The following is a 57,401-nucleotide window of genomic DNA, read 5'->3' on the forward strand; positions in this document are numbered from 1 at the left end:
GCGGCTGCCGGGCCGCCCCCGGCAAACCAAGGTTGATCGAAGAAAGAACAGATTAAGCAATGAACAAACGTCAAGTCGGGACAACACCGCCCCCCCTCACGCCACCGCCACCAACCGATCCAACCTCTCCCCATCCGCCAACAAACTCGCACTATCCGAATCATGCACAATCCGCCCGCGATCCAGCACAATCGCCCGCTGCGTCAGCGACAACGCCATGCGTGCATGCTGCTCCACCACAATCACCGACATGCCCATATCCTTGACCAGACCACGGATCACGCGCAGCAACTCCTGCACGATGATCGGCGCCAGCCCTTCCATCGGCTCGTCCAGCAACAGGATGCGGGGGCTCACCATCAGCGCGCGTGCGATCGCCAGCATCTGCTGCTCGCCGCCTGAGAGCTGATTGCCCATGTTGTTGCGACGCTCTTCCAGACGCGGAAAGATTTTGTAGATCTTCGGCAGGTCCCATTCGCCGCCGCGCGCCACGACCGTCAGATGTTCCTCCACCGTCAGCGACGGGAACATGTAACGCTCCTGCGGCACCCAGCCGAGACCGGCGTGCGCACGCCTGTAGGTCGGCATGCGCACGATGTCGCCGCCGCGCCAGCGGACGCTGCCGCCGTGCAGACGGGTCAGGCCCATCAGCGTCACCAGCAGGCTGGTCTTGCCGACGCCGTTGCGTCCCAACAGCGCCAGGCTATCGCCTTCCTTCATGGAAAACGACACGTCTTCCAATACGATCGAATCGCCGTAGCCGGCAGTGACCTTGTCGAGTGCAAGCAGCTCACTCATGTTCCGACTCCCCCAGATAAACTTCCTTGACGCGTTTGTCGGCAGCGATTTCCGCCGGCGTGCCTTCGGTCAGCACCTTGCCGCCGACCAGCACCGTGATGCGTTCGGCAAAGCGGAACACCAGGCCCATGTCGTGTTCGATGAAGACGACGGTGACGTCGCGCGGCAGTTGCGCGATGACTTCGAACAACTCCTTGCTTTCCGCCGAGGGAATGCCGGCCGCCGGTTCGTCCAGTAGCAGCACCTTCGGTTTCGTCGCCAGCGCCAGCGCGATTTCCACTAGGCGCTGCTTGCCGTAGGCCAGGCTGCGCGTGATGCTGTTGGCTTCCCCATCGAGCTTGAGCGAGGCCAGCAAGGCCATGGCCTCGTCGATAACGTCGTTCTGCTGCGCCACCGTCTTGTACCAGACGTATTGCAGGCCGCGCCGTTCGGAGATCGCCAGCACGATGGATTCCAGCACGGTCAGGCCGGCGAACAGCGTATTGATCTGGAAGGTGCGCGTCATGCCGCGCTTGACGCGTTCGTGCTGCGGCAGCGAAGTGATGTCGTCGTCGCCGAAGAACACCTTGCCGCTCGATGGCGCAAAGCCGCCCGTCAGCAGGTTGATGAAGGTGGTCTTGCCGGCGCCGTTGGGGCCGATCAACGCATGGCGCGCGCCGGGAACGAAGGTCAGCGAGACGTCGCTGTTGGCCTTGAAGGCGCCCCATTGTTTGGACAGGCCTTCGGTGCGGAGAGTGGTGTTTTGCATGGTGCTCATGAACGCTCTCCTTTCGCGGCGGAAGAGTTGCGCAGCTTATTCCAGATCAGAGTCAGACCGCCAAGGATGCCGCCGCGGGCGAACATCACGATGACGATCAGCAGCAGGCCGATCCAGAATTGCCAGTACGCCGGATTCAGACCGGACAGATAATCTTGCGCCAGCATGAAGATCGCCGCGCCGACCAGGCCGCCGTAGAGGCGGCCGGTTCCGCCCAGCACCAGGATGATCAGCAGCTCTGCCGAGCGCGGAAAACCCAGCACATCGAGGCCGACGAACTGCGTGGTCTGCGCCAGCAAGGCGCCGGCCACGCCGGCGATCGCCGCGCTGACGGTGAAGATCACCGTCAGGCGCTGGTTGACGTTGACGCCAATGGCCGGCATGCGGCGGCCGCCTTCGCGGATGCCGACCAGGCTCAGGCCGAACGGCGAATTGACCAGACGGCGCAACACGGCAAACAGGATGAACAACACGACAAAGCTGTAGATATAGGCGACCTTGCCGTTAAGATCGAACTCGAACACGCCGAAGATCTTGTCCACCATCATGCCCGACAAGCCGTCGACGCCGCCGGTGATGAAGGCGGCCTTGTTGGCAGCTTCGAACAGCATCAGGCCGATGCCCAGCGTCACCATCAGGCGCGCCAGGTCGTTGCCGCGCACCACCAGGAAACTGATGAGGTAGCCGAACGCCGCCGCGACGATCGCCGCCAGCAGCATGCCGCTGATCGGCTCGCCCCAGCCGTGCGCCGACAGCAGGCCGGCGGTGTAGGCGCCGAGGCCGAAGAAGGCGGCATGGCCGAGCGACACGATGCCGCCGTAGCCGAGGATCAGGTCGAGCGAGATCGCGAACAGGCCGACGATCATGATCTGGCTGATCAGGATCAGATAATCGGGAAAGATGAAATAAGCCGCCACCGGCAGCAGCCAGAAAATGATTTCCAGCGGCTTCCAGCGGTCATTGGGAAGACGAAGCAAGGGAGACATGGCAGTGGTCTTTGCGCTAGTGGTGGGTGCAGCCGCGGCGGGCGCGGAAGTCGGTGTGCTCGCGCTCATCCGCGCCTCCGCATCAGTCCGGCGGGGAACAGGATCAGCAGCAACACCATCAGGCCGTAGATGACGAAGGCGCCGATCTCCGGCACATAGTATTTTCCGGCCACGTCGAAAATGCCGAGGATCACGGCTGCCAGCAACGGCCCCTTGATCGTGCCGGCGCCGCCGACGGCCACCACCAGCAGGAAGTACACCATGTACTTGATCGGGAACGTCGGATCGAGACCCAGCACGTCGATGCCGAGACCGCCGCCCAGGCCGGCCAGGCCGGAGCCGAGCGCGAAGGTCAGGCTGAACACGCGGCTGACGTTGATGCCCAGACCGGCGGCGGCGACCTGGTTGTCGACCGAGGCGCGGATCTGCGCGCCGAAACGCGTGCGCTCGATCAGCAGGCCCAATGCTGCGGTAACCAGCACCACCACGCCGATCAGGAATACCCGATACGCGCCGACGTCGAGACCGAGCAGAGAGATTTGTCCGCGCAGCCAGTCCGGCAAATGCACCGGCTGTTGCGTCGGGCCCCAGACGTAGGTTGCGCCGGCCACCGCCATGAAGGTCAGGCCGATGGAGAACAGCACCTGATCCAGGTGACTGGCTTTATACAGGCGGCGATACAGCGAACGCTCCAGCACCAGGCCGACCAGCGCCGACGCCAGGAAGGCCACCGGCAGCGACGCCAGGAAAGGCAGGCCGAGCTGATTGAGGATGGTGACGCAGACGTAGCCGCCCAGCATCGCGAACGCGCCGTGCGCCAGGTTGATGAAATTCATCATGCCCATCGTGACCGACAGGCCGACGCTGATCAGGAACAGCAGCGCGCCGTAGGCGATGCCGTCGAACATCACGCCGATGAAATTGCCGATCATGAGCAGTCTCCATGGCGGCAAGCTGCTGCGCTGCCGCGTCGGGTGCGGACAAGGGTGGGGTAAAGCATTGGTGTCTCCTCTTCAATCTCTTGTGCAAACGCTGCTCTATATTTTCATGGCTCTTGGTGGCCGGCAGCGTTGTCTTTACTTCTCTTTTCTTACATCGCGATCCAAATCTTCAGACGCGCTCAATGATAGTCGCAATCCCCTGGCCGACGCCGATGCACATGGTGCACAGCGCATAACGGCCGCCGGTGCGTTGCAGCTGGTACATCGCGGTGGTGATCAGGCGCGCGCCGCTCATGCCGAGCGGATGGCCGAGCGCAATCGCGCCGCCGTTCGGGTTGACGCGCGGGTCGTCGTCGGCCACGCCGAGCTCGCGCAACACTGCCAGACCTTGCGAGGCGAATGCTTCGTTCAGTTCGATCACGTCCATCTGTTCGATGGTCAGGCCGACTTGCTGCAACAGTTTTTTGGTGGCCGGCGCCGGGCCGATGCCCATGACGCGCGGCGCGACGCCGGCGGTCGCCATGCCGACGATGCGCGCGCGCGGCGTCAGGCCGTATTGCTTGACCGCTTCGGCGCTCGCCAGCAGCAGGGCGCAGGCGCCGTCGTTGACGCCGGAGGCATTGCCCGCCGTGACAGTGCCGTCGGCGCGCACCACGCCCTTGAGTTTTGCCAGCGCTTCCATGCTGGTGGCGCGCGGATGTTCGTCGTTGCTGACGGTAACCGGCTCGCCCTTCTTTTGCGGAATCACCACCGGCGTGATTTCCTGCGCCAGCGTGCCGTTGGCTTGCGCCGCGGCGGCCTTGGCCTGGCTGGCGACGGCGAATCTGTCCTGGTCGAGGCGGCTGATCTTGAAATCGTCCGCGACGTTTTCGCCGGTTTCCGGCATGGAATCGGTGCCGTAGAGCGCCTTCATCTGCGCGTTCGGGAAGCGCCAGCCGATGGTGGTGTCGTAGATGTTGGCGTTGCGCGAAAACGCGCTGTCGGCCTTGCCCATGACGAACGGCGCGCGCGTCATCGATTCAACGCCGCCGGCCAGCATCAGTTGCGCTTCGCCCGACTTGATGGCGCGCGCCGCTGTGCCGACTGCATCCATGCCTGAGCCGCACAGGCGGTTCATGGTGGTGCCCGGCACCGATTGCGGCAAGCCGGCCAGTAGCGCCGACATGCGCGCGACGTTGCGGTTGTCTTCGCCGGCCTGGTTGGCGCAGCCGAAGATGACGTCGTCGACGGCGTTCCAGTCGACTTGCGGATTGCGCGCGATCAGGGCGCGCAGCGGAATCGCGCCGAGATCGTCGGCGCGCACGTCTTTCAGTGCGCCGCCGTAGCGGCCGATGGGAGTGCGGATGGCGTCGCAGATAAAGGCTTCGGTCATGGTGTTCTCTTCGTATGCTTCGTATCGGTTGCGGAATTATGCCGGCGGCAACAGCGGCGCACCGGTAATCTTTTGCAGTTCTTCGAACGACATGCCATCGACGATCTCGCGCACTTGCAAGCCGTGCTCGGTCACGTCCAGCACGGCGACGTCGGTGTAGATGCGGTTGACGCAGCCGATACCGGTCAGCGGATAGTCGCAATGCGACACGATCTTGCTCTCGCCGGTCTTGGTCTGGTGTTCCATCATGACGAACACCTGCTTGGCGCCGATGGCCAGGTCCATGGCGCCGCCGACGGCGGGAATCGCGTCCGGTGCGCCGGTGTGCCAGTTGGCCAGGTCGCCGGTGGCCGACACCTGGAAGGCGCCGAGCACGCAGATGTCGAGATGGCCGCCGCGCATCATGGCGAACGAGTCGCCGTGGTGGAAGTAGGCGCCGCCGGTCAGCAAGGTCACCGGCTGCTTGCCGGCGTTGATGAGGTCTTCGTCTTCTTCGCCGGGTGCGGGCGCCGGGCCCATGCCGAGCAAGCCGTTTTCGCTGTGCAGGAAAACTTCCTTGTCGGCCGGCAGGTAATTGGCGACCTTGGTCGGCAGGCCGATGCCGAGGTTGACGTAGGCGCCTTCGGGAATATCCTGCGCCACGCGTGCGGCGATCTGATCACGAGAGAAGCGATTCATTATTTGGTCTCCTGTGCGTTCTGCAGCACGACGCGTTGCACGAAGATGCCCGGCGTGACGATGGCTTCCGGATCCAGCTGGCCCAGCTCGACGACTTCGCTCACCTGGGCGATGGCGCACTTGGCGGCCATGGCCATGATGGGGCCGAAGTTGCGCGCGGTCTTGCGGTACACCAGGTTGCCCCAGCGGTCGCCGCGCAGTGCCTTGATCAATGCGAAGTCGGCGTGGATCGGCGACTCCAGCACATAGTGGCGGCCGTCGATGAGGCGGGTTTCCTTGCCGTCGGCCAGCATGGTGCCGTAGCCGGTGGGCGAGAAGAAACCGCCGATACCGGCGCCGGCGGCGCGGATGCGCTCGGCCAGGTTGCCTTGCGGCGTCAGTTCCAGTTCGATTTCGCCGGCTCGGTAGAGCGCGTCGAATACATGGGAGTCGGTCTGGCGCGGGAAAGAGCAGATGATCTTCTTCACGCGCTTGGCCTTGAGCAAAGCCGCCAGGCCGGTGTCGCCGTTGCCGGCGTTGTTGTTGACGATGGTGAGCTCGCGCGCGCCTTGCGCAATCAGCGCATCGATCAGCGCCGCCGGCATGCCGGCATTGCCGAAGCCGCCGATCATGACAGTCGCGCCGTCGTGAATGTCGGCCACGGCTTGTTCCAGTGACTCAGTAATTTTGTCGATCACGTTGCGTCTCTTTCGTGAATCCGTTCGTTGAACAGCAAATGCATGAAAATGGTCCTGCGATGCGCCGGCGCGATCCTGCCATGCTGCTGCAGCCGGGCTTTCAGGAATGGCTTGTCTCCGCCTGGTTTTTCTATGCTCCTGCGCTTTCCAACCGCTGTTTTGGCCCTTGTGCGAGTCAAAATGCGTGCGCGCCTGAATTCTTTTATGTACAATCATTTGTGCGATAAACGAACTAATGTTTGTTTTTCGCACACATTAGTGTAGCGATACCTGGCTTCCTGCGTCAAGAACAAACAGGCAGGCCTGTGCGATGTCCGCACAACATATTAGAATCGCGGACAATCCCGTGGCCGCCGCTTATGCAGATCATCCGGCTTATTGCTCGTCGTTGCCAATCCTTGCCCACTGTTGCCCATCGTCATTTTGAATGCCTATGTCCAAGACACCTGCTCCAGCAAAAACCCGCAAGCCCGCAGCCAAATCCGGCAAGGCAAAGGGTGACGCCGTCGTCGCTCCCGCCGCCGATCAGGCCGAAGAAAAAGAACTCACCATCGCCGAGGAAATCGACGCCCTCACCGATCCCAGTTTCATGACCTCGCTGGCGCGCGGCCTGGCGGTGGTGCGCGCCTTCAGCGACACGCGCCGCACGCTGACCATTGCGCAGATCAGCCAGAAGACCGGCATCCCGCGCGCGGCGGTGCGCCGCTGCCTGCATACACTGAAACAGCTGGGCTATGCCGATTCCGAGGTGAACAATTTTTCGCTGCGCCCGAAGATCCTGACGTTGGGTTATTCCTATCTGTCGTCGACGCCGCTGACCGTGTCGGCCCAGCCTTGCCTGAACAACATCACGCGCACGCTCAATGAGTCTTGCTCGCTGGCGGTGCTGGACGACAATGAGGTGTTGTATGTCTCGCGTTCAGCGACGGCGCGCGTGATGTCGGTGGCGCTCAATACCGGCAGCCGTCTGCCGGCGTATTGCACTTCGCTGGGACGCGTGATGCTGGCGCACATGCCGGAAGAGGCCCTGAAGGCCTACTTCGACAAAGTCAAACTCCGCGCCTTCACCGACAAGACCGTGGTCTCGCAAAAGCGCCTGCGCGAAATCCTCGCCGAAGTGCGCGAATCCGGTTACGCCGTCATCGACGAAGAACTGGAAGTCGGCCTGCGTTCGATCGCGGTCCCGGTGCGCGGCGCGTCCGGCAATGTGCTGGCGGCGCTCAACGTCGGCGCCCAGGCCGCACGTGTGAGCCGGCGCCAGATGGAAGACGAGTTCCTGCCGGTGCTGCTGCGCGGCTCGCAGGAATTGTCCGTGCTGCTGCCATAACTGTAAGCAGACACAAAAAATCCAGCGGACTTTGCAGTGCGCCGGATTGAAGACAGCAGCCTGAGCCGCTGTCGATACTACGGGCGCGCCCTGCTCAGTGGCGCGCCATCCTCCTCAAGATTTCCTTGAAACGGCTTCAGACCTGCATCAGAAGGTGTGACGGATACCCGACATCACGCCCAACTGATTCTTGCCGGCGCCCACGGTGCCGCCTGCATCGATCGCCACGGCAGAAGTGCCGCCGTTTTTCTGATAGCCCAGCGAGGTGTACAGCGCAGTGCGCTTGGACAGGTTGTAGGTCAGGCGGCCCACCATCAGGGTCACGTCGTTGGGGCTGCTCTTGACGTTCAGCTTGGCGACCTGTGCGTCCAGCACCAGTGCCGTCGACAGCGGCACGCTCGCGCCCAGGTAATACAGGTCAGAGTTGGTGTTGACCGCACCGGCGGCACGGGTGCGACGATCGACCACGCCGGCGCCGATCTTGGTGTCGCCGATCATGACGAAACCGTTCAACGTGACGCGCTGGTCGGTGTTGTCGCTGCTGGTCAGGCCGCCGGCTGCGCCGGTGTTGCCGTACAGGATGTCGTAGGACGAGGTCACGCCGAACGACTTGTTGTCGTAGCCGACCAGGGCAGTGACCTGACGGCAGGCTTTGGAATTGCCGGCGACTTCACCCGCGCAGCCGGTTGCGGCAGGACCGCCTGTGGCCGAGGTGTCGCGGCCGAAGCTGTATGTCGCGCCGACGGTGAAGTTGGAGAAATTGCCCAGGTAGCCGATCGAATTATCGCTGCGTGCGTTCGGCAGATAGCCGTCGATGCTACCGATCGCAAAAATGTTCGGCCCCATGACGTCGGTCTTCAGCGTCGCGATGTAGGTCATGTTGACCTGGCGGCCCAGCATGACCTGCCCCCAGCTATTGCTCTTCAGACCGACCAGCGATTGACGGCCGAACAGGCGATTGCCCTGCCCCATCGAACCGGTGTCGGGTGCGAAGCCGGTTTCCAGCACGAACATCGCTTCCAGCCCGCCGCCCAGGTCTTCCGACCCCTTGAAGCCCAGGCGCGACGGGAACGAACCGGTCAGCGACGGCATCTTGAATACCGAATTGCCGGCGGCGTTGGCGTTGGTGGTGTAGACCACGCCGGTGTCGACGATACCGTAGACGGTGACCGAGCTCTGCGCCATGGCGTTGCCTGCGCACAGCGCACCCATTGCACCCATTGCACCCATCAGCGCGATTGCGCTGCAAACTGATTTCTTCATTGTGCCTCCTCCTGAAACGTAAAGATTTTTAAATTCGATTTTTAAATTCGTCTTGTTGATCTTGTTGATGCGGTTGCTGACTTTGCTGCTGATTTTGTTGCCGACTTTCTTGATGCTGCCGGATGACTCGGCATGTCCGCAGATTGCAGACATGCGTCGTACTCCCTCCGCGGTGTCGATACGTGGATTCTTTGTCGCCGAACGCGGGCTTCCGCGGGTTTCGCAGGGGGCGTTCAGCCTGCCTCCCGGCTGATCGCCGGAGGCCTTCATGTGTTACGTCGATGTTGCTTGAATACTGCCTGCGTGCAGCCGGTAGTCGCCGGCGAAATTCTGCAATGCTGCAAATGCCTGCCTGATCGTCCCCTGCCTGGAGTGGCCCGGAGAGTTTCGTCTCGATTATTTCGATTTTTATTTAATGTTCGATAAACGCACAATATGTTGTTTACCGAACGCTTGTTGCGATACTATTGTTCTCGCTGAAGCTTGTCAAGAATGCGCAAAGCAGAAAATTCCCGGCAGCGTCGTCTGCGAGCAACAGCTAAAATCCGGCGACAAGAAAAATTTTCCAACGGACATCGCCATCTGCAAGGTACCGGGCAGTGCGGCTGCATCGCCCGTCCGGCAAGGAATACGGCGCTGCAAGGGATGCACGGAAAGCACGGCTCAGGATGAACAACCGCGTATGCACTACGCCACGACAACGTATCGAAGGAGACAAACATGAGATTTAAAAAATCGGCATTGCTGGCAATGCTGGCAGGGATGAATATTTTTGCAGCGGCGCAGGCGCATGCCGCGGACACCATCAAGATCGGCCTGATCGCGGCCTTCTCCGGCCCCTTCGCCGACTACGGCAAGCAGATGGAAGGCGGCATCAAGGCCTACATGGCGCAGAACGGCGACACCGTGGCCGGCAAGAAAATCCAGATCATCGTCAAGGACACCACCGGCCCGTCGCCTGAAATCGCCAAACGCCTGGCGCAGGAACTGGTGGTGCGCGACAAGGTCGACTTCCTCGCCGGTTTCGGCCTGACGCCGGAAGCGCTGGCGGTGGCGCCGATCGCCGAGCAGGCCAAGAAGCCGATGATCATCATGAACGCCGCGACCTCGATCATCACCACCAAGTCGAACTACATCGCGCGCTTCTCGATGACGCTGCCGCAGGTGTCCGGCCCGATGGCGACCTGGGCGCTGAAGAACAACATCAAGAAAGTCGTGACGCTGGTGGCCGACTACGGTCCGGGCATCGATGCCGAGACCGCGTTCAAGACCAACCTGCTGGGCGGCGGCGGACAAGTGATCGAATCGATCCGCGTGCCGTTGCGCAATCCTGAGTTCGCGCCCTACATCCAGCGCATCAAGGACGCCAAGCCGGAAGCCGTGTTCATCTTCGTACCGGCCGGCGAGCAAGGCATCGCCTTCATGAAGGGCTATCGCGAGCGCGGCCTGGCCGAAGCCGGCATCAAGGTCATTGCTACCGGCGACCTGACCGACGACCACGTGCTGCCGGCGATGGGCGACGCGACGCTGGGCGTGATCACGACGTTCCACTATTCGGCGGCGCACAACTCGCCCGAGAACAAGGCCTTCCTGAAGAGCTATGCCGCGGTGAATCCGAACGGCGGCCGGCCGAATTTCATGGCCGTGGCTGCCTATGACGGCATGGCGGCGATCTATGAAGTGTCGAAGAAACTCAACGGCAACATCGACGGCGACAAGGCCATGGCGATCCTGAAGAATATCAAGCTCAACAGCCCGCGCGGCCCGATCTCGATTGACCCGGCGACACGCGACATCGTGCAGACGGTGTATGTACGCAAGGTGGAAAAAGTCGGCAACGAAGTCTATAACGTCGAGTTCGATAAATTCCTCAACGTGAAGGACACCGGCAAGTAATCTGCCGTGAAAATCTGCGCAGGATGATGACGCCGGTGATGCAATGCACACCGGCGTTTTTTTCGTTCCAGACGCAGGAAGATCGATTCATGCGGAGCAACGGCAGACACCGGTCGCGCAGTTGTTTCGATGCAGCGCAGCATGAGACCATCGCTGCAATCCAGACGGCAAGCGGCATTGCGGCGTTCGGTAGCCGCCCTGTTTTACGTTTTCAATGCACTTGCCGCGCATGTTATCGCTTGCATTTGCTGTTTACATACTTATACTAAATAACAGTTATAACTTATAAGTAATTGCCGGCATCCCCGTCAGGCAATCTGAGACAAACGATCTGCACCAAGCAACACCTCAGTGCGCAAGCACCAACAACAGGCTGGCCATGACGAATCATTCTGACGATCTTCTCGATATCCATTACGACGGCGCAATTGCCGTCGTCGCCATCAACCGCATCGCCAAGCGCAATGCGCTGAGCGACCCGCTGGTGCGCACCATCCAGCGCTGCTTCGAATCCTTTCCGCCGGAAATCAAGGTCGCCATCATTCGCGGCAACGGCGATCATTTCTGCGCCGGTCTCGATCTCTCCGAACTGCGTGAGCGCGACACCAGCGAAAGCATGTACCACTCGCGCATGTGGCACGCCGCCTTCGAGCGCGTGCAATTCGGCGGCGTACCGGTGATCGCTGTGCTGCACGGCGCGGTCATCGGCGGCGGCCTGGAACTGGCCTCCGCCGCCCACATCCGCGTGGCCGAAGACAGCGCCTTCTACGGCCTGCCGGAAGGGCAGCGCGGCTTGTTCGTCGGCGGCGGCGGATCGGTGCGCATCTCGCGCCTGGTCGGCGTCGCCTGCATGAGCGACATGATGCTGACCGGCCGCGTGCTGTCGTCGCAGGAAGGCCATCAGGCCGGCATTTCGCAATATCTCACCGCCGCCGGCAAGGGCATGGAGAAAGCCATGGAGTTGGCGGGACGCATCGCCAAGAATGCGCCGATGACCAACTACGGCGTGACGCATGTGTTGCCGCGCATCGCCGACCAGTCGATCCAGGACGGGCTGGTGACGGAATCGCTCATGGCCGCCGTGGCCGGCAGCGATCCCGAAACCAAGGGCAGGCTCGCCGCTTTTCTCGATCTGAAGATGAACAAGGTCGAGCGAGGCACCTAGCAACAGCTAATCTATATCGACAATTTGCGGCCCCATACAAAGCAGTACCGATAACTATTAAGAGACATGTATGAGCACAACCCCACGCTATCGCAGCGTACGATTCGGCATCGGCGGCGTTGACGTCGCCGAAGTTGCTGACGGACAGAGCATTGTCAGGACCAGGCAGCCCTTGCAGGACTACCCGGCGCGCCTGAGCGACAAGCTGAAATACTGGGCGGCGCAGACGCCCGACACCAGCTTCATGGCCAGGCGCGACGCCGACGGCGTCTGGCAGCACATCACTTACGCACAGGCATTGCAGACCGCCCGCCACATCGGCCAGGGCCTGCTCAATCGCGGCCTGTCGGCGGAACGCCCGTTGCTGATCCTGTCGGAGAACGACCTCGAACACGCCATGCTGGCGCTGGCCTGCCACTATGTCGGCGTGCCGTATGCGCCGGTGTCGTCGGCGTACTCTTTGCTGTCGAAGGATTACGCCAAGCTGCGCCATGCCGTCAATCTGCTGACGCCGGGCATGATCTTCGCCGCGCATGGCGAGAAGTTCGTCGCCGCCGTCAATGCCGTGGCGACCAGCGACATCGAATTCGTCGCCACCGAAGCTCCCCCCTCCGCGCGCGCCACCACGCTCTACAGCGAACTGGCCGCGACGCCGGTCACCGATGCCGTCGAGCGCGCGCATGACGCCACCACGCCGGACACCATCGCCAAGTTCCTGTTCACCTCCGGTTCGACCAAGTTGCCGAAGGCGGTGATCAACACCCAGCGCATGATCTGCAGCAACCTGCAGATGATCGTGCAAACCTTTCCCTTCCTCGGCGAAGAGCCGCCGGTGCTGATCGACTGGCTGCCCTGGAACCATACCTTCGGCAGCAATCACAATGTCGGCATCGTGCTCTACAACGGCGGCACTATGTATATCGACGAGGGCAAGCCGACGCCGCAGGGCCTCGCCGTCACGCTGCAAAACCTGCGCGAGATCGCGCCGACGATTTACTTCAACGTACCGATCGGCTGGGAAGGCATCGCCCACGCCCTGGAAAAAGACGCCGCCCTGCGCGACAAGTTTTACAGCCGCCTGAAGATGCAGTTCTACGCCGGCGCCGCGCTGGCGCAACCGGTATGGGACAAGCTGCACGCCACCGCTGAAGCCGCCTGCGGCGAACGCATCGTGATGTCCTGCGGCCTCGGCATGACCGAGACCGCGCCGTCGGCCTTGTTCGTGGTGGAAGAACAGGTGCGCTCCGGCCAGATCGGCATCCCCACGCCCGGCATGGAAATCAAGCTGGTACCCAACGGCGACAAGATGGAAATCCGCTATCGCGGTCCCAACGTCACGCCGGGTTATTGGCGCGCACCGGAGCAGACGAAAGAAGCCTTCGATGAAGAAGGTTTCTTCTGCTCGGGCGACGCCGTCAAATGGCTGGATCCGACCAATCACGATCTCGGCTTCATGTTCGACGGCCGCGTGGCCGAAGACTTCAAGCTCTATACCGGAACCTGGGTCAGCGTCGGCCCGCTGCGCGCGGTCATCGCCCATGAAGGCGCGCCCTACTTGCAGGACGCCGTCATCACCGGCCAGGACCGCAACGAAGTCGGCATGCTGATCGTGCCCAACCTGGAACGCTGCCGCCAGCTGGCAGGACTGCCTGCAAGCGCTTCGCGCGATGAGATCGTCGCCGCGCAACCGGTGCGCGACTTTTTCAGCAATGTGCTGCAGCGCCTGCAACAACACGCCACCGGCAGCGCCTCGCGCGTGGCGCGCGCATTGGTGCTGGTCGATCCGCCGTCTTTCGATAAAGGCGAAATCACCGACAAGGGTTCTATCAACCAGCGCGCTGTGCTGACGCACCGCGCCGATCTGGTTGAGGCGCTCTACGCCGACATCAATCCGGCCATCCTCAAACCGCGTCCGCTGGCGGGCAGGAACGCCACAGCGACAGGAGCATAATTCACATGGCAAAGAAATCTTTCTACTCCAACTTCGACGACGTCTGGATGCTGGGCGGCGTGCGCACGCCGATGGTCGATTATTGCAGCACCTTCTCGCAACTGTCGCCGACCGACATGGGTATCAAGGTTGCGCGTGAAGTCCTCAAACGCACCGGCGTGCCGGCGGCCGACATCGGCTCCGTCATCGCCGGCAACATGGCGCCCGGCGATTGCTTCCAATACATGCTGCCACGCCATATCGGCTTGTACGCCGGCGTGTCGATAGACGTGCCGGCCATCATGGTGCAACGTATCTGCGGCACCGGCTTCGAACTGATACGCCAGGCCGGCGACCAGATCGAACGCGGCTATACCGACACGACGCTGGTGGTCGGCTCAGAATCGATGACCCGCAATCCGATTGCGGCCTTCTCGCATCGCGGCGGCTTCCGACTCGGCGCGCCGGTGGAATTCCAGGATTACATGTGGGAAGCGTTGATCGACCCGGCGCCCGGCATCACCATGCCGCAGACGGCAGAAAATCTTGCGAAGAAATACGGCATCACGCGCCGCGAAGTGGACGAATACGCCGCGCTCTCGTTTGAACGCGCCGTGCGTGCGCAGCAGGAAGGTTTTCACGTCGACGAGATCGTGCCGGTGATTAATGAAACCTTCAAGCTCGACGGCTACAACGACCGGCACATCAAGCTGCAGGGCAAGGTCACGGAGGCGGCCACCGATACCCATCCGCGTCCGTCGCCGGTGGAAGTATTAGGCAAGCTGCGCACGCTCTATCCCGACGGCGTGCAGACCGGCGGCAACAGCTCGGCGCTGGTGGACGCGGCAGCCGCAACCGTCATCGCCTCCGGCAGCTACCTGCGCGACCACCGCTGCACACCGCTGGCGCGCGTGGTCGCCGCCGCCGTGGTCGGCGTGCCGCCGGAAATCATGGGCATCGGTCCGGCGCCGGCGATCCGCCTGCTGCTGGAACGCAACAGCCTGACGCTGGACGACATCGGCTGTTTCGAAATCAATGAAGCGCAAGGCGCGCAAACCATCGCCGTCGAACGCGAACTCGGGCTCGACCGCAGCAGGCTCAACGTCAACGGCGGCGCGATTGCGCTGGGCCATCCGCTGGCCGCGACCGGCGTGCGGTTGTCGATCACCGCCGCGCGCGAAATGCGCAAGCGCGGCGCACGCTACAGCATCGCCTCGGCCTGCATCGGCGGCGGACAAGGCATCGCACTGCTGCTGGAAAACCCGGCCGCTTCCAATCAATAATCTGCGAAAGAAGTCGATATGAAATTGCAAGGACAAGCAGCGCTGGTCACCGGCGGCGCTTCCGGACTCGGCGCCGAAGTGGTGCGCCAATTGGCGCAGGGCGGCGCGCGCGTAACCATCCTCGACGTGAACATCGAAGGCGCGCAGGCGCTGGCGAAAGAAGTCGGCGGCCACGCGGCAGCCTGCGACATCACCGACACCGCCAGCGTCGAAGCGGCGCTGGCGTCGGCGCGCGCGGCCCACGGCCCGGCGCGCATCCTGATCAACTGCGCCGGCATCGGCGGCGCCAAACGGCTGGTCGGCAAAGACGGCGTCGCTATGCCGCTGGAGGATTTCAGCCGCATCATCAACGTCAACCTGATCGGCACCTTCAACATGATCCGCCTTGCCGCGGCAGAAATGATCGCGCAAGAGCCGCTGGAAGACGGCGAGCGCGGCGTGATCGTCGCCACGGCATCGGTGGCCGCCTATGACGGCCAGGTCGGGCAAGCCGCTTATGCTGCATCGAAAGGCGGCATCACTTCGCTGACCTTGCCGCTGGCGCGCGACCTCGCACAGTTCGGCGTGCGCGTGATGACGATTGCGCCGGGGCTGTTTCTGACGCCGCTGCTCTACAAGCTGCCGGAAGAAGTGCAGCAGTCGCTGGCGGCGTCTATCCCTTTTCCCAAGCGCCTCGGCAAGGCAGAAGAGTTCGCGCATCTGGCGGTGCACATCGTCGGCAACCTGTCGCTCAACGGCGAAGTGATCCGCCTCGACGGCGCATTGCGCCTGCCACCTCGTTAACACATTCAGGAGTCAGCATGTCCAAAGTTGTGGTGTATCCCGTCAATGTCGAGTTCGGCGATTGCGATCCGGCGGGGATAGTTTTCTTTCCCAATTTCTTCCGCTGGTACGACGCGTCGTCTCGCAATTTCTTCCGCAGCTGCGGCGTACCGGCTTGGCGCGATACCGAGAAGAGCCACGGCATCATCGGCACGCCGGTGGTCGACATCGGCTCGCGCTTCATCCAGCCGGCAACTTACGGCGACAAGGTCGAGGTGCATACCTCGGTGGTCGAATGGAACGCCAAGACCTTCGTCATGCTGCACCAGCTGAAGCACGACGGCGTGCTGCTGTCGGAAGGCCGCGACACCCGCGTGTTCGCCATCCGCCATCCGGAAGATCCGGCGCGCATCAAGGCCATACCGATACCGGAAGACATCAGGCAACTTTGCAGTTAAGAACCCGCAACAGCAACAGGCAAACGAATCGATCCAGGTAACTATAAAAAAGGAGACGGAGATGAAAAAGATGTTTAAAGCAACGGTGCTGGCTTCGGCGCTGGCATTCTCAGGTTTGATCGCGCAACAGGCGCATGCGGAACTGACCATCGGCGTGATCATGTCGCTGACCGGTCCGGGTTCCGGTCTCGGTATTCCTGCCAAGAACGGCTTTGCCCTGTGGCCCGACAGCATAGGCGGAGAGAAGGTCAAACTGATCATCCTCGACGACGCCACCGATCCGACCCAGGCCAGCAAGAATGCACGCCGCCTGATCGCCGAAGACAAGGTCGACATGATCATCGGCTCGGCCGCGGTGCCGCCGACGCTGGCGATTGCCGACGTCGCCATGGAAACGCAGACCGTGCAGCTGGCGATCTCGCCGATCGAAACGCCGGAAGGCAAGGACGCCTGGACCTTCCGCCTGCCGCAATCGACGGCGGTGATGGCCGGCGGCGTGGTGGATCACATGAAGAAGCATGGCGTGAAGACCTTTGCCTTCCTCGGCTATTCGGATTCTTACGGTGAGAACTGGCTCAAGGAAACTGCCCGCCTGACCAAACAGGCCGGCATCAACATGACCGTCGCCGAACGCTTCGGCCGCGCCGACACCAGCGTCACGGCGCAGGCGCTGCGCGTGGTCAGTTCCAATCCGGATGCGGTGCTGGTGGTGGCCTCGGGCAGCGGCGCGGCGATGCCGCACAAGGCGCTGATTGAGCGCGGCTACAAAGGCAAGATTTATCAGACCCACAGCGCCGCCTCGCGCGACCTGATCCGCCTCGGCGGCAAGGATGTCGAAGGTTCGTTCGTGGTGTCCGGCCCTGCCGTGGTGCCGGAAGCGCTACCCGACAGCAATCCTTCGAAGAAGCTGGCGACCGATTTCGTGACGCGCTATGAAAAACAATACGGCGCCGGCACCCGCAACCTGTTCGCCGCGCACATCTACGACGCGCAACTGGTGCTGCAACGCGTGGTGCCTGAGGCATTGAAGAAAGCCAAGCCGGGTACGCCTGCCTTCCGCGCGGCGCTGAAGGAAGCGCTGGAGAATTCCGGCAACATCCAGATTTCGCAAGGCACCATGCATTACACCGCCAAGGATCACTTCGGCCTGGGCGACGATGCGCGCATCATGCTGACCATCCAGAACGGCAACTGGAAAGCGGCGGCGCCTTAAGTTAAGCGATGCAGCGCCGGAAGACGTACTGGCGTCTTCCGGCGTTCTCTTCATTTGTTCTGCTCTCTTGTTTCACCGCGTGTAATTTGCGAGTGATTTGCATGTGATTTAACCGGAACCGTCTCTTTCATGGATTCTTCTATTGCCGCCATCCTGTTGCTCGATGGCCTGACCAACGGCATCGTCTACGGGCTCATTGCGATTGCCCTGGTGCTGGTGTTTGCGGTGACGCGCATCCTGTTCATTCCGCAGGGCGAATTCGTCGCCTTCGGCGCGCTGACGCTGGCGATGCTGCAACAAGGCATGGTGCCGGGGCCGGTCTGGCTGCTGCTGTTGCTGGCCGTGTGCGCCACCGGCATGCAGGTCGCAGCCTTGCTGCGCAGCGGACAAACTGCCGGTATTGCGCGCTGTATTTCACGCTGTATTGCCAAAAACCTGTTCGTACCCGTACTGATTGCAGCGCTGGTGGCGTGGGCCGCACCGCAGCAGTTTGCGCTGCCGGTGCAGGTGGCGCTGACGCTGCTGCTGATCACCGCGCTCGGTCCGCTGATGTATCAGGTGGTGTATGAATCGCTGGCCGACGCCAGCGTGCTGGTGCTGCTGATCGTCTCAGTCGGCATCCATCTGGCGATGACGGGATTGGGACTGGTGTTTTTCGGCGCCGAGGGTTTCCGCACGCCGGCGTTCTGGGACAGCCGCTGGTCCTTCGGCGCGGTGACGCTGAGTGCCCAGACTATCGTCGTCGTGCTTGCTGCGCTGGCGCTGCTGGTGGCGCTGTGGCTGTTCTCCGGGCGCACGCTGTATGGCAAGGCCTTGCGAGCGACTGCCGTCAATCGGCTCGGCGCGCGTCTCATGGGCATCTCGACCACGCTGGCCGGCAAGCTCAGCTTTGCCGTGGCCGCCTTCATCGGCGCGCTGTCGGGGGTGCTGATCGGACCGATGAGCACCATCTTCTACGACTCCGGATTTTTGATCGGCCTCAAGGGTTTCGTCGCCGCCACTATCGGCGGGCTGGCGAGTTTTCCACTGGCGGCTTGCGGCGCGGTGTTCGTCGGCTTGCTGGAATCCTTCAGCTCTTTCTGGGCCAGCGACTACAAGGAAGTGATCGTCTTCATGTCCCTGCTGCCGGTGCTGTTGTGGCGTTCGTTCGTCGCGCCGGCGCATGACGAAGACGAGGAATAAGCCAGCGATGAACATCATGCAATCACAGAAAAAAATTCTCTCTCCGCGCTCCCTCATCTTGCTGCTGGCGGTGGTGCTGTTTCCGCTGTTGCCGACGCCGCAGTTCTGGATCATCCAGGCCAACTACATCGGCCTCTATGCACTGGTCGCCATCGGCCTGGTGCTTTTGACCGGCATCGGCGGCATGACCTCGTTCGGCCAGGCGGCCTTCGTCGGCATCGGCGCCTACACCACCTCTTACCTGACCACCGCCTGCGCCATATCGCCCTGGCTGACGCTTCCGATCGGCCTGCTGATCACCGGCGTGTCGGCTTATGTGCTGGGCCGTATCACGCTGCGCATGTCGGGCCACTACCTGCCGCTGGCGACGATCGCCTGGGGCATCAGCCTGTACTTCCTGTTCGGCAAGGTGGAGTGGCTGGGCAAGTACGACGGCATCGCCGGCATCCCTGCCCTGCAACTGTTCGGCTTCGACCTGGCGCAAGAACGCCATCTGTACTTCCTGATCTGGGCCATCGTGCTGGGCGCGACCTGGCTGGCGCTGAACCTGCTCGACTCGCGCGCCGGCCGCGCCATCCGCGCACTCAAGGGCGGCCGCACCATGGCCGAAGCGATGGGCGTCGACACCGGCCGCTACAAGATCCTGATCTTCGTGCTGGCGGCCTTGCTGGCGTCGGTGTCGGGATGGCTGTTCGCGCACATGCAGCGCACCGTCAATCCGTCGCCGTTCAGCCTGGCGATGGGGATTGAATATCTGTTCATCGTGGTGGTCGGCGGCATCGCTCACATCTGGGGTGCGCTGCTCGGCGCGGGCGTGCTGAAGCTGCTGGCCGATCAGTTGCAGGTGCTGTTGCCGGCCCTGCTCGGCAGCGGCGGCAACTACGAAAGCATCGTCTTCGGCGTGATCCTGATTCTGTTGCTGAAATATGCGCGCGGCGGCCTGTGGCCCTGGATCTGCTCGCTCGCAGCGCACCTCATGCCGCCGGCAAAGAAGACCGTACTGCAAGCGACTGCATCGGGCATCGCCCGACGCGACGTGCCGGCAAAGGGAAGCCCCCTGTTGCAGGTCGAACAGATCTCCAAGCGCTTCGGCGGACTAGTGGCGGTCAATGATGTTTCCTTCGGTGTCAAGGCGGGCGAGATCGTCGGCCTGATCGGCCCCAACGGCGCCGGCAAGTCGACCACCTTCAACCTGGTGACCGGCTTGTTGCGCGCCTCCGGCGGCAGTGTGAGCTTCAACGCGGAAAATATCACCGGCCTGCATTCGCGCGCCATCGCCACGCGCGGTATTGCGCGCACCTTCCAGCACGTCAAGCTGTTGCCGAGCATGTCGGTGCTGGAGAACGTCGCTCTCGGCGCGCATCTGCGCAGCGAACAAGGCTTCGTGCGCAATACCCTCAACGCCATGCTGCATCTGGAGCGCAAGGAAGAGCAGGAATTGCTCAACGAAGCAGCACGCGCCCTCACGCGCGTCGGCTTGCAGCATCTGATGCACGAGCAGGCCGGCAATCTGGCGCTGGGCCAGCAACGCATCCTGGAAATCGCCCGCGCGCTGTGCTGCGATCCATTGCTGCTGTTGCTCGACGAACCGGCCGCCGGTCTGCGTCATCTGGAAAAGCAGGCGCTCAGCAAAGTCTTGCAGGAATTGAGAGAAAGCGGCATGAGCATCCTGCTGGTGGAACACGACATGGAGTTCGTCATGCAACTGACCGATCACATCGTGGTGATGGAATTCGGCGCCAAGATTGCAGAAGGCACGCCGGAGCAAATCCAGCAGCACCCTGCGGTGATCGAAGCGTATCTGGGCGGAATCGAATGAACACGACCGACAACAATCCATTACTGGAAGTAAAACAACTGCGCGCCAGCTACGGCAAGGTGCAGGCGCTGTACGACATCGACCTCAGACTGGACCGCGGCAGCATCGCCACGGTGATCGGCCCCAACGGCGCCGGCAAGTCGACGCTGCTCAACGCCATCATGGGCGTGCTGCCGTCGCAGGGCGGTATCCGCTATCGCGGCCAGGCGGTCGAGCGCACCAGCCTGGAGCAGCGCGTGATGGCCGGCATTGCGCTGGTTCCGGAACGGCGCGAATTGTTTTCCACCATGACGGTGGAAGACAACCTGCTGCTGGGCGGATTTCGCCGCGTGCGTCTCGGACATGCGCAACCGCTGGATCAGCTGGCGACCGTTTTCGAACTGTTCCCGCGCCTGAAAGAAAGACGCACGCAATTGTCCGGCACTTTGTCGGGCGGCGAACGCCAGATGCTCGCCATCGGCCGCGCCATGATGGCCAAGCCCGATCTGCTGATGCTCGACGAACCCAGCCTCGGCCTGGCGCCGCGCATCGTCAAAGAGATTTTGCAGATCGTGTCCGAACTGCGCCAGACCGGCCTTGCCGTGCTGCTGATTGAACAGAACGCACGCGCCGCGCTGCAGGTAGCCGACTATGGTTATGTGCTGGAACTGGGGCAGATTTCCATGCAGGGCGAATCGGAAAAACTGGCGAACGACAGCCAGGTGATTCAGGCGTATCTGGGTTTTGGAAAACACTAGCGCGCATTTCATCAAGCATCAATTCAAGCATCCATCCACGAGGAGACAAAGAAATGAAAAAAATCATTCTGCTGCTGCAATCCATGCTGCTGACCGCCAGCATGATGGCAAACCCGGCTTACGCAGCCAGCGATGCCGACAGCAACACCATGAACCCACCCAAGCCCAATCTGACTTTCATGGCGCGCTTCTCGGTCGACCTCATCGCGCCGATCTGGGAACTGGGCAAGACCTCCGACCTCGGCAAGCGCCGCATCATCCCGATCACCGGCGGCAACTTCAAAGGTCCGCTGATCAATGGCGAAATCCTCAACAACGGCGCCGACTGGCAGACCGTCACCGCGGACGGCCTGGCCATCATCGATACGCGTTACCTGCTGAAGATGGATGACGGCGAACTGGTCTACCTGCAAACCCGCGGCGTACGTTACGGCCCGCCGGAAGTCATGGCCGAAGTCGCCAAGGGCAAGCCGGTCGATCCGAGCAAGTACTACTTCCGCCTGTACATGAACTTCGAAACCGCGTCCAAGAAGTACGATTGGCTCAACCGCGCCATGGGCGTCGGCTATGCAATGCGCCTGGGCAATGCGGTGGTGTACGACGCTTATCTGCTGAACTGATCCCTCTGCTGTCATGACTTATCAACCGCCGCTGCGCGACATGGCGTTCGTACTCGACGATGTGCTGGATGCGCCGGCGCGACTGTCGACATTGACTGCACATGCAGACATCGATGCCGGCCTGATGAAACAGGTGCTGGAAGAGGCCGGCCGCTTTGCCGCCGAAGTGGTCGCGCCGCTCAATGCCGGCGGCGACCGCGAAGGCTGCCGCTTTGCAGACGGCAAGGTGCAGACGCCCGCCGGCTTCGCCGCCGCATACCGGCAGTTCTGCGAAGCCGGCTGGCCGGCGCTGGCCTGCGCGACGAAGCACGGCGGCCAGGGTCTGCCGCATCTGCTCAACTGCGCACTGTTCGAAATGCTGAGCGCCGCCAACCACGGCTGGACCATGTATCCCGGCCTGCTGCACGGCGCGTATGCCTGCCTCAGCACGCATGCGAGCGATGCGCTCAAAACACAGTATCTAGGAAAAATCGTCAGCGGCGAATGGCTGGCGACCATGTGCCTGACCGAAGCACACGCCGGCAGCGACCTCGGCCTGCTGCGCACGCGCGCCGTCCTGCAAGACGACGGCAGCTATCGCTTGAGCGGCGACAAGATTTTCATCTCCGGCGGCGAGCAGGACATGACGGACAACATCGTGCATCTGGTATTGGCGCGCCTGCCCGATGCACCCACCGGCAGCAAGGGTCTGTCGCTGTTTCTGGTACCGAAATTTCTGCCGGACGGCACACGCAACGCAGTGCATTGCACCGGCATCGAACACAAGATGGGCATCCGCGGCAGCGCCACCTGCAGCATGCACTTCGAACAGGCGACCGGCTGGCTGGTCGGCGATGAAGGACGCGGACTGGCAGCAATGTTCGTGATGATGAATTCGGCGCGCCTGCATGTCGGCGCGCAAGGATTGGGGATTGCCGAGGCGGCGTATCAGCGAGCACTGGCTTATGCGCGCGAGCGTACGCAATCGCGTGCGCCGGGGCGCACCGCGACGGCAAACGCCGCCGATCCCATCGTCATGCAGCCGGCGGTGCAAAAGCTGTTGATGGAGCAACGCTGCCGCATCGAAGGCGGCCGCATGCTGGCGTACTGGAGCGGCTTGCTGCTGGATCTGGCGGAACACGATCATGACGCTGGCCAGCGCCGCCTGCATCACGACCGGCTGGAGTTCATCACACCGGTGATCAAGGCCGTGCTGACCGACAATGGTTTTCAGAACGCCAGTCTGGCCTTGCAGGTTTTCGGCGGACATGGTTACGTGACCGAGACCGGAATCGATCAGTATCTGCGCGATGCGCGCATCACGATGATCTATGAAGGCAGCAACGAAATCCAGGCCATCGATTTTCTGCTGCGCAAAGCGCTGGCCGACGGCGGACGCCGCATGACGGATTTCATCGCCATGATTGAACAGGATGTCGCACAGAACGGTGCAAGCGACGATAGCCTGGCGACACAAAAACAACAATTGCTGCAACTGACACGCTATCTGGAACAGACCACACATGCGATCGCTGCAGCAAGCGCCGGGCAGCCGCAGCTTCCTTACTTCATCGCCGAAGAAATGCTGCGCCTGACCGGCCACGCCGCGATGGCGTGGCTGTGGCTGAAAGCGGCGCGCAGTGCGACGCGGCAACATGCTGCAGACCCCTTGTTCTACGGCGGCAAGCGCGACAGCGCGTGCTATTATTTCGCCTTCCTGTTTCCGGAAGTGCAGCAGCTGTGCGGTGTCGTCGATACCTGCCTGGCTGCAGGCGCACCGGCGATACCATCCGACCTGACCCACCACGATGCTGCCTAAAAAGCCGGCCGAATTTGAACTGGAAGATGCCGGCGCCGATGCCGCAGACGCTGCGCCGCCGCTCGACCAGAGCCTGCTGCTGAGCCTGGTCGGCTACAACTGCCGGCGCGCCTACATCACGATCATGCCGCTGTTCGAAAAGCGCATGGCGAAGTTCGAGCTGCGTCCGGTCGACTTCACGGTGCTGAGCCTGCTCAAGGCCAATCCCAACATCAACCAGAAGCGCCTGTCGAAAGCCATCAACGTGTCGCCGCCAAATCTGGCGACCCTGCTCGATCGCCTGGAACAGCGCGACCTGGTGATGCGCCAGCGCAATCCTCAGGATCGCCGCTCGCAGACGCTGGTGCTGACGACTGCCGGCATGCGCATGTGCGTCAAGGCGGAAAAGACCGCCGCCGAACTGGAAGAAAAAGCCACCGAAGCGCTCAATGACGCCGAGCGTGCGCAATTGATCAAGCTGCTGCAAAAAATCTTCATCGCCAGCCTCTGAATGAGGCAGGAGCATGCAAGTCGACGTGATCGTCGTAGTGCTGCTCCGTCAGGCTCCATGCCATCCCTCATCGTTCACCGTCGTCCCAGCGCACGCTGGGACCCAGTGTCGTGACAGTCGCCGATACGACGCTGGGTCCTGACTTTCGTCAGGACGACGGCGATATAAGTTCTGGCAAGGAAAAGATTTAGCAAGCCTAACTGCACGACGTAAGGGCGTCGGCTTTTTACTGCTGGAAATTAACGCAGGAAAATCAGTTCAGCATAGCTTGGGTTGGCATGCGCCTGTTGATACTGCTTCAGCTCTTCCACCACTTGTGCGCGTGTCTTGGTCGACACCGGTGCGGATGCAATCGCCTTGTCCGGATAGGTCGCATCGTTGATCGGCAGTTCGCCGTTGGCGCGCGCTTGCTTCAGTTCGTCGATCACTTCGGCGCGGGTCTTGGTCGAGATCGATGCGGCGGCGATGGACTTGTCCGGATAAGACACGTCGTTGATCGGCAGCTCGCCATTGGCGCGTGCCTGGGCCAGCTCGGCGACGACTTCGGCACGGGTCTTGGTCGATACGAATTTGCTGTCTTCAGGATAAGGTGCTTCTGCCAGGGCGGCGCCGGCAAGGCTCAACATAAGGACGGCTGCGGAAATTTTCTTGATGTTCATGATTGACTCCAACGGGTGTTGCTGCAGCCGGACATTCACACGAAGGTCCTGTTTCATAACTGCGTTCACCATGGAGATCATCTTATTTGTTGCAACAACAAAGAAAAACCGGGATGCGAGCAATGCTCTATTTCGATTCCCGAAATAATGGCGTTCCGCGGGGAAGACGAACGACTGAAACGCGTGAGCTGGTCTGACGCTGAAAGCCTTATTCAGAAAGGGTTCTGGACATGCTGACGCGACCGTGGCAATGCGATTATTGCTCGCTGGCAGCCTGCGAGGCTGAAGGGAAAATGAAAGCTAACCGGCCTTCTTCATTGCAGATGGAACAACAATCCCGTGACGTACGGCGGTCATTTCGGCGATGACGGAGACGGCGATCTCGGCCGGCGTCTTGCTGCCGATAGGCAAGCCGACCGGGCCGTGCAGGCGGACGATCTGCTCGGGCGCAAGATCGAACAGCGCCAGCCGTTCGCGGCGCCGCGCGTTGTTGTCGAGCGAACCGATGGCGCCGACATAGAAGGCCGGCGAACGCAGCGCTTCCATCAGGGCCAGATCGTCGAGCTTGGGATCGTGCGTGAGCGCCACCACGGCGGTGCAGGCATCGGGACGCATCTCGATGACCAGATCGTCAGGCATCGCATGGATCACCGGCACGCCGGGGACCTGCCACACGCTGCGGAATTCTTCACGCGGATCGCAGACGCTCACCTGGTAGTCCATCCCCATCGCGATCTGCGCCAGGAAGGCCGACAGCTGTCCCGCACCGATCAGCAGCAAGCGCCAGCGCGGACCGTGATGCGTGACGACGTTGTTGCCGGCGATGCTGACCAGTTCCTGCGGCAAGGCCGGCGCACCGGCGCGCAACTCCACATCGCCGCTGTCGATGCGCAGGCGGCGTTCGATCAGTTGCTGATGCTCCAGCGCGTGCAACAACTCGCCGATGCGACTGCGTGAAGACAAGGGTTCGCGCACCAGCTCGATGGTGCCGCCGCAGGGCAGGCCGAAGCGATGCGCTTCGTCGGCGCTTAGGCCGTAGCGCAGAATATCCGGCACGCGGCGCTGCATGCCTTCGCGGCGGATGCAGGCGATCAGGTCGTCTTCAATGCAGCCGCCCGAAACGGAGCCGACCACGCGGCCGTCTTCGCACAGCGCCAGCATTGAGCCCGGCGGACGCGGACTGGAACCCCAGGTCTTCGCCACGGTGACCAGCTCGCAGCGCAGGCCTTGTAGCAGCCAGCCGCGCGCGGCTTTCAATACTTCCAGATCCATGCTGTCCATGGGATGTCGCTCTTCCACCTTGATCCGATCAACAACAACCGGGCCGCCGTCGGGAAATCCGGCGGCCCGGCCTGCCTGCTGCAAGCGACTGATGCGTTATGCCTGATCCAGCTTCAACGGCATGGAACGCAGGCGACGCTTGCTTGCCTTGAAGATCGCGCTGGCCACTGCGGGGGCGACAGGGGCCAGCGCGACTTCGCCGCAACCTTGCGGAGGACGGTCGCTGTTGACGATGACGACCTCGATATGCGGCATCTCCGCCAGACTCAGCAACGGGTAATCGTGGAAGTTGCTCTGCACGGCGGCGCCTTCGGCGAACGTGATTTCGCTCTTGAAGGTGTTGGTCAGCGCAAAGCCGATGCCGCCTTCGATGTTGGCTTTGATCAGCCCCGGATTGATGGCGGTGCCGGCGTCGACGCCGCACACCACGCGCTTTACCTTGATGCCGCCCTTGCCGGATTCGATCTCGACCGCCATCGCGACATAGGTCTCGAAGGCGCCGCCGCGCCCGGTGTACAGGTTGAAGGCGAAGCCGCGATGGCGGTTCTTTGGCAGCGGTTTGTCCCAACCGGCGGCCGCCACGGTCTTATCCAGCACCGCCAGCGCCAGCTTGTCGTGCGCCAGCAGTTTGCGGCGATAGCGATAGGCGTCGATGCCGGCCTGGTCGGCCAGCTCGTTGATGAAGCTCTCCAGGAAGAACACGCTGGAGGTGCTGCCGACGCTGCGCATGAAACTCACCGGAATCGGCTGCTTGATGTCGATGGCGTCGACGGTCAGGTTGGGTACACCGTAGGCGAGATCGTAGATCGCCTCGACCATGGTCTCGTCCCAGCCTCCGTTAGCCGCCATCTTGTCCTGCTTGATCATGCCGTACAGCGACTGCCCGACCACGCGCGCGTGCAAGGCCGTCGGATAGCCGTCCTTGCCCAGCACCGCGCGCATGCGCGCCGACACGCCGGGGCGATAGAAGCCATGCTGGATGTCGCCTTCGCGTGAGCGGATTACCTTGACCGGACGCCCCACCGCCTTGGATGCCTGCGCGGCATGCAACACGAAATCGGGAACGTATTTACGGCCGAAACTGCCACCCAGGAAATTGGTGTGGACGATGACTTTTTCCGGCGCCATCTTGTAGGCGCGGCCCAATGTTTCGCGCACCATGTCTTGCCCCTGGATCGGGCCCCAGACTTCAATGTCGTTGTCGCGCACGTGCACCGTCGCCACCACCGGCTCCATCGACGCATGCACGATGTAAGGCGTGTGGTAGCGCGCCTCGATCATCTTGCCGGGATTGGCGTCGAAGATCGCCTTGGTGTTGCCGATGCGCGAGGCGACGATGGCCTTGTCGTCATCCATGGCGGCCAGGCGCTGCTCGTGGATTTTCTTGCTGTCGACGTGCACGCCCGGCCCGGGATCGACTTCCAGCTCGAGCGCATCGGCCGCCTGCTTGGCGATCCAGTAGCTGTCGGCGACGACGATGACGGTGTTGGGCACCGGCTTGGGCCAGGTGGTGCCGATGACGACAGCATGCACGCCGGGACGCGCCAGGATCTGGGCTTCGTTGCGCACGCTGAGGATCTTGCCGGTGTAGGCCGGCGCCATGCGCGCGGCGCCGACCAGCATGTCGGGCACCTTGACGTCGATGCCGAAGACGGCGCTGCCGTTGACTTTCATCGGCGTGTCGAGACGCTTCATGTTGCGGCCGATGAAGGTGCGCTGGCTGCTGCTCTTGAGATGCGGCCCCGGATCGAGACGCAGGCGTGCAGCGTCGGCCGCCACTTCGCCATACGAGACCGAGCGTCCGGTGGCGGAATGGATCACACGGCCTTCGCTGGTATGACATTGCGTGGCGCGCACACCCAGCCGCGCCGCGCCGGCTTGCGTGAGCACATCGCGCGCCTGCGCCCCGGCGATACGCAAACGCTGGAACAGCATGGTCATGGACATCGACGCGCCGACGAATTGCTGCGGCGGCTCATAGGCGGCCGACATGCGATAAGCGTCGCGGCCGGTGACGAACTCGACGCTGACATCGCTCCATTTTGCATCCAGCTCGTCGGCCAGCACTTGCGGCAAGCCGATGTAGACGCCCTGGCCGACTTCGCATTGCGACAGGCCGATGATGGTCTTGCCATGGGCATCAATGCGCACCCAGTCGGTGATTTCCACCAGGCCGGTCGTCGGCATGTCTGCCGCATACGCCAACGGCACGATCAGGCCGACCGCCGCTGCGCCGGTGGCCTTGAGAAAACCGCGGCGCGACAGGTTCGGACCTGTCTCAGGAATTGGCTGCTGCATGGATCGCCTCCCGGATGCGGTGATAGGTTGCGCAACGGCACAGGTTGCTCATGTATTCGTCGATCTGCGCATCGCTCGGTTTCGGATATTTTTTCAACAAGGCGGTGGCCGCCATGATCATGCCGGACTGGCAGTAGCCGCATTGCGGCACATCGAGCTTGATCCAGGCCAGTTGCACCGGGTGGCTGGTGTCGCTCGACAGACCTTCGATGGTGGTCACGCTGCGCCCGGCGACGCTGGATACCGGCACGCTGCACGAACGCATCTGCTCGCCGTCGACGTGCACGGTGCAGGCGCCGCACATGCCGATGCCGCAACCGTATTTGGTGCCGGTCAGTCCGGCCGATTCGCGGATCACCCACAACAGCGGCGTCTGCTCGTCGCCGTCGAAGGTGGCCGGTCGCCGGTTCAGTGTGAATTCCATGGTGGTCTCCTGCCTTGTTGAAATGGGAACGTCAGAACGCGTGGCGAATGCCGGTCATGACGCCGAGCTGGTTCATGCCGGTGCCGACGGTGCCGCCCGGATCGAGCGAGACGGCGGCCGTGCTCGAGTTCGTCATGTAACCGAGCGAGGTGTAGAGCATGGTGCGCTTGGACAGGTTGTAGCCCAGGCGCAGCACCGACAGCGTCGACACCTTGTCGGTGTCCTTGACCTTGTAGCGGATGACCTGGCCGTCCACGATCCATTGCGTGGCGAAGGGATAGCTGGCGCCGACGAAATACATATTAGAGGTCTGGTTCGCCGCGGCAGTGATCTTGCGATTCTCCAGACCCACGCCGATCTTGAGGTCGCCGAACAGGACGTAGCCGTTGAGCGTCAGGCGGCGGTCCGAATAATCGGCGCTGGTCAGGGGCGCCGTCGCACCGCTGCCGCCGTTCATCTTGTCGTAGGCGGCAGCCATGCCGAAGGTCTTGCTGTCGTAGGCCAACAGGCCTGTGATCTGGCGACAGGCCGCGGGATTGCCGGCCACTTCGCCGGCGCAGTTGGTCGCCGCCGGACCGCCTGCGCTGGAGGTGTCGCGACCGAAGCTGTAGGTGCCGCCGACCGTCACGCCGGAGAAGGTGCCGAGATAGCCGATAGCGTTGTCGCTGCGCGCGTTGGGCAGATAGGAATCGATGCTGCCGGTGCCGTAAATGTTGGGACCGAGAATGTCGGCCTTGAGTCCGGCGATGTAAGTCATGTTGACCTGGCGGCCCAGCATCACGCTGCCGTATTCGCTCTTCAGACCGACGTAGGACTGGCGACCGAACAGACGGTTGCCCTGCCCCATGCCGCCGGTGTCAGGTGTGAATCCCGCTTCCAGCACGAACAGCGCCTGCAAACCGCCGCCCAGGTCTTCCGCGCCCTTGAAGCCGATGCGCGACGGCACGGTGCCGGTCAGCGAGGGCATTTTCACCACGCCCGCACCGGCGGCGTTGGTGTTGCTGACGTATTCGACGCCGGTGTCGATAATGCCGTAGATCGTGACTTGCGCCATGGCGCCGGTGGAGAAAGTGCTGGCGAATGCGCCGGCCGCGAACGTAGCCGCCGTCATCCATGCGTTGACTGGTTTCATCTTGTTTTGCCTCATCTGGGTATCTGGATCATTGACTCTCGAATGACGCGTCTCACCACAGTGAAACGCGCATTCATCCTTGTGCCTGACTGACGAAGCTTTCCCCCCTCCGACAGCGTGCGTGCCGCTCTCCATAAGCAACGGCGCGATGCTGGTGTCACGCGGCCGTCACATATCGAGGCCCCATTCTTGCAAAGGCCCACCTGCGCAACAACCACGCTGCAACCCAAAAAGGGAACCATTTGACCCAAGCTGAAAACCCGCTGCAGAGCGCCATAAAACGGTGAGTCGGCGACGTGCGCGCGCACTGAATCGGCTCGCGCGACGCCAGGCCGCGATGCGCATGCGATGCAGGAAAAATGGCGAAAAAGGAGAGGAGAGAAAAAACCGGAAAGCCGGCGCGAGCGCGCCGGCCGGTGGATCAATGTGGTGCAGTCGCCTGCCGTGTCTTGTCCTGCTGGCGCAGATAAGTACGCGGCGGCACACCGGCCCAGCGGCGGAAGGCGCGCGTGAAGCTTTTCTCCGATGCATAGCCGACCTTGTCGGCGACTTCGCCGATGCGGCAATTGCCGGCGGCCAGATATTCGCTGGCCAAATGCATGCGATGCGTGGTGAGGAAAGAGATCGGCGATTCGCCCACCAGCTCGCGGAAGCGTGCATCGAAGCGCGAGCGCGACATCGCAACTTCCGACGCCAGCGTCGACACGGTCCAGTCACGCTGCGGCTGGCGATGCATGAGCATCAGCGAGTCGCCGATCTTGGGGTCGCGCAGGCCGCGCAGCCAGCCGAGATCGCTATCCTCGCTACGCTGCAGATAGATGCGCAGCACGTGCAGCAAGAGCAGGTCGGCCAGGCGCGCGGCGGCGAAGTTCCAGCCGATCTGGCAGCTCATGGATTCTTCGACGAAGCATTTCAATGTGGAAGTGAACCAGGACGAGACGTTGATTTCTTCGGCGCGGATGTGGATCAGGTCGGGCAGCGCCGACAGCACGGCGTTGCGGCGCGCTTCGCGAAACAGCAGGATGCCGGTGTACATGTCGGTGACCGCACCGCCGCCGCCGGCGCAGAACGCCAGCGGACGGGTGATATCGGGAATGATGCCGAGCTCCATCACCATGAGATCGAAATGATGCAGCCGTACGTCGACGCTGGACATCATTTTGTGTTCGTCGCCGTGCGGCAAGAGAATCAGGTCGCCCGGCTGGATCAGCACCGGCGGCGCATCCCTGACGGAGATCCAGAAGGGGTTGTCGGTGGCGATGCGGAAGTTGGCGCCGTTGACGGGGTCCTTGACAAAACCCCATGGCGCGCTGAGGGTGAAGCGCCCCGTGACGATCCCATCGGATCGCATCCCATCAAGAATTTCGCTCAATACATCCATTGACTGCTCCGTGGATTGACGGCCGTCACCGAGCAGCAATCTCTGCTTCATGCAAATAACTTGCACGACATTTCTGCGGTGTCCGGCCGGGTGATGTATTGACTCATCAATTCATGTGAGTGAGCCCTTCCATGTCGACTGCAGCCGACTTTAACGCGAAAAGCTTTTTTCGCCAAGTCATCTTTTGCGGTGGAGCATCATTCCGCATCCTGCAGCCGGAGCGGCTTTCCGGGCGGAAAGCTGATTTTTTGCAAATTATTTACATCCCGCCTGGCCGGTTTTCGTCAGTTGCCCGCACCGACGTGATACTGCTTGAACATGGTCCAGGCCGAGTTCCTGACCTGGAAGGTAGAAAAGGTCAGTTCGCGCAGATCGCCGTTGGCGTCGAAGGCGATGTTGCCGCTCAGCCCGCTGTATTTGATCGCGTGCAAGGCGCCGGCGACCTTGCGCGGATTGGTTGAACCGGCACGCGCCACGGCTGCCGCCAGCACCTGCACCTGATCGTAGGCGACTGCGGAATACGGACCGATGGCGGTGTTGTAGCGTTGCTGGTAGTTCTTCTCGAAGCTCTCCAACTGCTTGCTCTTGCGCTGATGCGAACCCGGCATGATGGATACCGTTCCTTCCGCGCCCGGCCCTGCGGTCTGCAGGAACATCGGCCCCACCACCGACGCCGCAGTGATCAGGGTGATGTCGGTGCCGAGCCTATACATGTTCTGCGCAAACATGGCGCTTTGCGATCCGAGGCCGCCGAAGAAAATGGCGTCGGCCTTGCCGGTGCGTATCGTCTTGAGAATGTCGTTGAAATCGTAAGTCGTGGCGCTGACGGCATTGACGCTGACGATCTTGCCGCCCATCCTGGTGAAGGCGTTTTCGAATTTCTCTTTGTAGTCGCGGCCGAAGACGCTGTCGTCATGGACGATGGCAATCCTTGTCTTGTGCAACTCTTGCGCGGTATACGCAGCGAGCACATGAGCGCGCTGTTCGTCGTAGGCGGCGAAGCGGAAAGCCGTGTCATGTCCCTGCTGGGTGAAACGCCGCGTGCCGGAGACGGCGAAATGCGGAATGCCGGCTTTCTGATAAATCTCCGACGAACTGACCGCCACTGCGCTGTTGAAAATGCCGACGACCCCGACGACGCCGCTCTTGGCGAAATACTTGGCGGCGATTTCGGCGATACGCGGATTGGACTTGTCGTCCTGCGTCACCAGCTTGAAGCTGAGTTTTTCTCCATTGATGCGCAGATCGGCGTTATTGGCGTCGTCCACCGCCATCTTGGCGGCGTTCAGCATGCTGGTCCCGCTGGCGGCGCTCAGGCCGCTGAGCGGTCCGGCAAACCCGATGGAGACGATCTTTTCGGCCATGGCCGCCGGCGATGCCAGCAGTGCTGCCATGGCCAGCAGCATGACGCCGCGTTTGCCTGTCTTCTCCATATGTCCCTGTCCTTGTCTTCATCGCGCTGGTTTATGTATAGCTGAGTTATAGATGCGCGACCCGGATAGTTATATCACTCCGGCGAGGGAAGCCATATGGGGGAAATGAAGCATAAAAGCCGGTGATTTCAAGATCGCCGGCGGATGTTGCCGCGATGTTGCTGAATTGGCATGACCGCCTCATATCGGACAGCCTCGGACTGAAGACCGGAGAAATTCAGTCGCCGAAGAAAGGCAGCACCTTCTCCAGCAAAGCCTCCGGCGCTTCTTCTGGAATATAGTGGCCGCAATCGAGCGCGCCACCGTCGAGCCTGTCCGAAAATTTCGCCCATTCCTTGAGCGGCTCGAAGCATTTTTCAATCACGCCCTGCTTGCCCCACAAGGCCAGCATCTCGCAGCGGATCTTGTTGCCGGCGGCGAGGTCGTGGCGTTCATGCTCCAGATCGATGCCGGCGCTGGCGCGGTAGTCTTCGCAGATGCCGTGAATGGTGGCCGGATCGCGCAGGCAGCGCAGGTATTCCGCATAGGCTTCCGGCGTGAACGGTTTCATCCCGGCGCTGCGGCCGCCGATGGTGTGCTTCAGATAATCCTCCGGATGCGCGCTGAGCAAGGTCTCGGGAAACGGCGCCGGACGGATCAGGAAGAACCAGTGGTAATACGCGGTGGCGAATTCCCTGCTGGTCTGTTCATACATGGCGAGCGTCGGCGCGATGTCGAGCACCGCCAGCTTGCGGATCGCCTCGGGATGATCGAGCGCCATGCGATAGGCCACGCGGCCGCCGCGGTCATGTCCCATGAGCAGAAATTGCGGGAAGCCGAGCGAGGCCATCAGGTCGATCTGATCCTGCCCCATGACGCGCTTGGCGTAGTTGCTGTGATCGGGCAGGCCGGCCGGCTTGCCGCTGTCGCCGTAACCGCGCAGGTCGGCGGCGATGACGGTGTAGCGCTCAGCGAGTTGCGGCGCCACCTTGTGCCAGATCGCATGCGTCTGCGGATGGCCGTGCAGCAGCAGCAAGGCCGGACCGGAACCGCCGCGGACATAGTTGATATGCGTGCCGTTGACCTCGGCGACGTGGCGTGTGAATCCTGCAAACATGGCCTGCTCCTCTGATGTCGTCTCTTGCTGCCTGTCGTATTGTGTTTGCCGTATTGCTGCTTGCCGTATTTACGATTGCTGCCTGCCGCTGCACAAGCGCTTGTCACGGAAAGATTGTACGTCCGTCGCGACGGCACATCATTCAGTTGGATCAAATCCATTATTTCTTTTGGTTTAACAATCAGGCAATCGTGACGCCGCCTGCGGTGCAACGATATTCACCTTGAAAAACATTTCAGGATTCAACAAAAACCCAGCTAATTTCGGCACTTATTTACTGACATCGCTTCCTTGCATGGCTTGAGATCGCTAGCATCGTCGGCTCCATGACAATGAAAGGATAGGTATGAAAAAATTATTGATCTTGTCGAGCGCCTTGCTGCTGAGTGCATGCGCCGATCTTTCCGACCGGATAGGCCTGTTGCAAAGCCCGGCGTTTGAGGTTGCTTCCCGTCCCGGCGCCACCAAGCGAGATGTCATTACAGCCCTGGGCCAGCCGCGCAGCAGCTTGGCGACGCTCAATGGACGCGGCACCTGTTCTAACTATCTGGCAAACGTGAACGGACAAGCCAAACCTGTGTATATCGGCTTCAACCAAAAGGAGCAAGTCGTTGCCTATGGTGCACTGACATGCGAAGAAGCGCAGAAAAGCGGCTATCTGAACGCGACTGAACCGCCAAAGAAAAAATAGGAACCGTTGCGTTCAGTTGTCGAGATACTCGAATTCTTCTTCCGGCAACGTGCGCGAAGCCGGCTTCATCGCGCCATCCTGCGAGCAGAGGCGCGTAGTCACGCTCTTGCCATGCCGCGTGATGATGCCGGCGCTGAACTCGGGATTGTTGGGGCCGTTGCCGAAACCGGTGCGCACGGTGCGTTCGAACAAAAAATAGTCGTAGTCGCCATTCTTGAAACGAATACGCTCTTCGCCGCCGCCGGAATAGCCGGTCTCGCTCTTGAAGAATTTTCCGTCCGCCGGTTGCGGCGTGGCGGGGTAACTCAGCTCAATCTTTTGCGCGGTGCCGAAGCGGTATTGCAGTTTGCCGGCGTCGTCCTTTCCGCCGCCCGACGCGCACAAGGACACTTGCTTGCCCTTGATCGTGCATTGGAACAAAGGCGTTTCGCCGGCAGCGCACAGACTCTTTTCCGGCGCGGCGGCCAACGCAGCGTGCGGTATCAGCAGGACGCCGGCAAGAGTGGAGAGCAAGGGAAGCAGTTTTTTCATGGTTTGGGCGCGCGGAGAAGAATGACGCCGAGTATAGCGAACAATCCGTCTCAGGCCTGCCACACGCCGTAACCCGCCTCGCGCAGGCCGATCGCCAGTTCGACCTCCATGTCGCGCGCGCCGTCGTAGGGCATGGGGTTATACATCTCGTAGAGCTTGGGCAGAAGATGCAGGCCGTATTCGCGCACGAAGCGATTGGACTGGATGCCGGCCTTGTGCTTGTCGAAACGCTGGTCGACATTCAGCCCGGTCATGCCGACGTAGACGCAGGGCTTGCCGGTGACGTAGTCTGGATTGGCTTTGCGAAAGCGCGCCTCGTAGAGCACGTCCGCCGACAGTTCAATGACATAGACGGAGTAGTGATAACGGCGCGCCATGACGGACTCAGTGTGCGGAACCCGAAGCATTCGCCGAGGACTTGCCCGGCACCGTGACCAGCAGCATGCCGGCCAGTGCAACGGCGAAGGCGGCGAGCTGGATCATGGTCAGTTGCTCACCGAGCGCCAGCACGCCGACCAGTGCGGTGCTGACCGGCAGCATGACGGTGAACACGCCGGCACGCGAAGCAGGGATCGATTTCAGACCGGTCATCCACAACCACACGCTCCAGACGCTGGCGGCCAGCGCGTAGAACAGCAACAGCAGCCAGATGCCTTTGTGCACGGCGCCGAAGTCGAAGTGCAGCGCCGTGTAAAAACCCATCGGCGTCATCAGGATCAGGCCCCACAGATTGATGATGGAGCTGATGCGCTTGGGACTCAGGACGGCGGTGAGCTTCTTGCCGATGACAGCGTACGAGGCTTCGCACAGCACGGCGGCAAACACCAGCAGGTTGCCGAGCCAGGCCTGATGTTCGGCTGCACTGTCGAGTCCCGGCGCATGCGGGTTCTTCGCCAGCGACAGCAAACCGATGCCGAGCGCGCCGCAGGCAACCGCCATCCAGACGCGCAGGCCGATGCGTTCGCGCAGGAAGATCCAGCTCATCAACGCCACCGCCGCCGGGATCACCGACATGATGACGCCGGCCGAGACCGCGCTGGTCATGCTCACGCCGCTGATCATGCAGATCGTGAACAGGAAGTTGCCGAGGAAGGATTCCAGAAACACCAGCAGGCGCGTACGCGGTGTCAGCGGCGCTTCCGTGCCGGGCTTCTTCAGCCAGCGGATCATGGCGACGGCGCCGATGCCGAAGCGCAGCCATGCCAGCAGGAACACCGGCAGCGCCGCCGCCAGCGGTTTGGTGAGCGCAACGTAGGCGCCGACCATGGACATGCTCAGCGCCAGACAGACATAGGCCATCATGCGGCCGGGGGTGTAATTCATCGGATAGGGGAGTGAAGTTGTGCTTTCCTGCGGGAAAGCCGGTCGTGCATTCTAATATGAAGCCTGTCGATGGGCAGAGCGGCGCGTCAAATTCACCGAAATCGCCAACTTGGTAAGAATTGTAAGCAAGTAATGCCAAGCCTTTCGCGGCGACCGAAATGCCCTATATTTGAATCGTGGCGACAAATCAGATGCGCCTCAACTGAAAGGACATCATCATGATTACCAAAAAAATTATCCCCGCCCTGCTGGTTACCGCAGTACTCGCAGCGTCGGTATCGACTTCCGCTTCCGCGCATGACCGCGGCGGCAACAACGGCCTTGCCATCGCCGCCGGCATCATCGGCGCGGTCGCCATCGGCTCGATGATCGCCAACGCCAATTCGGGTCCGAGCTACGCGCCGCCGCAACAGGTCTATCAGCCGGCTCCGCAGCCTGTGTATTACCAGGCGCCGCAGCAAGTGTATTACCAACCCGCACCGGTATATGTGCGTCCGGCTCCGGTCTATGTGGAACGTGAATATCGCGAACGTCCTGTCTACCGTGAATACCGTCGCGAATACCGCGACGTGTACTACACCCGCTAACAACTGACAGGCTGATCGCAGCACCAACGGCCGGGGCGGCGCGCAGAGCAATCTGCCGCCGCCTCGGTCGTTTTCATATTGCGCCGAAAAAGACGATCTTTGCCCGCGCGCTCTTGTGCAATGGCAAACTGCTCCCAACTAGCCCTGAACTCTTTGGGAGAATTGCAGATGAACGTTCTGATTTTCGGCGCCACCGGCATGGTCGGCCAGGGCCTGTTGCGCGAATGCCTGCGCGACCCCGCCATCGCCTCGGTACGCGTGGTCGGCCGCACCCCGGTCGGCGTGCAACATCCCAAGCTGACTGAATTGCTGCATGCCGATCTCTATCGCTACGACAGCGTGGAAGAACAATTGCGCGGCTTCGATGCCTGCTTCTTTTGCCTGGGCGTGTCGGTCAGCGGCAAGACCGAGGCGCAATACACCCGCATCACCTACGACCTGACCATGGCGGCGGCGCAGACCTTGTGCCGGCTTAATCCGGAGATGCGTTTCTTCTACATCTCCGGCGCCAGCACCGACAGTACGGAACAAGGCAAGGTCATGTGGGCGCGCGTCAAGGGAAAGACCGAAAACGCCTTGTTGAAATTGCCGTTCAAGGGCGCCTACATGTTCCGTCCCGGCGCGATCCAGCCGATGCACGGCGAGGTGTCGAAGACGCCTGCCTATCGCTGGTTCTACACACTGGCCGGTCCGCTGCTATCGCTGGCGCGCTCGCTGTTCCCGCAGCACGTCACCACCACCGAACAACTGTCGCGCGCCATGATCAACGTCGCCCGGCACGGACATGACAAATCCATCATTCACAACGCCGATATTGCCGGATTGGCATAACGGGATGGCAACTTACTTGTCCGGCATATAACGGAATGCCTGATTCCGTCTGCGCATGGCGTTGAAATCAGATTTTGTCCTACAGAAATGGCTGGGGCGGCAGGCATAAAATAAATCACCTTCAACACGCGCCGCTGTGCGCCAGGGTGAACCGCCATGAGCAAGAAACTCGACTACCCCGTCGCCAATATCCGTCACTATCTGGAACCCGGCCCCATCGTGCTGGTGACCTCGCGCTGGCAGGATGCAACGGATGTCATGACGCTGGGCTGGCATACCGTGATGGAATTCACGCCGTCGCTGGTGGGTTGCATCATCGCATCCGGCAACCACAGCTTCGAACTGATCCGCAGCAGCCGCGAATGCGTGATCAACATCCCGACCGTAGACATGATCGACACCGTGGTCGACATCGGCAATTGCTCCTGCGCCGAGGTCGACAAGTTCAGCCGTTTCGGCCTGGCTACCAGCCCTGCGGCCAAGGTCCGTGCGCCGCTGATCGACGATTGCTTCGTCAATCTGGAATGCAAACTCTACGACGACTGCCTGATCGACACCTACAACTATTTCATCTTCGAAGTCGTCAAGGCGCATGCCGCGGCGAGCCCGAAACATCCGCAGACCGTTCACTACACCGGCGACGGCGAGTTCATGTCGGCCGGCAAGCATGTCAGCCGCCGCGGTCGTTTCGCCGCGCAGAATCTGTAATTAACCCACGCAAACAAAAAGGCCGCACGGACAAGCGTGCGGCCTTTTTTTGCCTGGCTGATCAGACCGGCATCAGGCATCCATCTCGTGTTCGATGCGCTGCAGATCCGACGAACTCAGGCGCGCTGCCGAGGGTGTGATATCGATGGCCCGCTTGGCGACGAGTTTGGATGATTGCGCAGCGGCGCTGGTGACGATGCGCGCAGCATCGAGCTTGAACACGCTGACCACCTGCTCCAGCGTCTCGGCCTGATCCTGCAGTGCTTGCGCGGCGGCAGCGGCCTCTTCGACCAGCGCGGCGTTTTGCTGCGTGACGTCGTCCATTTGCGACACGGCCTGGTTGACCTGGCTGATGCCGCTGCTTTGCTCTTCGCTGGCGCTGGCGATTTCGCCGACGATGTCGGTGACCTTCTGCACGCTGTTGACGATGTCGCTCATGGTGGTGCCGGCTTGCTGCACCAGCTTGCTGCCGGAACCGACCTTGTCGACCGAGTCGTCGATCAGCGTCTTGATCTCTTTCGCCGCCGCTGCCGAACGCTGCGCCAGGCTGCGCACTTCGGACGCAACCACGGCGAAGCCGCGGCCCTGTTCGCCGGCACGCGCCGCTTCGACCGCTGCATTCAACGCCAGGATATTGGTCTGGAACGCAATACCGTCGATGACGCTGATGATGTCGACAATCTTGCGCGACGAGTCGTTGATCGAGTTCATGGTATCGACCACCTGGCGCACCACGTCGCCGCCTTGCGAGGCGATGTGCGACGCCGACAGCGCAAGCTGGTTGGCTTGCTTGGCGTTCTCGGTGTTTTGCTTGACCACGGAAGTCAGTTGCTCGAGGCTGGATGCGGTCTCTTCCAGCGAAGCGGCCTGCTGTTCGGTGCGCGACGACAAATCGGTGTTGCCGACCGCGATCTGCTTGGCGGCGACGCTGACCGAGTCGGTCGACGTACGCACGGTGCCGATCACGTCGACGATGCGCACGCGCAGCTTGTTGAAGGCGGTGGCGGCGTGGCCGATTTCATCCATGCGCTCGACGCGCATCGGCTGGGACAGATCCAGCGAAGCGCTGACTTCTTCGAAGGTGTTCTTGATGTTGCGCAAGCTGCCGCTGATGTTGCGATACAGGGTCAGCGCCAGCGTGCCGGTGAACAAAATCGCCACGACGATGACCGCCACCATGCTCTTGAAGGCGAACTCGTAGGCCGCGACGCTTTCCGCACGCACGTCGTCGACCAGCTTGCTGTTGTAGGCGATATGATCGTCGATGCCTTTCTTCACGCCTGCCGCCGACACCGCCAGCGGACTGCCCGCCATCAGCGTGGCGCGCACGCCGTCCATGTCGCCCGCATGCGCGGCGGCGAAGAACGGGATCAACGCCTTGCGATAGGCTTCCATGTTGACCTTGTCGGCTTCCAGCATCTTGCCGTCGGTCTCATCGTAGATCTGCTCTTTCGCGTACTTGGCGACCACGTCGTCAAACGCCTTGTTGGCATCGGCCACGGCTTTATCCAGCGCCGTCTTGTCGCTCAGGTTGGAAAACACCGACAAGCGGTAACCGGCCAGGCGCGTATCGGCGAGGAAACCCTTAGCGGCGTTCAGGCCGCTGATGCTGGGGATGATGCGGTTTTGCACCGTATCGAAGCGCACCTGCGCGCGCTGCAACTGCACGAGGCCGTCGATGCCGACGAAGAGGAGAGCCAGCAGGGCCACCGACAAGGTAAGAAGAAGGCGTTTGGTGATTGTCATGGTCGTATCGTTTCTCAAGAAAGTGGGTGGGATCCGAAGCTGCGTTGGCCCCGGGGCTGGCGTCGTCTCCTCGTGCTGCGGCTGCGGAGTTGCATGCTGGAAAATATATTGCAAATCAAGACTGCTACGCCGCCGGCATGCATGGCCCGCCTGAACGGCGGGACCGACATGTTAGCGACGCTGTGTTACTGCTTGATGAATCAGGTATCGCTCAATCCGTTCGCCGCTCAGGCAGCCATGGAAGCGCCTTCGAAGGCGTCCTGCAGGGATTCGCCATGCTCGCGGCAGAATTTCTGCCCGGCGCGGTAGCCGACGTCGAACAACAGTTGCATGTTCGAAGACGACCAGTCCAGCACCTCCGGCCAGTGCTCGTCCGGAATGCCGCTCATCAGGTCGACCTTGAGCAGGCGGCGCAGCGGTTCACCGGTTTCCGGATGCGTATTGTGTTCAAGTTCGAACAGGCGCATTTCGGATTTCGAGATTTTCACCAGCGGCGTGATGATGGAGCGCACCCAGGCGTCGTACAGGTTGCGCGGCTTGCGGATCAGGCGATCCTCGCCGAGGATGTCGAGCACCACCAGCGTTTCGATGTCGGCATGCTTGCCCGAGGTGGACAGCAGCGGATCGAAATTGAGCGTGTCGAGCGCCGCGCCTTCGATGTAATCGTCGCCCTCGATTTCCGTCGGCGGATAGAGGAAGGGGAAGGACAACGCGGCGCGCACGTGGATCGGTTCGATTTCCTTCTTGTCCCAGATCTGCATCTCGCCTTTGCTCATGTTGTAGGCGTTGATGTAGAAATCCGGCTTCATGCGCGCGATGGCGTCGAAGTCGATCGACTGTTCGAGGAAAGGATGATGCGCGCACAGGCCGAGGCTCTTGGACGACAGATCCGACGGCGACATGGCCGACAGCATCAGGTGCATCCAGTCGTTCCATGCGCCGGAGGCTTCCGCAAAGCGCTGCGTGAACACGTCGAGGAAAGGATAACCGGCCGCCATGGAGGACATGTTCGGCATGCCGGGCATTGACGCCATACCAGGCATGGCGGGCATCTGCGACGGCACGTTGTCGCGGAAGCTGCGCGCGTCCTGCCCCGGCTTCTTGAAGATCTTGTAGTTGATGGGGAACATCTTGTAGATGCTGTCGGCCACGCCGACTTCGGCCCAGCGCATCAATGCTTCACGCGGCGAGCAATCCAGCGGGGCCTGGTACAGCAAGCCCATCAGCACGCCCGCGCCCGACGCCGAGATGACGTCGAATTCTATGCCCTCATCCAGAAACGCCGTCAATGCGCCGGCAATCAAGGTGGAGTTCGGGGCGCCGCCGCCGATCACCAATGCTTTTTTTCCCGCCCGATACTGATTGGTCATGTGAGCCTCTCAGATTTCCCGTTGTGTTTTGGAACGGTGCGCAGATGAAAATAAATGAAATGACGCACCGCAAAAATTTTTCTTTGTGAGGGAAATATAGCCGCAAAGAAACAGAAAGAAAGGATTAGCAGTGATTTAATTAACGCATATCAGGTATTCAACAGACTGATATGGGGACGCCTGCTGCGTTTGCGCGGCGCGGTCTTTACATCCTGCAGCCTGAGCGGCGGAGATCTCTTACCTGAATGACAGCAAATGGCAGACGAAGTCATTGATCTGTAATGAATCGGCTGCTCATCGCGACTATATTTTGTGCACACAACGGAGACATGAAATATGAAAGCGCCTGCCTATTTCCTCGCAGTTTTTTATGCCGCGACAGCCCTGGCGACATCCTCCGCCGCCTATGCCGCGCAATGCGAGAAGCAAAGCCCGGCGCATCGCCTGGCACTGGTGGAGTTGTATACCTCCGAAGGCTGCAACAGCTGTCCGCCCGCAGATCGCTGGCTGCGCCAGATCGACACGCGCAACGCCGCCGACCGCGATATCGTGCCGCTCGCCTTGCACGTGGATTACTGGGACAGCCTGGGCTGGCGCGATGTATTTTCGCAGCACATCTTCACCGAACGGCAAGAACAATTGAGCCGCCTCGGCACGACGCGTTTTTCCTATACGCCGGAAGTGTTCGTGAGCGGCAGGGAGTTCCGCAACTGGCGCAGCGAGAGTGAATTTCGCTCGGCGATGAAGGCCATCAACAGCAAGCCGGCGGCGGCCGACATCCGTCTCGCGTGGACCCCGGCGGCGGATGGCCGGGTCAAGATCGATGCCGAGTTTTCACCTGCCGGCGCGAGCTCTGCGTCCGCCTCGCAAGCCTATGTTGCGGTCTACGAGAACCGGCTCAGCAACAAGATTGCCGCCGGCGAAAACAACGGCGCGACCTTGCAGCATGACTACGTGGTGCGCCAATGGAAGGGGCCGATACATCTTGACGGAAAAACCGTGGTGATGGACGTCTTCAAACTTCCCCCGGGTCGTGACGGCAAGCGCGCCGATACGGGCAATCTGGGCGTCGCCGCGTTCGTACAGGATTCCAGCACCGGCGAAGTGTTGCAGGCGCTGGCCTTGCCGGCCTGCTGAGATTCCGGCGGCACGTCGGCTGAATTCGAAGCAATCGGCGACAATGAGCGTTCCTCACGATGCAGAACATGATTGTGTGCATGCTCAATAAAGCTTATTCACTGGTCTTTCCCGACGATCGTCTCACGCTCGGCCTGATGACGCCGTTGACGCCGCCGACCGGCGTACTCGCAGATCCTGAAACGGAGAAGGCATTGGCGCAGCATGCCGAAGCATGCGGCTTCAGCGCGCTGTGGACGCGCGACGTCCCGCTGATGATTCCGCAGGCCGGCGAAGTCAGCGCACTGGACGATCCTTTTCTCTGGCTGGGAATGCTGGCGGCGGCCACCACGACGATTGCCGTCGGTACAGCTGCGGCGGTGCTGCCTTTACGGCATCCGCTGTTGCTGGCCAAGAGTGCGCTGAGCCTGGATCGACTGTCCGGCGGGCGCTTTTTGCTCGGCGTCGGATCGGGCGACCGGGAAGAAGAATTTGCTGCATTCGGCATGACGGCGGAGCAAGGCGGCGAACGCTTCCGGACACACTGGGAAATCCTGCGTGCCGCACTGGACGATGCACCCGACCAAGCAGCAGAAGAAGTGTTGATGCAGGCCACCGGCGGCTACCGGGTGCTGCCGCCACCGGCACAGCGCATCGCCATGCTGGCAGTCGGTTCTGCCCGCCAGTCCCTGCAGTGGATTGCCGCCAACGCCGACGGCTGGGCCTCCTACCATCGCGAAGAACAACGCCAGCAAGGCCGCATCGGCCTGTGGCAACAGGCGCTGGCGCAACGCGCAGGCGGTGCGGCCAAACCCTTCATCCAGTCATTGAATCTGGATTTGCTCGACGATCCGGACGCGCCCTCCGAACCGATCACGCTGGGCATGCGCGGCGGCCGCCATGCCTTGCTCGATTATCTGCGCAGATTGCACGGCTACGGCGTCGGCCACGTGCTGTTGAACCTGGCGCGCCAGGGCAGACCGCGCCGCGAGGTGATGGATGAAATGGGCCGCGAGGTCATCCCGCAGTTAGGATGACTTCGGGGATGACCGCCAAGATATCTATTTGCCCCAGCGCAGCACCAGCGGATCGAGACGACGCGCGATCTTGATGAGGCCTTCGCGTGTGGCAGGATGCATCGCCGCCAGCGGGTGGCGCACGGCATCCGATTTGATGATGCCGCCTTCTTTCATCAGCGCCTTGCACGACGCCAGGCCGCCCTGGCGGTTTTCATAGTTGATCAGCGGCAGCCACTCCTGATAATGCCGGGCCGCCAGTTCGGTATCGCCGGCGAAGTACGCATCGAGGATGCGGCGAATGCCGTCCGGATAGCCGCCGCCGGTCATGGCGCCGGTAGCGCCGGCATCCAGATCGGCCATCAGCGTGATGGCTTCTTCGCCGTCCCACGGGCCGACAATCGCTTCGCCGCCGAGTGCGATGATTTCACGCAGTTTGTTGGCTGCCTGCGGCACTTCGATCTTGAAATACGAAACATTGGCGATGTCCTGCGCCATGCGCACCAGCAGCGACGGCGACAGCGTGGTGCCGCTGACCGGCGCATCCTGGATCATGATCGGAATGCTGATCGCATCCGACACGGTGCTGAAAAAATCATAAATGCCGGTCTCGCCGATGCGAATCGTCGCGCCGTGATACGGCGGCATGATCATGACCATGGCCGCGCCGGCATCTTGCGCGATGCGGCTGCGCTGGGCGCAGATGCGCGAACTGAAATGCGTTGTCGTGACGATCACCGGCACGCGTCCGGCAACGTGATCGAGCACCGTGCTGATGAGCGCGTTGCGTTCGTCGTCGGTCAGCGCGAACTGTTCGGAAAAATTGGCCAGAATGCAAATGCCGTCCGAACCGGCATCGATCATGAAGTCGATACAGCGGCGCTGCCCTTCCAGATCGATATCGCCGTGGTCGTCGAAAATGGTCGGCGCCACGGGAAAAACGCCGCGATAGACCGGCGTAGGCGCATTCTTGTTTTTGCTCATGATCGTGTGTCTCTCTCTTGGTAATGCGGACAGCCGCTTGATGTTGTCGTCTTTGCGGCGCCGGTCCGGGATCACCTCGGCGCATCACGCTGGATGGCGCCGGATGCCGTTGTGCTTCAGCGTCCCTTCAGCAATTGATTGACTTGCTGAAACTCCATGGGCGGGTAGTAATAGAAGCCCTGGAAGAACTGGCATCCGATGGCTTTGAGAAATTTCTCCTGCACCAGTGTTTCCACTCCTTCGGCGACAGTGGTGCAAGAGAGAATCTTCGCCAGCGATACGACTGCGCGGATAATCAGCTCGCTCTTCTCGCTGATCCCGATTTGCGCCACAAAAGACTGGTCTATCTTAATACTTTTCGTGGGAAAGCGACTCAGCTTCTGCAAAGAGGAGTAACCGGTCCCGAAATCGTCGATGGTAATCCCGTAACCTTTGGCGTTGAGCGCTTCAAGATGGCTGATGGCGAGATTCTCGTTGCCGACCAGGCCGGTCTCGGTAATTTCGAACTCCAGGTAGTCGGAACTGATGCGGTGTTTCTGGCAGGACGCGTTGACCAGATCGAGCAGATCGGCGCGGACGATATCGATGGCCGACAGGTTGATGGCGATCGGCAGGCTGCGCTCGCCGGCGTCCAGCGTCTGGCGAATATACGCGCAGACGCTGTCGACCACGAAGGCCGTGATGAAGTGAATCGCGCCGCTGCTCTCCGCCACAGGAATGAATTCCGCCGGCGAGACATCGCCCAGCGTCGGCGAACGCCAGCGGATGAGCGCCTCGAGTCCGACGATCTCGCCGTCGCGCGTGACCTTGGGCTGATACACCAGGCGCAATTCGTTTTCACGCAAGGCCATGAGGATGGCCTGCTCGATGTTGAGACGACGGCGGATCTGCGCCGCCGCCTCGTCGTCGAATACGGCGACGCTCTGGTTGCCGGAACGGCGCGCCGTATCCAACGCGATCTTGCCGCGTTGAAGCAATTCGTCGCCGTCGGTTTCACCGGGACGCGAGAACGCCACCGCCATGGAAATCTGCACCGGATGACGCTCGCCGTTGAGCACCAGTTCCTCCGGCAGGCTGCGGCGGATATGCTCGATCTGGGGAATGGCGTCGCGGCTGCCATGCGTGCTTTCGATGGTGAATCCGAACACCACGCTGCGCAAGCGGGCGCACAGGCTGCTGTCCGGCAACAAGCGTCTGAGCGTGCCGGCGAACGTCACGATCAGGTCGTCGCCGGCAGCGCTGCCATGCGCGTCATTGACGAACTTGATACTGTCGAGCCGGATGATGATCAACGCCAGCTGGCGGCGCGGCGGCATGGCGCTCAGGGCGGCGGCCAGTTGCTGCAGCATCATGTCGCGGTTAGGCAGCCTGGTCAGCTGGTCGTGGCTGCTGAGAAAAGATTCGCGCTCTTTGCTGCGGCTCAGCGCTTCCTGGATGCGGCGCATCTGGGAGATGTCGCGCAACAGGACGATGTAGTGATTTTCGGACGTCGGCGAGATGCTCTCGATCGAGATCAGGCGACCGTCGCGGGTCTCGAATTCCTGTCCCGGTTTGAGCGAGAGGATATCGGCGGTTTTTTCTTCCTTGTCCTTGCACTTGTGCGCCAGCAAGGCAAACAGGCTGGCGGATTTTTTATCCTGGCGGCCGATGATGGCGTCGGCCAGCGAGTTGGCTTTGAGGATGCGCGCCTGGGCGTCGCACAGCAGGATGGCGCCGCCGGCGTTTTCAAAAATCTCCTGATATTGCGCGTGGCTGCTCTGCAGTTCGATGCTGGCCGCACGGTGGCGCCTGACCGCCGCGTCAAGCGCATGTAGCAGACGGAACACGCCCAGCGGCACGCAGATATTGAAGAACAGGAACAGCAAGGATTGGATGTACGCATGCGCGTTGGCCAACGGCGTCGACAGCCCCGGATAGCTCGGCAAGGGCTCGTTGCGGATCAGCAGCATGAACGGCAACACATTGACCGCCATCAGCACCAGCGCGAGGCGGGATCCGAAGAACAGACGCGCGATCAGCGGCGCAGTGTACACAAACATGATGCCGAGTTTGGCTATCTCAGGATCGTTGACGAAATAGACGATGCAAAACGCCGCGGCGTAAATCGTTGCGATCAGCATGGCGCTGCCGATCACCGGCCGCCGCAAGGAAGCGAATACCGCAATCGACAAGGCGATGAAAAATCCCGTAACGATGACGATGATGTAATAGGCCCCGACCTTGATCGCATCAATCGCGCTGAGCAGGCCGATGCCGAATTCGAGCAGCAGGCCCGACACCAGAATGATGCGCAGCGCGCTCTCTTTCCAGACTGTGTTTTCCGCTGCGCTCAGCGCGTTTTCTTTAAGCAGTAGCCACTGGAACATTGTATTTTTCTTGGTGAGTTTGGGCACGGGTCTTACGCATCTGCGGACTGCCATTCACATCGATCGAGCCGCATCGCGCTTCCGGCAGACGAGAGGGATGGCCCCGTCATGGCTTGCATGCCACCGCAGCGCGCTGCTTGCGCGCCGATTGATGCACCGGTGTTCGCTGGCTGTAACTCGGTTAATTTCTAACAAGTTCTAATTCAACCTCGCATAGTCTCACAAACAATTTCCATTAAGCAATGATATTCAACAGCGGAAACCCCTCATTTACATTTGCCGGCTCGCATATGGGCGAACGTGTTTCCATCTGTGCAAGTGCTTGTCGATTCTTTGTTGTCTCGATGCCAATGTGCAGGCTTGGAAGCGCGGCTCGGGCGGGGCGCATAGCTCGCATTTGATGCAGGCCGCAACGAGACGGTTCACCTCGGCAGCGTCAGGCCCGGGCTTCGGTTTTCCGCGAGCACAAAAAAGCCCGCGGACATTTCTGTTCGCGGGCTTTTTTTAGGGAAACCGGTGATCGGGTTTCCTCGGCGCAAACGTCTTAACGCCGGGACAGCTTGAACACGCTGACGACCTGCGTCAGCTTGCTGGCCTGTTCTTGCAGGGACTGCGCTGCAGCGGCGGCTTCTTCCACCAGTGCGGCGTTCTGCTGGGTGGTTTCGTCCATTTGCGTGATGGCGCGATTGACTTCTTCGATGCCGGTGCTTTGCTCGCTGCTGGCGGCACTGATTTCGCCGACGATATCGGTCACGCGACGCACGCTGGCAACGACTTCTTGCATGGTTTCACCGGCCTGCTGCACCAGCTTGCTGCCGACGTCGACCTTCGATACCGAATCGTCGATCAGCGTCTTGATCTCTTTTGCCGCAGCGGATGAGCGTTGCGCCAGGCTGCGCACTTCCGACGCCACCACCGCAAAACCGCGGCCCTGTTCGCCGGCGCGCGCTGCTTCCACCGCTGCATTCAAGGCGAGAATATTGGTCTGGAAGGCGATGCCGTCGATGACGCTGATGATGTCGACAATCTTGCGCGAGGAGTCGTTGATCGAGCCCATGGTGTCGACCACCTGGCCCACCACATTGCCGCCCTGCTGCGCGACTTCCGACGCCGAGACGGCAAGCTGGTTGGCCTGACGCGCGTTGTCGGCGTTCTGCTTGACGGTGGAGGTCAGCTCTTCCATGGCCGATGCGGTTTCTTCCAGCGAGCCGGCTTGCTGCTCGGTGCGCGACGACAAGTCGAGGTTGCCGCTGGCGATCTGCGTCGACGCCGTGGCGATGGTGTCGGTGCCGATGCGGACTTCGCCGACGATACGCAGCAGGCTGTCGTTCATCGCGCGCAGGGCGTCCATCAGACGGCCGGTTTCATCCTTGCTCTCGGAGCGGATGTCGGCGCCGAGGTCGCCCTCTGCGACGCGTTGCGCAATGTCGACGGCCTTGTTGAGCGGCACCGATACGATGCGTGCGACCCAGATCGCGAGACCGAAGGCAATCACCACGATGGCGATCAGCAGGCCGAGAATCCAGGCGCGCGCCATGTTGAATACCTTGTCCGCGTCGTTGTTCGAACGCGTGGTTCCGTCATCGTTGATCTTGACGAGTCCGCCCAGCTGATCGACGGCCTGGCGGAACAGCTTGTTCGACTCACCCTTGTATTGCGCCCGCGCCTCCTCCTTCTGGTTGGCGCGCGACAACGCCAGGATCTTCTTGTTTTCCGCCAGGTACTTTTGCATGGTCTGCTGGAACTGCGGATACAGCACGCGCTCTTCCGGTTCGGAGATCATGTCCTCGTAGCTCTTGAGGTCCTTGTTGATGATTTCCAGACGCGTCTTCATGGCCTTTTCGGCGTCGTCGTAATCCTTCTCTTCCGTCGACACGATGTGCTGCAGTTCCGAGATGCGGAAGCGCGCCATCGAGGTCTGCAGTTGCAGGCCGACCTTGATGCTCGGCATCCAGTTGGTCGCGATCTCGGTGGAGGCCTGATTGACCTTGACCAGTTCGACGATGGAGAAAATGCCGAGCGCCGCGGTCAGGATGATGACGGACAGAAAAGACAGGATCAGTTTTTTGGCGATGTTCAGGTTATAGAACCAGGTCATGATGATTGCCTTAGATGAAGATAGGAATTGCTGTTTATTTGACGTTTTTGTAAAAACCGGGGCATGGCCAGCGCCAGCATCCCACGAATGGTACGCATCCTGCCCCCGTCTTCATCATGGAAGAAGGAGGTCGTTTACTACCCATTTGTGCTTACGGGAATGTCCTGAAACGCCGCCCTGCGGGGGCTACGAGGAGAAACTGCCGGGTATTTTCACACGGCATTGTGATGTGAATATGACGAAATGCGCAGCCGCAACGTCAGGCCTTGCACCTGACGAAATCCTGACGTCGTCGCCTCGACTGCGCCACCTGATCCGCTCAGCCCGGCTCGGCCGCATAGATGCGATAGAAGGCGTCGAGGGCGCGCTCGACTGACTCTTTCACCTTGGCCGGCGGCAATGTCGTGATGACGTTGAGGATGCGCCCCTCAGCCCATTCCGCCTCGATCAGCACGCGAAACTGAATACCTGCCAGCCATGAATCCGCCTCGCGGAAGATGCCTTTTTCCATGGCGCGTTTCATGAAGTCGGCGATCGCCAGCCAGCCGCGCCGGGGGCCGTTCTCATAATAGAGGCAACCCAGCTCCGAACGTTCGGCGTTGTAGTACAGCAAGCGCCGCACCGCGATCACCTCGGGCGACAGCACCAGATGCAGGTATTTGTTGGCGAACAGTTTCAGCGTCGCACGCACCTTGTCCGAATCGTGGCTGTCTTCCGACAGGATGGCAAACAGCGATTCGAACTGCATGCCGGCCTGCTGCTTCATGACCGCCAGGAAGATTTCTTCCTTCGAGGAAAAATAGTTGTACAGCGTCGCCTTCGATCCGCCCAGGCGTGCAGAAATCTCGGCCATTGAGGCGCGATCGAATCCTATCTCGTTAAACAATTCCGCAGCAACATCAATGATGGCCTGGCGCCGCTCTTCACTTTTTTTACGCATGTAAATCTTTGTCTGTATGGCCGGATTGCGGTCTGGACCGCAGTGAGCCTGGTTTCCCCGGAGGCTGTTGCTTTTTTTGCGACTGCAGCATTTGCGCTCCGTATTTTCGCCTAGTTTTGCTTGACGCTCGTTAAAAGTCAATACTATACTGAACTGTACAGTTTAATTATGAGTGGATTTACATCATGGAAGTTCAATCTGTTTCTCTCAGGGAAAGCCGTTCGCAGCCGCTGCGACCTTTGCTGACGCTCTCCGCACTGGCACTGGCGGCACTGACGCTGGCCGGCTGCGCGCAGTTCTCCGACCTCGGCCCGCGCGCCGAACCCAAGGCCGCCGACGCCTATCAATCGTCGCAATCGCTGGCCGGCACTACTGTTGCCTGGCCCGACGACAACTGGTGGACGGTCTACGGCGACCGGCAGCTCAACACGCTGATCGGCGAAGCGCTGCACGGCGCACCGTCGCTGGCCGTGGCGCGGGCGCGCCTGCTGAAGGCCGAAGGCGTGGCGCAGCAGCAAGGCGCAGCCCTGTTGCCGCAGGTCAGCGCGAATGCTTCGCTGGATCACATGAAGCAGAGTTACAACAACGGCGTGCCGCCCGACTTCGTCCCGCGCGGCTACAACAACGAAACACGCGCCACGCTCGACTTCAGCTACGAGATCGACTTCTGGGGCAAGAACCGCGCTGCGCTGGCCGCCGCCACATCCGACCTCGAAGCCTCGCGCGCCGATGCCGCACAAGCGCGCATCACGCTGTCGACCTCGATTGCCGCCGCCTATGCCGAACTGGAGCGCCTGTTCAGCCAGCGCGACACTTCCGAAGCTGCGCTGCAAGTGCGTGTGGAAACCGAAAACCTGTTCCAGCAGCGCCGCCTCAACGGCCTGGAAACCGAAGGCAGCGTCAAGCAAGTCACCGCGCGCCGCGCCATGGCCGAAGCCGATCTGTTGAGCCTGGACGAATCGATTGCACTTCAGCGCAACAAGCTGGCGGCGCTGGCCGGCGCGGGTCCGGATCGCGGCCTGCAGCTGGCGCGCCCGGTGATCGACATGTCCAAACCGTTCAACTTGCCCAAGGAATTGCCGGCTGAGTTGCTGGGGCGCCGCCCCGACATCGTCGCCGCGCGTCTGCGTGCAGAATCGGCCGCCAAGCAGATCAAGGTGGCGCGTGCGCAGTTTTATCCGAATGTGAACCTGAGCGCCTATTTCGGCTTCCAGTCGCTGGGCACCAACCTGCTGACGCAATCGGGATCGAGCATCGGCAGTTTCGGCCCCGCCATTTCGCTGCCGATTTTTGAAGGCGGCCGTCTGCGCGGCCAGTTCCGTTCGGCCAGCGCCAGCTACGACGAAGCCGTCGCCAACTACGACAGCGCCGTTACGCAAGCCCTGCAGGATGTCGCCGACGTCGCCGTCAGCGAGAAAGCGCTCAGCGGCCGCCTGAACAAGACCGAGGAAGCCGCGCACGCCGCCGAAGAAGCCTATCGCATCGTGCGCAACCGCTACGAAGGCGGCCTCACCAATTACCTCGATGTACTCAATGCGCAGGATACGCTGCTGACCAATCTGCGCGAGCTGTCGACCCTGCGTTCGCGCATGTTCGCGCTCGACGTCTCAATGGTCCGCGCACTGGGCGGCGGCTATCAGCACGCCAGCTGATCGCAGCTGAGCGCCCCGCAAATCGAATTCAACAAGATACAAGGAACCGTCATGTCACACAGTGATTCTCAAGCCATCCAAACCATCGCCGCCAGCACGGACAAGGCGCCCGGCAAGCGCAAGAAGCTGTTCACCATTTTTGCCGGCGTGATCGCCGTCGCCGCCATCGGCTACGGCACGTACTGGTATTTCATCGGCTCGCGCTACGTCACCACCGACAACGCCTACACCGCCGTCGAAGTGTCGCAGGTGACGCCGGCCGTCAACGGCATCGTGTCGGAAGTCAAAGTCGTCGACACCCAATACGTCAGGCAAGGCGACGTGCTGGTCGTCATCGACAAGCGCGACGCCGCGCTCGCGCTGGCGCAAGCAGAAGCCGACCTGAGCCGCGCCGAACGCCGCGTGCAAGGTTACTTCGCCAACGACACCGGACTGGCGGCGCAAGTGCTGGCGCGCGAAGCGGAACAAAAACGCTCGGCAGCGCAACTGCTGTCGGCGCAAGCCGATCTGCAACGCGCCGAACTGGATCTGCGCCGCCGCGAAGCACTGGAAAAATCCGGCTCGGTCTCGGGTGAAGAACTGACCAACGCCCGCACTACCGTGCTGACCATGCAAGCCAACCTGAAAGCCGCCGAAGCCGGCCGCATCCAGGCCGACGCCAACCGCAACGCCACCATCGGCGCGCAAAAAGCCAGCACCGTGCTGACCGCCAACACCACCGTCGACACCAATCCGGAAGTCACGTTTGCCCGCACCAGACGCGATCAGGCCAAGCTGGATCTGGAACGCACCGTGCTGCGCGCACCGGTGGACGGCGTCGTCGCCCGCCGCCAGGTGCAAGTCGGCCAGCGCGTGCAAGCCGGCACCACCCTGTTGTCAGTCGTGCCGACCGGCCTGATGCACGTTGACGCCAACTTCAAGGAAGGCCAACTTTCGCAGGTGCGTCTGGGTCAACCGGTCACCATGAAGGCCGACATCTACGGCAGCGCGGTGGAATATCACGGCACCGTGATCGGCGTGGCCGGCGGCACTGGGTCCGCCTTCGCGGTGATCCCGGCACAGAACGCCACCGGCAACTGGATCAAGGTCGTGCAGCGTCTGCCGGTGCGTATCTCCATCGACAGCAAGGAACTGGTGCAGCAACCGCTGAGCGTGGGCTTGTCGATGGATGTGTCGATCGACACGCGCGGCAAGAGCGGTGCCGGTAACCTCGGCAATTCGGCGATGACCTCCAACGGTGCACTGACGGTCGGCAAGAATACCGACGACAACAAACCAGCCAACGCATCGACTCTGTAATCAGGCGGCAATCATGTCATCCAATTTTTCCGACGCGGCCATGAAGCCGCTGGAGGGCGCGCAGCTGATCGGCGCCGGCTTGCTGCTGGCGGCCGCCAACTTCATCGCGGTGCTTGACACCACGATCGCCAACGTCTCGGTGTCGACCATCTCGGGCGCGCTCGGCGCGTCGTCCAGCCAGGGCACGTACGTCATTACTTCGTACGCCGTGGCCGAAGCAATCACCGTGCCGCTGACCGGCTGGCTCGCCAACCGCTTCGGCACGGTGCGCGTGTTCATCACCTCGATGATCCTGTTCGGCGTGTTCTCCGCGCTGTGCGGCCTGGCCAATTCGCTCGGCATGCTGATCGCCTTCCGCGTGTTGCAAGGTCTGGCCGGCGGTCCGCTGATGCCGCTGTCGCAAACCCTGCTGCTGCGCATTTTCCCCAAGGAGAAAGCGCCCGCCGCGGTCGGCTTGTGGGCCATGACCACGCTGATTGCACCGATTGCCGGACCGATCCTCGGCGGCGTGCTGTGCGATCAGTACAGCTGGCCCTACATCTTCTTCATCAACGTGCCGGTGGCGCTGCTGTGCGGCTACATGGGCTGGAAGATGCTCAGGCGCTACGAGTCGCCGCTGCTGAAACTGCCGATCGACAAGATCGGCCTGATCCTGATGATCGTGTGGGTGGCGGCCTTGCAACTGATGCTGGATGAAGGCAAGGAAAAGGACTGGTTCGCTTCCAACGAAATCATCATCCTGGCGCTGGTGGCTGTCGCAGGTTTCGTCGCCTTCATGATCTGGGAACTGACCGAGCGCAATCCGATTGTCGACTTGCGCGTGTTCCGCCATCGCGGCTATTCGGCCAGCGTGACCACCATCTGCCTCGCCTTTGGCGCGTTCTTCGGCGCCACGGTGCTGACGCCTTTGTGGCTGCAAGGTTATATGGGATACACCGCGACGCACTCGGGCGAGACCACGGCGATGAGCGGCATCCTTGCGGTGATGACGGCGCCCTTCGTGGCGAAGATGTCGACCAAGGTCGATCCGCGCAAGCTGGTCTTCATCGGCGTGATGTGGCTGGGCGCAGTGACGCTGTTCCGCAGCTTCAACACCTCCGACATGACCAACTTCCAGATCGGCTGGCCGCTGCTGCTGCAAGGCATCGGCCTGCCGCTGTTCTTCGTGCCGCTGACCGGCCTGGCGCTGGCCAGCGTGGACGAATCCGAGACGGCGTCGGCGGCGGGGCTGATGAGTTTCTGCCGCACCATGTCGGGTGCGATTGCGACTTCGCTGGTCAACACCAGTTGGGAAAACAAGTCGATCTACTATCACGCCGAGCTGTCCGGCCTGGTCGATCAGTTCGGCGACGCGGTCAATTCGCTGACGCAGGCCGGCATGTCGCTGGACCAGGCGCGCGCCAGCATCGAGCAGACCTTGCAGTCGCAGAGCATCATGCTGTCGACCAATCATATCTTCATGATGGCGGCGATCTCATTCGGGCTGGCGGCGACCGCGGTATGGTTTGCACCGAAGCCGAAACGGGTGGCGGATACGTCGGCGGCGCACTGACGATACGTTGATGCGATTCAGCCGGAAAGAAAAACGGGACCCGCGGGTCCCGTTTTTCATGTCTGCTCTTCAGACTATTTCTGCACCAGCTTCGCATCCGGCCAATCGCCGCCCAGGGTCTTGATCAAAAACACCGACGTCAGCATGCGCTGCCCCATCAGCTGTGCCGCCTGGCGTTCGCTGTTGAGCAGCGACTGCTGCGCGGTGATCACATCGAGGTAAGTCGCCACGCCGCCTTCATAACGGCTGTTGGCGATATCGAGCACGCGGCGTGCAGAGACGATGGCGGCCTGGGCCTGCGCATAAGCCCGGTCCAGCGCAGAGACGCCGGTGATGCCGTCTTCCACTTCCTGCATCGCGGTCAAGACGATGCGGCGGTAGTTGGCGACGGAGGCTTCATAGCCGCCTTTGGCGAAATCGACGTTGGCGCTGATGCGGCCGCCGTCAAAGATGGTCTGCGTCAACGATACCCCGAGCGACCACACCACACTCGGCGCATTGAACAAAGTCTCGATGGTGCGGCTGTCGACGCCGTACGAGGGCGCCAGAATCACGCTCGGGAAAAACGCTGCGCGCGCGACGCCGATCTGCGCATTGGAGGCGGCCATGGCGCGTTCTGCCGATGCGATGTCAGGACGGCGCTCCAGCAGATCGGACGGCACGCCGATCGGCACCGCCGGCGGCGTCATCGGCGCCAGTGCAGGCGGCAAGGAGAAGTTCGGCGCAGGCGTGCCGGTCAGCGTGGCGATCGCGTGTTCATATTGCGAGCGCGCCTTGCGCAGCACGTCGACTTGCGTCAGCGTGGTGTCGAGCAGGGCTTGCTGCTGGGCGACATCCAGGCCCGAAGTCGCGCCGAGATCATGACGCGAGGTCGCCAGTTCCAGCGCCTTGCGTTGCAGCTCGATGGAGCGCGACAGCACATCGAGCTCGACGTCCAGTTCGCGCAGGTTGAAGTAATTGGTCGCCAGATCGGCGCTCAGCAGCAGGCGCGTGTTTTCCAGATCGGCGGCGGATTGCTCGGCCGAAGCGCGGGCGCCTTCGACATTGCGTTGCACGCGGCCGAACAGATCGACTTCATAGCTGGCGTTCAGGCCCAGCGCGAAATCGTTCTGCACGGTGGCGAAGTTCGGCGCGTTGTAGTTGGTCAATGGCCGGTTGCCCGCGATGCGCAGACGCGAGGCGCGCACGCCTGCGCCGACTTGCGGATACATGCCGGCGGAAACGGAATTGGCCGTGGCGCGCGCCTGCGTCAGCCGCGCGGCGGCGACCGCCAGCGTCTGGTTGCCCTCCAGCGCCTGCTCTTGCAAGGCATTCAGTTTGGCGTCGCCGAAACGTTCCCACCACGCGCCCTTGGCTTGCGTGTCGCTCGGCGTGCTTTGCCGCCACGGCGCATCGAGCTGCCAGGTCACCGGCATGTCGACGTCAGGCTTGCGATAATCGGGACCGGCGGCGCAGCCCGCCAGCACGGCAGCGCTCAGCACAACGGCAGAGGTTGCGACAGCAATCGGATGCAGGCGCAGCTTCATCACGACTTGCCTTGTTCAGCTGGCTTGCCGTCTGCCTTGGCCGCCGGTTTAGTGTCGGGAGCCAAAGCAACTTCATCGCCTTCCGCCACCGAATCGGACGGATTGAGGATCAGGCGTTCGGCTCCGGTGATGCCGTCGAGCACTTCCACGGTCTGGCCGTAGTTGCGGCCGAGCTGCACGCGCTTCAGGTGTACGCGGTTCTTGTCATCGACGGCGGCGACCAGCGTGCCGTCGCGACGGAAAATCAGGGTGTCGGTCGACACCACCAGCGCGCCGCTCGGTTTCAGCGGCAAGGCGACCTGGACGAAGGCGCCCGGCAGCAAGGCGCCATCGGCGTTCGGCAGCGACACTTCCACCTGCATGGTGCGTGTGGCGGTATCGATCGATGCCGCGGTGCGGACCACCTTGCCGTCGAAACTCTGACCGCGCAGTTCGGATTGCGTCACGACGACCTTTTGCCCCTGCTTGACCAAATTGGCGTAAGACTGCGGCACGTTGATATAGACGCGCAGCGGATCGGTCTGCGCCAGAGTGAACAAGGCGCGTCCTGCGCCGCCGCCCGCACCCGGATCGATCAGGTCGCCGACGTCGACGTTGCGGCGCGTGATCACGCCGGCAAACGGCGCGACGATGCGTTTGAAGCCTTCCACCTGACGCAGACGTTCGACGTTGGCGTCGGCGGCGGCGAGGTTGGAACGCGCTTGCGAATAGCCGCTGCGGCGCTCATCGAGTTCCTGTTGCGAGACGGCGTCTTTCTTGCGCAAGGCTTCCCAGCGATCCACCGTGCTCTTGGCCAGCTCCAGGCTGGAAGCGGCCTGCTGGCGCGCAGCCACGGCCTGCGACAGTTGCTGGTCGATTTCCGGCGTATCGAGTTCAGCCAGCAGCTCGCCCTTTTCGACGCGGCTGCCGATGTCCTTGTGCCAGCGTTTCAGATAGCCGCCGGCGCGCGCCGAAATCGGCGATTGCACAAAGCCTTGCAGCGTGCCCGGCAGCGACAGCGTCTGGCCGGCGTCGCTGCTTTTGGCGATGGCGGTCTTGACGTATTGCTTGGCGCGCTCGGCGGTGCCGGATTCCAGTTCGCGTGCGTTGAAGACGCGGCTGATCACGGTGCGGGCAGCGCCTGCAGCGAGCAGCACCAGCACCACGACCATCACGATCTTGGTGCGGCGTACGATCTGCTGACGTTTCAGCAGCTCTCCTGATTCATCC

Annotated in this window: 50 protein-coding genes (1 of these 50 running past the window's edge); 23 read left to right on the forward strand and 27 right to left on the reverse strand. The window is 61.7% G+C overall.

Translation table 11 applies throughout. The features are described 5' to 3' along the window. Positions 1 to 96 precede the first annotated feature (96 nt). The 7 genes from AKL25_RS21490 to AKL25_RS21520 all read right to left on the reverse strand — a co-directional run bounded on the left by AKL25_RS21490 (position 97) and on the right by AKL25_RS21520 (position 6,209). Positions 97 to 798 carry an ABC transporter ATP-binding protein gene (locus tag AKL25_RS21490; protein ID WP_050479762.1) on the reverse strand — a complete coding sequence of 234 codons (702 nt, stop codon included), beginning with the start codon at positions 796 to 798 and terminating at the stop codon, positions 97 to 99. Further along, the gene (locus AKL25_RS21495) at positions 791 to 1,555 is read right to left on the reverse strand and encodes an ABC transporter ATP-binding protein (RefSeq protein ID WP_050479763.1); all 765 of its coding nucleotides are present in this window, start codon (positions 1,553 to 1,555) and stop codon (positions 791 to 793) included. The genes AKL25_RS21490 and AKL25_RS21495 overlap by 8 nt, the downstream gene beginning before the upstream one ends. Beyond that, positions 1,552 to 2,541 carry a branched-chain amino acid ABC transporter permease gene (locus tag AKL25_RS21500; RefSeq protein WP_476729720.1) on the reverse strand — a complete coding sequence of 330 codons (990 nt, stop codon included), beginning with the start codon at positions 2,539 to 2,541 and terminating at the stop codon, positions 1,552 to 1,554. Before AKL25_RS21500 ends, AKL25_RS21495 begins: the two co-directional genes overlap by 4 nt. 65 nt (positions 2,542 to 2,606) lie before the next feature. Continuing rightward, complete coding sequence (locus AKL25_RS21505; protein WP_050479765.1) at positions 2,607 to 3,473, reverse strand: branched-chain amino acid ABC transporter permease; 867 nt, start codon at positions 3,471 to 3,473, stop codon at positions 2,607 to 2,609. A gap of 178 nt (positions 3,474 to 3,651) precedes the next feature. Beyond that, a complete protein-coding gene (gene pcaF / locus AKL25_RS21510) occupies positions 3,652 to 4,854 on the reverse strand; it encodes a 3-oxoadipyl-CoA thiolase (protein WP_050479766.1) in 1,203 nt (400 codons plus the stop codon). Between the two features lie 36 nt (positions 4,855 to 4,890). Beyond that, positions 4,891 to 5,532, reverse strand: coding sequence for a CoA transferase subunit B (locus AKL25_RS21515; RefSeq protein WP_050479767.1), 642 nt, complete (start codon positions 5,530 to 5,532; stop codon positions 4,891 to 4,893). Next, a complete protein-coding gene (locus AKL25_RS21520; protein ID WP_050479768.1) occupies positions 5,532 to 6,209 on the reverse strand; it encodes a 3-oxoacid CoA-transferase subunit A in 678 nt (225 codons plus the stop codon). The genes AKL25_RS21515 and AKL25_RS21520 overlap by 1 nt, the downstream gene beginning before the upstream one ends. A 433-nt stretch (positions 6,210 to 6,642) precedes the next feature. Here AKL25_RS21520 and AKL25_RS21525 point away from each other — a divergent pair, with 433 nt between their 5' ends. Next, positions 6,643 to 7,536 (forward strand): IclR family transcriptional regulator domain-containing protein, encoded by an 894-nt coding sequence (locus AKL25_RS21525; RefSeq protein WP_050479769.1) that lies wholly within the window; start codon positions 6,643 to 6,645, stop codon positions 7,534 to 7,536. Positions 7,537 to 7,683: 147 nt separating this feature from the next. Here AKL25_RS21525 and AKL25_RS21530 read toward each other — a convergent pair whose 3' ends face one another. Continuing rightward, positions 7,684 to 8,799: a porin gene (locus AKL25_RS21530; RefSeq protein WP_050479820.1), complete on the reverse strand. Its 1,116-nt coding sequence runs from the start codon at positions 8,797 to 8,799 to the stop codon at positions 7,684 to 7,686. Between the two features lie 720 nt (positions 8,800 to 9,519). Here AKL25_RS21530 and AKL25_RS21535 point away from each other — a divergent pair. The 13 genes from AKL25_RS21535 (at position 9,520) to AKL25_RS21595 (ending at position 24,152) form a co-directional block, all read left to right on the forward strand. Further along, entirely contained in the window at positions 9,520 to 10,695 is a 1,176-nt protein-coding gene (locus AKL25_RS21535) for an ABC transporter substrate-binding protein (RefSeq protein WP_050479770.1), read from the forward strand. A 379-nt stretch (positions 10,696 to 11,074) separates the two neighbouring features. Then, positions 11,075 to 11,860, forward strand: coding sequence for a crotonase/enoyl-CoA hydratase family protein (locus AKL25_RS21540; protein WP_050479771.1), 786 nt, complete (start codon positions 11,075 to 11,077; stop codon positions 11,858 to 11,860). Between the two features lie 70 nt (positions 11,861 to 11,930). Next, entirely contained in the window at positions 11,931 to 13,811 is a 1,881-nt protein-coding gene (locus AKL25_RS21545; protein WP_050479772.1) for a feruloyl-CoA synthase, read from the forward strand. A gap of 5 nt (positions 13,812 to 13,816) precedes the next feature. Continuing rightward, positions 13,817 to 15,073 carry a thiolase family protein gene (locus AKL25_RS21550; protein ID WP_050479773.1) on the forward strand — a complete coding sequence of 419 codons (1,257 nt, stop codon included), beginning with the start codon at positions 13,817 to 13,819 and terminating at the stop codon, positions 15,071 to 15,073. Positions 15,074 to 15,091: 18 nt separating this feature from the next. Then, complete coding sequence (locus AKL25_RS21555; protein WP_050479774.1) at positions 15,092 to 15,856, forward strand: SDR family NAD(P)-dependent oxidoreductase; 765 nt, start codon at positions 15,092 to 15,094, stop codon at positions 15,854 to 15,856. Between the two features lie 17 nt (positions 15,857 to 15,873). Beyond that, positions 15,874 to 16,293, forward strand: a complete 420-nt coding sequence (locus AKL25_RS21560) for an acyl-CoA thioesterase (protein ID WP_050479775.1) — start codon at positions 15,874 to 15,876, stop codon at positions 16,291 to 16,293. A gap of 61 nt (positions 16,294 to 16,354) precedes the next feature. Continuing rightward, complete coding sequence (locus AKL25_RS21565; RefSeq protein ID WP_050479776.1) at positions 16,355 to 17,506, forward strand: ABC transporter substrate-binding protein; 1,152 nt, start codon at positions 16,355 to 16,357, stop codon at positions 17,504 to 17,506. A 129-nt stretch (positions 17,507 to 17,635) separates the two neighbouring features. After that, positions 17,636 to 18,688, forward strand: a complete 1,053-nt coding sequence (locus AKL25_RS21570; RefSeq protein WP_050479777.1) for a branched-chain amino acid ABC transporter permease — start codon at positions 17,636 to 17,638, stop codon at positions 18,686 to 18,688. A 7-nt stretch (positions 18,689 to 18,695) separates the two neighbouring features. Beyond that, on the forward strand, positions 18,696 to 20,507 hold the full coding sequence (locus AKL25_RS21575) for a branched-chain amino acid ABC transporter ATP-binding protein/permease (protein ID WP_050479778.1): 1,812 nt from the start codon (positions 18,696 to 18,698) through the stop codon (positions 20,505 to 20,507). Continuing rightward, entirely contained in the window at positions 20,504 to 21,244 is a 741-nt protein-coding gene (locus tag AKL25_RS21580; protein ID WP_050479779.1) for an ABC transporter ATP-binding protein, read from the forward strand. Before AKL25_RS21575 ends, AKL25_RS21580 begins: the two co-directional genes overlap by 4 nt. Before the next feature lie 53 nt (positions 21,245 to 21,297). Continuing rightward, entirely contained in the window at positions 21,298 to 21,864 is a 567-nt protein-coding gene (locus AKL25_RS21585; RefSeq protein WP_050479780.1) for a DUF3237 domain-containing protein, read from the forward strand. A gap of 13 nt (positions 21,865 to 21,877) precedes the next feature. Beyond that, entirely contained in the window at positions 21,878 to 23,662 is a 1,785-nt protein-coding gene (locus AKL25_RS21590; RefSeq protein WP_050479781.1) for an acyl-CoA dehydrogenase, read from the forward strand. Continuing rightward, complete coding sequence (locus tag AKL25_RS21595) at positions 23,652 to 24,152, forward strand: MarR family winged helix-turn-helix transcriptional regulator (RefSeq protein WP_050479782.1); 501 nt, start codon at positions 23,652 to 23,654, stop codon at positions 24,150 to 24,152. The genes AKL25_RS21590 and AKL25_RS21595 overlap by 11 nt, the downstream gene beginning before the upstream one ends. Before the next feature lie 239 nt (positions 24,153 to 24,391). Here the strand turns inward: AKL25_RS21595 and AKL25_RS21600 are convergent, their stop codons facing one another. The 8 genes from AKL25_RS21600 to AKL25_RS21635 all read right to left on the reverse strand — a co-directional run bounded on the left by AKL25_RS21600 (position 24,392) and on the right by AKL25_RS21635 (position 33,856). After that, entirely contained in the window at positions 24,392 to 24,811 is a 420-nt protein-coding gene (locus AKL25_RS21600; RefSeq protein WP_050479783.1) for a DUF4148 domain-containing protein, read from the reverse strand. Positions 24,812 to 25,111: 300 nt separating this feature from the next. Continuing rightward, entirely contained in the window at positions 25,112 to 26,092 is a 981-nt protein-coding gene (locus AKL25_RS21605) for an XdhC family protein (protein WP_050479784.1), read from the reverse strand. A gap of 96 nt (positions 26,093 to 26,188) precedes the next feature. Further along, the gene (locus AKL25_RS21610) at positions 26,189 to 28,390 is read right to left on the reverse strand and encodes a xanthine dehydrogenase family protein molybdopterin-binding subunit (protein WP_050479785.1); all 2,202 of its coding nucleotides are present in this window, start codon (positions 28,388 to 28,390) and stop codon (positions 26,189 to 26,191) included. Then, on the reverse strand, positions 28,371 to 28,814 hold the full coding sequence (locus tag AKL25_RS21615) for a (2Fe-2S)-binding protein (RefSeq protein ID WP_050479786.1): 444 nt from the start codon (positions 28,812 to 28,814) through the stop codon (positions 28,371 to 28,373). Before AKL25_RS21615 ends, AKL25_RS21610 begins: the two co-directional genes overlap by 20 nt. Before the next feature lie 31 nt (positions 28,815 to 28,845). Next, a complete protein-coding gene (locus AKL25_RS21620; RefSeq protein ID WP_157050726.1) occupies positions 28,846 to 29,946 on the reverse strand; it encodes a porin in 1,101 nt (366 codons plus the stop codon). Between the two features lie 421 nt (positions 29,947 to 30,367). After that, the gene (locus AKL25_RS21625; protein ID WP_083444826.1) at positions 30,368 to 31,327 is read right to left on the reverse strand and encodes an AraC family transcriptional regulator; all 960 of its coding nucleotides are present in this window, start codon (positions 31,325 to 31,327) and stop codon (positions 30,368 to 30,370) included. A 284-nt stretch (positions 31,328 to 31,611) separates the two neighbouring features. Continuing rightward, positions 31,612 to 32,760: a branched-chain amino acid ABC transporter substrate-binding protein gene (locus tag AKL25_RS21630; protein WP_050479789.1), complete on the reverse strand. Its 1,149-nt coding sequence runs from the start codon at positions 32,758 to 32,760 to the stop codon at positions 31,612 to 31,614. Positions 32,761 to 32,977: 217 nt separating this feature from the next. Next, positions 32,978 to 33,856 (reverse strand): alpha/beta fold hydrolase, encoded by an 879-nt coding sequence (locus tag AKL25_RS21635; RefSeq protein WP_050479790.1) that lies wholly within the window; start codon positions 33,854 to 33,856, stop codon positions 32,978 to 32,980. A gap of 346 nt (positions 33,857 to 34,202) precedes the next feature. On the opposite strand from AKL25_RS21635, the gene AKL25_RS21640 reads away from it, so the two are divergent. After that, entirely contained in the window at positions 34,203 to 34,547 is a 345-nt protein-coding gene (locus tag AKL25_RS21640) for a hypothetical protein (protein ID WP_050479791.1), read from the forward strand. Between the two features lie 12 nt (positions 34,548 to 34,559). On the opposite strand, the gene AKL25_RS21645 is transcribed toward AKL25_RS21640, so the two are convergent. The 3 genes from AKL25_RS21645 to AKL25_RS21655 are packed head-to-tail and all read right to left on the reverse strand — an operon-like array spanning position 34,560 to position 36,401. Continuing rightward, complete coding sequence (locus AKL25_RS21645) at positions 34,560 to 35,078, reverse strand: hypothetical protein (protein ID WP_050479792.1); 519 nt, start codon at positions 35,076 to 35,078, stop codon at positions 34,560 to 34,562. Between the two features lie 50 nt (positions 35,079 to 35,128). Then, positions 35,129 to 35,455, reverse strand: a complete 327-nt coding sequence (locus AKL25_RS21650) for a hypothetical protein (protein ID WP_050479793.1) — start codon at positions 35,453 to 35,455, stop codon at positions 35,129 to 35,131. A gap of 7 nt (positions 35,456 to 35,462) precedes the next feature. Continuing rightward, positions 35,463 to 36,401, reverse strand: coding sequence for a DMT family transporter (locus AKL25_RS21655; protein ID WP_050479794.1), 939 nt, complete (start codon positions 36,399 to 36,401; stop codon positions 35,463 to 35,465). Between the two features lie 218 nt (positions 36,402 to 36,619). Here AKL25_RS21655 and AKL25_RS21660 point away from each other — a divergent pair, with 218 nt between their 5' ends. From AKL25_RS21660 to AKL25_RS21670, 3 genes are all read left to right on the forward strand, one after another. Continuing rightward, positions 36,620 to 36,988: a hypothetical protein gene (locus AKL25_RS21660; protein ID WP_050479795.1), complete on the forward strand. Its 369-nt coding sequence runs from the start codon at positions 36,620 to 36,622 to the stop codon at positions 36,986 to 36,988. A 168-nt stretch (positions 36,989 to 37,156) separates the two neighbouring features. Continuing rightward, complete coding sequence (locus AKL25_RS21665; protein WP_050479796.1) at positions 37,157 to 37,819, forward strand: NAD-dependent epimerase/dehydratase family protein; 663 nt, start codon at positions 37,157 to 37,159, stop codon at positions 37,817 to 37,819. Positions 37,820 to 37,975: 156 nt separating this feature from the next. Then, the gene (locus AKL25_RS21670; protein WP_050479797.1) at positions 37,976 to 38,527 is read left to right on the forward strand and encodes a flavin reductase family protein; all 552 of its coding nucleotides are present in this window, start codon (positions 37,976 to 37,978) and stop codon (positions 38,525 to 38,527) included. Between the two features lie 72 nt (positions 38,528 to 38,599). Here AKL25_RS21670 and AKL25_RS21675 read toward each other — a convergent pair whose 3' ends face one another. After that, entirely contained in the window at positions 38,600 to 40,273 is a 1,674-nt protein-coding gene (locus AKL25_RS21675) for a methyl-accepting chemotaxis protein (RefSeq protein ID WP_050479798.1), read from the reverse strand. Between the two features lie 227 nt (positions 40,274 to 40,500). Then, on the reverse strand, positions 40,501 to 41,643 hold the full coding sequence (locus AKL25_RS21680; RefSeq protein WP_050479799.1) for a patatin-like phospholipase family protein: 1,143 nt from the start codon (positions 41,641 to 41,643) through the stop codon (positions 40,501 to 40,503). Between the two features lie 336 nt (positions 41,644 to 41,979). Between AKL25_RS21680 and AKL25_RS21685 the strand changes: the two genes are divergently transcribed. Together AKL25_RS21685 and AKL25_RS21690 are read left to right on the forward strand one after the other, a co-directional pair. After that, positions 41,980 to 42,780: a DUF1223 domain-containing protein gene (locus tag AKL25_RS21685; protein WP_050479800.1), complete on the forward strand. Its 801-nt coding sequence runs from the start codon at positions 41,980 to 41,982 to the stop codon at positions 42,778 to 42,780. 80 nt (positions 42,781 to 42,860) lie between these two features. After that, on the forward strand, positions 42,861 to 43,796 hold the full coding sequence (locus AKL25_RS21690; RefSeq protein WP_050479821.1) for a TIGR03571 family LLM class oxidoreductase: 936 nt from the start codon (positions 42,861 to 42,863) through the stop codon (positions 43,794 to 43,796). 24 nt (positions 43,797 to 43,820) lie between these two features. On the opposite strand, the gene AKL25_RS21695 is transcribed toward AKL25_RS21690, so the two are convergent. The 4 genes from AKL25_RS21695 to AKL25_RS21710 all read right to left on the reverse strand — a co-directional run bounded on the left by AKL25_RS21695 (position 43,821) and on the right by AKL25_RS21710 (position 50,163). Further along, complete coding sequence (locus tag AKL25_RS21695) at positions 43,821 to 44,759, reverse strand: dihydrodipicolinate synthase family protein (protein WP_050479801.1); 939 nt, start codon at positions 44,757 to 44,759, stop codon at positions 43,821 to 43,823. A gap of 116 nt (positions 44,760 to 44,875) precedes the next feature. Continuing rightward, positions 44,876 to 47,125 (reverse strand): putative bifunctional diguanylate cyclase/phosphodiesterase, encoded by a 2,250-nt coding sequence (locus AKL25_RS21700; RefSeq protein WP_050479802.1) that lies wholly within the window; start codon positions 47,123 to 47,125, stop codon positions 44,876 to 44,878. Positions 47,126 to 47,669: 544 nt separating this feature from the next. Further along, a complete protein-coding gene (locus AKL25_RS21705; RefSeq protein WP_050479803.1) occupies positions 47,670 to 49,223 on the reverse strand; it encodes a methyl-accepting chemotaxis protein in 1,554 nt (517 codons plus the stop codon). 319 nt (positions 49,224 to 49,542) lie between these two features. Further along, entirely contained in the window at positions 49,543 to 50,163 is a 621-nt protein-coding gene (locus AKL25_RS21710) for a TetR/AcrR family transcriptional regulator (protein ID WP_050479804.1), read from the reverse strand. A 185-nt stretch (positions 50,164 to 50,348) separates the two neighbouring features. Here AKL25_RS21710 and AKL25_RS21715 point away from each other — a divergent pair, with 185 nt between their 5' ends. Genes AKL25_RS21715 through AKL25_RS21725 form a run of 3 tightly spaced genes read left to right on the forward strand, consistent with a single transcriptional unit; the run spans position 50,349 to position 54,666 of the window. Further along, the gene (locus AKL25_RS21715; protein ID WP_157050727.1) at positions 50,349 to 51,815 is read left to right on the forward strand and encodes an efflux transporter outer membrane subunit; all 1,467 of its coding nucleotides are present in this window, start codon (positions 50,349 to 50,351) and stop codon (positions 51,813 to 51,815) included. A gap of 51 nt (positions 51,816 to 51,866) precedes the next feature. After that, on the forward strand, positions 51,867 to 53,114 hold the full coding sequence (locus AKL25_RS21720; protein WP_050479805.1) for an HlyD family efflux transporter periplasmic adaptor subunit: 1,248 nt from the start codon (positions 51,867 to 51,869) through the stop codon (positions 53,112 to 53,114). Between the two features lie 13 nt (positions 53,115 to 53,127). After that, positions 53,128 to 54,666 (forward strand): DHA2 family efflux MFS transporter permease subunit, encoded by a 1,539-nt coding sequence (locus AKL25_RS21725; protein ID WP_050479806.1) that lies wholly within the window; start codon positions 53,128 to 53,130, stop codon positions 54,664 to 54,666. A 74-nt stretch (positions 54,667 to 54,740) separates the two neighbouring features. Here the strand turns inward: AKL25_RS21725 and AKL25_RS21730 are convergent, their stop codons facing one another. Both AKL25_RS21730 and AKL25_RS21735 read right to left on the reverse strand, forming a co-directional pair. Next, positions 54,741 to 56,192 carry an efflux transporter outer membrane subunit gene (locus AKL25_RS21730; RefSeq protein ID WP_050479807.1) on the reverse strand — a complete coding sequence of 484 codons (1,452 nt, stop codon included), beginning with the start codon at positions 56,190 to 56,192 and terminating at the stop codon, positions 54,741 to 54,743. Then, positions 56,192 to 57,401, reverse strand: the 3' portion of a protein-coding gene (locus tag AKL25_RS21735; protein ID WP_050479808.1) for an efflux RND transporter periplasmic adaptor subunit. It continues 47 nt past the right edge of the window; the window shows 1,210 of its 1,257 coding nt (coding positions 48-1,257); the start codon falls outside the window, past its right edge; the stop codon is at positions 56,192 to 56,194. The genes AKL25_RS21730 and AKL25_RS21735 overlap by 1 nt, the downstream gene beginning before the upstream one ends.

It is taken from the genome of Herbaspirillum rhizosphaerae, assembly GCF_001189965.1.
Taxonomy (GTDB): Bacteria; Pseudomonadota; Gammaproteobacteria; order Burkholderiales; family Burkholderiaceae_D; genus Herbaspirillum; species Herbaspirillum rhizosphaerae.

Excerpts from the sequence above, each read along its gene's own strand:
- AKL25_RS21490 (WP_050479762.1), bottom strand. The coding sequence starts at position 798 with ATGAGTGAGCTGCTTGCACTCGACAAGGTCACTGCCGGCTACGGCGAT.
- AKL25_RS21495 (WP_050479763.1), bottom strand. The coding sequence starts at position 1,555 with ATGAGCACCATGCAAAACACCACTCTCCGCACCGAAGGCCTGTCCAAA.
- AKL25_RS21500 (WP_476729720.1), bottom strand. The coding sequence starts at position 2,541 with ATGTCTCCCTTGCTTCGTCTTCCCAATGACCGCTGGAAGCCGCTGGAA.
- AKL25_RS21505 (WP_050479765.1), bottom strand. The coding sequence starts at position 3,473 with ATGATCGGCAATTTCATCGGCGTGATGTTCGACGGCATCGCCTACGGC.
- pcaF (WP_050479766.1), bottom strand. The coding sequence starts at position 4,854 with ATGACCGAAGCCTTTATCTGCGACGCCATCCGCACTCCCATCGGCCGC.
- AKL25_RS21515 (WP_050479767.1), bottom strand. The coding sequence starts at position 5,532 with ATGAATCGCTTCTCTCGTGATCAGATCGCCGCACGCGTGGCGCAGGAT.
- AKL25_RS21525 (WP_050479769.1), top strand. The coding sequence starts at position 6,643 with ATGTCCAAGACACCTGCTCCAGCAAAAACCCGCAAGCCCGCAGCCAAA.
- AKL25_RS21530 (WP_050479820.1), bottom strand. The coding sequence starts at position 8,799 with ATGAAGAAATCAGTTTGCAGCGCAATCGCGCTGATGGGTGCAATGGGT.
- AKL25_RS21535 (WP_050479770.1), top strand. The coding sequence starts at position 9,520 with ATGAGATTTAAAAAATCGGCATTGCTGGCAATGCTGGCAGGGATGAAT.
- AKL25_RS21540 (WP_050479771.1), top strand. The coding sequence starts at position 11,075 with ATGACGAATCATTCTGACGATCTTCTCGATATCCATTACGACGGCGCA.
- AKL25_RS21545 (WP_050479772.1), top strand. The coding sequence starts at position 11,931 with ATGAGCACAACCCCACGCTATCGCAGCGTACGATTCGGCATCGGCGGC.
- AKL25_RS21550 (WP_050479773.1), top strand. The coding sequence starts at position 13,817 with ATGGCAAAGAAATCTTTCTACTCCAACTTCGACGACGTCTGGATGCTG.
- AKL25_RS21555 (WP_050479774.1), top strand. The coding sequence starts at position 15,092 with ATGAAATTGCAAGGACAAGCAGCGCTGGTCACCGGCGGCGCTTCCGGA.
- AKL25_RS21560 (WP_050479775.1), top strand. The coding sequence starts at position 15,874 with ATGTCCAAAGTTGTGGTGTATCCCGTCAATGTCGAGTTCGGCGATTGC.
- AKL25_RS21565 (WP_050479776.1), top strand. The coding sequence starts at position 16,355 with ATGAAAAAGATGTTTAAAGCAACGGTGCTGGCTTCGGCGCTGGCATTC.
- AKL25_RS21570 (WP_050479777.1), top strand. The coding sequence starts at position 17,636 with ATGGATTCTTCTATTGCCGCCATCCTGTTGCTCGATGGCCTGACCAAC.
- AKL25_RS21575 (WP_050479778.1), top strand. The coding sequence starts at position 18,696 with ATGAACATCATGCAATCACAGAAAAAAATTCTCTCTCCGCGCTCCCTC.
- AKL25_RS21580 (WP_050479779.1), top strand. The coding sequence starts at position 20,504 with ATGAACACGACCGACAACAATCCATTACTGGAAGTAAAACAACTGCGC.
- AKL25_RS21585 (WP_050479780.1), top strand. The coding sequence starts at position 21,298 with ATGAAAAAAATCATTCTGCTGCTGCAATCCATGCTGCTGACCGCCAGC.
- AKL25_RS21590 (WP_050479781.1), top strand. The coding sequence starts at position 21,878 with ATGACTTATCAACCGCCGCTGCGCGACATGGCGTTCGTACTCGACGAT.
- AKL25_RS21595 (WP_050479782.1), top strand. The coding sequence starts at position 23,652 with ATGCTGCCTAAAAAGCCGGCCGAATTTGAACTGGAAGATGCCGGCGCC.
- AKL25_RS21600 (WP_050479783.1), bottom strand. The coding sequence starts at position 24,811 with ATGAACATCAAGAAAATTTCCGCAGCCGTCCTTATGTTGAGCCTTGCC.
- AKL25_RS21605 (WP_050479784.1), bottom strand. The coding sequence starts at position 26,092 with ATGGACAGCATGGATCTGGAAGTATTGAAAGCCGCGCGCGGCTGGCTG.
- AKL25_RS21610 (WP_050479785.1), bottom strand. The coding sequence starts at position 28,390 with ATGCAGCAGCCAATTCCTGAGACAGGTCCGAACCTGTCGCGCCGCGGT.
- AKL25_RS21615 (WP_050479786.1), bottom strand. The coding sequence starts at position 28,814 with ATGGAATTCACACTGAACCGGCGACCGGCCACCTTCGACGGCGACGAG.
- AKL25_RS21620 (WP_157050726.1), bottom strand. The coding sequence starts at position 29,946 with ATGAAACCAGTCAACGCATGGATGACGGCGGCTACGTTCGCGGCCGGC.
- AKL25_RS21625 (WP_083444826.1), bottom strand. The coding sequence starts at position 31,327 with ATGGATGTATTGAGCGAAATTCTTGATGGGATGCGATCCGATGGGATC.
- AKL25_RS21630 (WP_050479789.1), bottom strand. The coding sequence starts at position 32,760 with ATGGAGAAGACAGGCAAACGCGGCGTCATGCTGCTGGCCATGGCAGCA.
- AKL25_RS21635 (WP_050479790.1), bottom strand. The coding sequence starts at position 33,856 with ATGTTTGCAGGATTCACACGCCACGTCGCCGAGGTCAACGGCACGCAT.
- AKL25_RS21640 (WP_050479791.1), top strand. The coding sequence starts at position 34,203 with ATGAAAAAATTATTGATCTTGTCGAGCGCCTTGCTGCTGAGTGCATGC.
- AKL25_RS21645 (WP_050479792.1), bottom strand. The coding sequence starts at position 35,078 with ATGAAAAAACTGCTTCCCTTGCTCTCCACTCTTGCCGGCGTCCTGCTG.
- AKL25_RS21650 (WP_050479793.1), bottom strand. The coding sequence starts at position 35,455 with ATGGCGCGCCGTTATCACTACTCCGTCTATGTCATTGAACTGTCGGCG.
- AKL25_RS21655 (WP_050479794.1), bottom strand. The coding sequence starts at position 36,401 with ATGAATTACACCCCCGGCCGCATGATGGCCTATGTCTGTCTGGCGCTG.
- AKL25_RS21660 (WP_050479795.1), top strand. The coding sequence starts at position 36,620 with ATGATTACCAAAAAAATTATCCCCGCCCTGCTGGTTACCGCAGTACTC.
- AKL25_RS21665 (WP_050479796.1), top strand. The coding sequence starts at position 37,157 with ATGAACGTTCTGATTTTCGGCGCCACCGGCATGGTCGGCCAGGGCCTG.
- AKL25_RS21670 (WP_050479797.1), top strand. The coding sequence starts at position 37,976 with ATGAGCAAGAAACTCGACTACCCCGTCGCCAATATCCGTCACTATCTG.
- AKL25_RS21675 (WP_050479798.1), bottom strand. The coding sequence starts at position 40,273 with ATGACAATCACCAAACGCCTTCTTCTTACCTTGTCGGTGGCCCTGCTG.
- AKL25_RS21680 (WP_050479799.1), bottom strand. The coding sequence starts at position 41,643 with ATGACCAATCAGTATCGGGCGGGAAAAAAAGCATTGGTGATCGGCGGC.
- AKL25_RS21685 (WP_050479800.1), top strand. The coding sequence starts at position 41,980 with ATGAAAGCGCCTGCCTATTTCCTCGCAGTTTTTTATGCCGCGACAGCC.
- AKL25_RS21690 (WP_050479821.1), top strand. The coding sequence starts at position 42,861 with ATGCTCAATAAAGCTTATTCACTGGTCTTTCCCGACGATCGTCTCACG.
- AKL25_RS21695 (WP_050479801.1), bottom strand. The coding sequence starts at position 44,759 with ATGAGCAAAAACAAGAATGCGCCTACGCCGGTCTATCGCGGCGTTTTT.
- AKL25_RS21700 (WP_050479802.1), bottom strand. The coding sequence starts at position 47,125 with ATGTTCCAGTGGCTACTGCTTAAAGAAAACGCGCTGAGCGCAGCGGAA.
- AKL25_RS21705 (WP_050479803.1), bottom strand. The coding sequence starts at position 49,223 with ATGACCTGGTTCTATAACCTGAACATCGCCAAAAAACTGATCCTGTCT.
- AKL25_RS21710 (WP_050479804.1), bottom strand. The coding sequence starts at position 50,163 with ATGCGTAAAAAAAGTGAAGAGCGGCGCCAGGCCATCATTGATGTTGCT.
- AKL25_RS21715 (WP_157050727.1), top strand. The coding sequence starts at position 50,349 with ATGGAAGTTCAATCTGTTTCTCTCAGGGAAAGCCGTTCGCAGCCGCTG.
- AKL25_RS21720 (WP_050479805.1), top strand. The coding sequence starts at position 51,867 with ATGTCACACAGTGATTCTCAAGCCATCCAAACCATCGCCGCCAGCACG.
- AKL25_RS21725 (WP_050479806.1), top strand. The coding sequence starts at position 53,128 with ATGTCATCCAATTTTTCCGACGCGGCCATGAAGCCGCTGGAGGGCGCG.
- AKL25_RS21730 (WP_050479807.1), bottom strand. The coding sequence starts at position 56,192 with ATGAAGCTGCGCCTGCATCCGATTGCTGTCGCAACCTCTGCCGTTGTG.